Annotated in this window: 44 protein-coding genes (2 of these 44 running past the window's edge); 25 read left to right on the forward strand and 19 right to left on the reverse strand. The window is 71.2% G+C overall.

Translation table 11 applies throughout. The features are described from left to right. Positions 1-714, forward strand: the 3' portion of a protein-coding gene (locus ACH4DZ_RS31765) for an endonuclease/exonuclease/phosphatase family protein (RefSeq protein ID WP_398290926.1). It extends 228 nt beyond the left edge of the window; 714 of the gene's 942 nt are visible here — the last part of the coding sequence; its start codon lies beyond the left edge, outside the window; it ends in the stop codon at positions 712-714. Between the two features lie 24 nt (positions 715-738). Here ACH4DZ_RS31765 and ACH4DZ_RS31770 read toward each other — a convergent pair whose 3' ends face one another. Together ACH4DZ_RS31770 and ACH4DZ_RS31775 are read right to left on the reverse strand one after the other, a co-directional pair. Continuing rightward, positions 739-1,794, reverse strand: coding sequence for a DUF6745 domain-containing protein (locus ACH4DZ_RS31770; RefSeq protein ID WP_398290928.1), 1,056 nt, complete (start codon positions 1,792-1,794; stop codon positions 739-741). Positions 1,795-1,890: 96 nt separating this feature from the next. Further along, on the reverse strand, positions 1,891-2,217 hold the full coding sequence (locus tag ACH4DZ_RS31775; RefSeq protein ID WP_398290930.1) for a hypothetical protein: 327 nt from the start codon (positions 2,215-2,217) through the stop codon (positions 1,891-1,893). A 302-nt stretch (positions 2,218-2,519) separates the two neighbouring features. On the opposite strand from ACH4DZ_RS31775, the gene ACH4DZ_RS31780 reads away from it, so the two are divergent. The 9 genes from ACH4DZ_RS31780 to ACH4DZ_RS31820 all read left to right on the forward strand — a co-directional run bounded on the left by ACH4DZ_RS31780 (position 2,520) and on the right by ACH4DZ_RS31820 (position 10,723). After that, positions 2,520-3,488, forward strand: coding sequence for an STM4015 family protein (locus ACH4DZ_RS31780; RefSeq protein WP_398290932.1), 969 nt, complete (start codon positions 2,520-2,522; stop codon positions 3,486-3,488). A gap of 36 nt (positions 3,489-3,524) precedes the next feature. Continuing rightward, entirely contained in the window at positions 3,525-4,718 is a 1,194-nt protein-coding gene (locus tag ACH4DZ_RS31785; protein ID WP_398290934.1) for an STM4014 family protein, read from the forward strand. Positions 4,719-4,782: 64 nt separating this feature from the next. After that, on the forward strand, positions 4,783-5,589 hold the full coding sequence (locus ACH4DZ_RS31790; protein WP_398291117.1) for an STM4013/SEN3800 family hydrolase: 807 nt from the start codon (positions 4,783-4,785) through the stop codon (positions 5,587-5,589). Then, complete coding sequence (locus tag ACH4DZ_RS31795) at positions 5,586-7,016, forward strand: STM4012 family radical SAM protein (RefSeq protein WP_398290936.1); 1,431 nt, start codon at positions 5,586-5,588, stop codon at positions 7,014-7,016. Before ACH4DZ_RS31790 ends, ACH4DZ_RS31795 begins: the two co-directional genes overlap by 4 nt. A 6-nt stretch (positions 7,017-7,022) precedes the next feature. After that, complete coding sequence (locus ACH4DZ_RS31800; RefSeq protein ID WP_398290938.1) at positions 7,023-7,913, forward strand: STM4011 family radical SAM protein; 891 nt, start codon at positions 7,023-7,025, stop codon at positions 7,911-7,913. A gap of 170 nt (positions 7,914-8,083) precedes the next feature. Then, positions 8,084-8,560: a hypothetical protein gene (locus ACH4DZ_RS31805; RefSeq protein WP_398290940.1), complete on the forward strand. Its 477-nt coding sequence runs from the start codon at positions 8,084-8,086 to the stop codon at positions 8,558-8,560. 169 nt (positions 8,561-8,729) lie between these two features. After that, positions 8,730-9,002 carry a zinc-ribbon domain-containing protein gene (locus ACH4DZ_RS31810; RefSeq protein WP_398290942.1) on the forward strand — a complete coding sequence of 91 codons (273 nt, stop codon included), beginning with the start codon at positions 8,730-8,732 and terminating at the stop codon, positions 9,000-9,002. Positions 9,003-9,437: 435 nt separating this feature from the next. Next, the gene (locus ACH4DZ_RS31815) at positions 9,438-9,800 is read left to right on the forward strand and encodes an STAS domain-containing protein (RefSeq protein WP_398290944.1); all 363 of its coding nucleotides are present in this window, start codon (positions 9,438-9,440) and stop codon (positions 9,798-9,800) included. Next, complete coding sequence (locus ACH4DZ_RS31820) at positions 9,797-10,723, forward strand: anti-sigma factor RsbA family regulatory protein (RefSeq protein WP_398290946.1); 927 nt, start codon at positions 9,797-9,799, stop codon at positions 10,721-10,723. Before ACH4DZ_RS31815 ends, ACH4DZ_RS31820 begins: the two co-directional genes overlap by 4 nt. A gap of 116 nt (positions 10,724-10,839) precedes the next feature. Here ACH4DZ_RS31820 and ACH4DZ_RS31825 read toward each other — a convergent pair whose 3' ends face one another. Then, positions 10,840-11,700: an alpha/beta fold hydrolase gene (locus ACH4DZ_RS31825; protein ID WP_398290948.1), complete on the reverse strand. Its 861-nt coding sequence runs from the start codon at positions 11,698-11,700 to the stop codon at positions 10,840-10,842. 83 nt (positions 11,701-11,783) lie between these two features. Further along, entirely contained in the window at positions 11,784-12,242 is a 459-nt protein-coding gene (locus ACH4DZ_RS31830) for an SRPBCC family protein (RefSeq protein ID WP_398290950.1), read from the reverse strand. A gap of 149 nt (positions 12,243-12,391) precedes the next feature. Here ACH4DZ_RS31830 and ACH4DZ_RS31835 point away from each other — a divergent pair, with 149 nt between their 5' ends. Further along, positions 12,392-13,399, forward strand: coding sequence for a YihY/virulence factor BrkB family protein (locus tag ACH4DZ_RS31835; protein WP_398290952.1), 1,008 nt, complete (start codon positions 12,392-12,394; stop codon positions 13,397-13,399). A gap of 41 nt (positions 13,400-13,440) precedes the next feature. Here the strand turns inward: ACH4DZ_RS31835 and ACH4DZ_RS31840 are convergent, their stop codons facing one another. Then, on the reverse strand, positions 13,441-14,682 hold the full coding sequence (locus tag ACH4DZ_RS31840; RefSeq protein ID WP_398290954.1) for an aminotransferase class V-fold PLP-dependent enzyme: 1,242 nt from the start codon (positions 14,680-14,682) through the stop codon (positions 13,441-13,443). Between the two features lie 240 nt (positions 14,683-14,922). On the opposite strand from ACH4DZ_RS31840, the gene ACH4DZ_RS31845 reads away from it, so the two are divergent. Beyond that, on the forward strand, positions 14,923-17,034 hold the full coding sequence (locus ACH4DZ_RS31845; protein ID WP_398290956.1) for an ATP-binding protein: 2,112 nt from the start codon (positions 14,923-14,925) through the stop codon (positions 17,032-17,034). Here the strand turns inward: ACH4DZ_RS31845 and ACH4DZ_RS31850 are convergent. Together ACH4DZ_RS31850 and ACH4DZ_RS31855 are read right to left on the reverse strand one after the other, a co-directional pair. Next, positions 16,941-17,489 carry a transcriptional regulator gene (locus ACH4DZ_RS31850; RefSeq protein ID WP_398290958.1) on the reverse strand — a complete coding sequence of 183 codons (549 nt, stop codon included), beginning with the start codon at positions 17,487-17,489 and terminating at the stop codon, positions 16,941-16,943. The two genes, ACH4DZ_RS31845 and ACH4DZ_RS31850, sit on opposite strands and share 94 nt — an antisense overlap. Continuing rightward, positions 17,486-18,742 carry a hypothetical protein gene (locus ACH4DZ_RS31855; protein WP_398290960.1) on the reverse strand — a complete coding sequence of 419 codons (1,257 nt, stop codon included), beginning with the start codon at positions 18,740-18,742 and terminating at the stop codon, positions 17,486-17,488. Before ACH4DZ_RS31855 ends, ACH4DZ_RS31850 begins: the two co-directional genes overlap by 4 nt. A 276-nt stretch (positions 18,743-19,018) precedes the next feature. Here ACH4DZ_RS31855 and ACH4DZ_RS31860 point away from each other — a divergent pair, with 276 nt between their 5' ends. The 3 genes from ACH4DZ_RS31860 (at position 19,019) to ACH4DZ_RS31870 (ending at position 26,987) form a co-directional block, all read left to right on the forward strand. After that, positions 19,019-22,192: a BTAD domain-containing putative transcriptional regulator gene (locus tag ACH4DZ_RS31860; RefSeq protein WP_398290962.1), complete on the forward strand. Its 3,174-nt coding sequence runs from the start codon at positions 19,019-19,021 to the stop codon at positions 22,190-22,192. A 659-nt stretch (positions 22,193-22,851) separates the two neighbouring features. After that, positions 22,852-25,398 carry a discoidin domain-containing protein gene (locus ACH4DZ_RS31865; protein WP_398291119.1) on the forward strand — a complete coding sequence of 849 codons (2,547 nt, stop codon included), beginning with the start codon at positions 22,852-22,854 and terminating at the stop codon, positions 25,396-25,398. 134 nt (positions 25,399-25,532) lie between these two features. After that, the gene (locus tag ACH4DZ_RS31870; protein WP_398290964.1) at positions 25,533-26,987 is read left to right on the forward strand and encodes a glyceraldehyde-3-phosphate dehydrogenase; all 1,455 of its coding nucleotides are present in this window, start codon (positions 25,533-25,535) and stop codon (positions 26,985-26,987) included. A gap of 96 nt (positions 26,988-27,083) precedes the next feature. Here the strand turns inward: ACH4DZ_RS31870 and ACH4DZ_RS31875 are convergent, their stop codons facing one another. The 3 genes from ACH4DZ_RS31875 to ACH4DZ_RS31885 all read right to left on the reverse strand — a co-directional run bounded on the left by ACH4DZ_RS31875 (position 27,084) and on the right by ACH4DZ_RS31885 (position 36,491). Beyond that, complete coding sequence (locus ACH4DZ_RS31875) at positions 27,084-30,365, reverse strand: family 78 glycoside hydrolase catalytic domain (protein ID WP_398290966.1); 3,282 nt, start codon at positions 30,363-30,365, stop codon at positions 27,084-27,086. A 50-nt stretch (positions 30,366-30,415) separates the two neighbouring features. Then, complete coding sequence (locus ACH4DZ_RS31880; protein WP_398290968.1) at positions 30,416-33,823, reverse strand: glycosylhydrolase-like jelly roll fold domain-containing protein; 3,408 nt, start codon at positions 33,821-33,823, stop codon at positions 30,416-30,418. A 124-nt stretch (positions 33,824-33,947) separates the two neighbouring features. Continuing rightward, the gene (locus ACH4DZ_RS31885) at positions 33,948-36,491 is read right to left on the reverse strand and encodes a beta-L-arabinofuranosidase domain-containing protein (protein ID WP_398290970.1); all 2,544 of its coding nucleotides are present in this window, start codon (positions 36,489-36,491) and stop codon (positions 33,948-33,950) included. Between the two features lie 269 nt (positions 36,492-36,760). On the opposite strand from ACH4DZ_RS31885, the gene ACH4DZ_RS31890 reads away from it, so the two are divergent. The 4 genes from ACH4DZ_RS31890 (at position 36,761) to ACH4DZ_RS31905 (ending at position 39,694) form a co-directional block, all read left to right on the forward strand. Next, the gene (locus tag ACH4DZ_RS31890) at positions 36,761-37,390 is read left to right on the forward strand and encodes an RNA polymerase sigma factor (protein ID WP_398290972.1); all 630 of its coding nucleotides are present in this window, start codon (positions 36,761-36,763) and stop codon (positions 37,388-37,390) included. Then, on the forward strand, positions 37,377-38,117 hold the full coding sequence (locus ACH4DZ_RS31895) for a hypothetical protein (RefSeq protein ID WP_398290974.1): 741 nt from the start codon (positions 37,377-37,379) through the stop codon (positions 38,115-38,117). Before ACH4DZ_RS31890 ends, ACH4DZ_RS31895 begins: the two co-directional genes overlap by 14 nt. Positions 38,118-38,318: 201 nt before the next feature. After that, the gene (locus tag ACH4DZ_RS31900) at positions 38,319-39,131 is read left to right on the forward strand and encodes an SAM-dependent methyltransferase (RefSeq protein ID WP_398290976.1); all 813 of its coding nucleotides are present in this window, start codon (positions 38,319-38,321) and stop codon (positions 39,129-39,131) included. Between the two features lie 140 nt (positions 39,132-39,271). Then, a complete protein-coding gene (locus tag ACH4DZ_RS31905) occupies positions 39,272-39,694 on the forward strand; it encodes a PPOX class F420-dependent oxidoreductase (protein ID WP_398290978.1) in 423 nt (140 codons plus the stop codon). A 12-nt stretch (positions 39,695-39,706) separates the two neighbouring features. On the opposite strand, the gene ACH4DZ_RS31910 is transcribed toward ACH4DZ_RS31905, so the two are convergent. From ACH4DZ_RS31910 to ACH4DZ_RS31930, 5 genes are all read right to left on the reverse strand, one after another. Beyond that, positions 39,707-40,762: a hypothetical protein gene (locus tag ACH4DZ_RS31910; protein ID WP_398290979.1), complete on the reverse strand. Its 1,056-nt coding sequence runs from the start codon at positions 40,760-40,762 to the stop codon at positions 39,707-39,709. Between the two features lie 198 nt (positions 40,763-40,960). Beyond that, entirely contained in the window at positions 40,961-43,342 is a 2,382-nt protein-coding gene (locus tag ACH4DZ_RS31915) for a bifunctional salicylyl-CoA 5-hydroxylase/oxidoreductase (RefSeq protein ID WP_398290981.1), read from the reverse strand. 13 nt (positions 43,343-43,355) lie between these two features. Next, positions 43,356-45,050, reverse strand: a complete 1,695-nt coding sequence (locus ACH4DZ_RS31920; RefSeq protein WP_398290983.1) for an AMP-binding protein — start codon at positions 45,048-45,050, stop codon at positions 43,356-43,358. 83 nt (positions 45,051-45,133) lie between these two features. Further along, the gene (locus ACH4DZ_RS31925; protein ID WP_398290985.1) at positions 45,134-46,063 is read right to left on the reverse strand and encodes an acyl-CoA thioesterase; all 930 of its coding nucleotides are present in this window, start codon (positions 46,061-46,063) and stop codon (positions 45,134-45,136) included. Continuing rightward, positions 46,060-46,542: a cupin domain-containing protein gene (locus ACH4DZ_RS31930; RefSeq protein ID WP_398290987.1), complete on the reverse strand. Its 483-nt coding sequence runs from the start codon at positions 46,540-46,542 to the stop codon at positions 46,060-46,062. Before ACH4DZ_RS31930 ends, ACH4DZ_RS31925 begins: the two co-directional genes overlap by 4 nt. Positions 46,543-46,712: 170 nt before the next feature. On the opposite strand from ACH4DZ_RS31930, the gene ACH4DZ_RS31935 reads away from it, so the two are divergent. The 6 genes from ACH4DZ_RS31935 to ACH4DZ_RS31960 all read left to right on the forward strand — a co-directional run bounded on the left by ACH4DZ_RS31935 (position 46,713) and on the right by ACH4DZ_RS31960 (position 54,410). Next, positions 46,713-47,129 carry a RidA family protein gene (locus ACH4DZ_RS31935; protein ID WP_398290989.1) on the forward strand — a complete coding sequence of 139 codons (417 nt, stop codon included), beginning with the start codon at positions 46,713-46,715 and terminating at the stop codon, positions 47,127-47,129. A 186-nt stretch (positions 47,130-47,315) separates the two neighbouring features. Next, positions 47,316-48,815 (forward strand): metallophosphoesterase family protein, encoded by a 1,500-nt coding sequence (locus ACH4DZ_RS31940; RefSeq protein ID WP_398290991.1) that lies wholly within the window; start codon positions 47,316-47,318, stop codon positions 48,813-48,815. Between the two features lie 156 nt (positions 48,816-48,971). Further along, on the forward strand, positions 48,972-49,334 hold the full coding sequence (locus ACH4DZ_RS31945; RefSeq protein ID WP_398290993.1) for a cupin domain-containing protein: 363 nt from the start codon (positions 48,972-48,974) through the stop codon (positions 49,332-49,334). A gap of 149 nt (positions 49,335-49,483) precedes the next feature. Beyond that, positions 49,484-51,856 (forward strand): tetratricopeptide repeat protein, encoded by a 2,373-nt coding sequence (locus ACH4DZ_RS31950; protein ID WP_398290995.1) that lies wholly within the window; start codon positions 49,484-49,486, stop codon positions 51,854-51,856. Further along, positions 51,853-53,094 carry a hypothetical protein gene (locus tag ACH4DZ_RS31955; protein WP_398290997.1) on the forward strand — a complete coding sequence of 414 codons (1,242 nt, stop codon included), beginning with the start codon at positions 51,853-51,855 and terminating at the stop codon, positions 53,092-53,094. The genes ACH4DZ_RS31950 and ACH4DZ_RS31955 overlap by 4 nt, the downstream gene beginning before the upstream one ends. Continuing rightward, positions 53,091-54,410, forward strand: a complete 1,320-nt coding sequence (locus ACH4DZ_RS31960; protein WP_398290999.1) for an alpha-glucoside ABC transporter substrate-binding protein — start codon at positions 53,091-53,093, stop codon at positions 54,408-54,410. Before ACH4DZ_RS31955 ends, ACH4DZ_RS31960 begins: the two co-directional genes overlap by 4 nt. Before the next feature lie 85 nt (positions 54,411-54,495). Here ACH4DZ_RS31960 and ACH4DZ_RS31965 read toward each other — a convergent pair whose 3' ends face one another. From ACH4DZ_RS31965 to ACH4DZ_RS31980, 4 genes are all read right to left on the reverse strand, one after another. Then, positions 54,496-55,146, reverse strand: coding sequence for a DUF4360 domain-containing protein (locus tag ACH4DZ_RS31965; protein WP_398291001.1), 651 nt, complete (start codon positions 55,144-55,146; stop codon positions 54,496-54,498). Between the two features lie 365 nt (positions 55,147-55,511). Continuing rightward, entirely contained in the window at positions 55,512-56,045 is a 534-nt protein-coding gene (locus ACH4DZ_RS31970) for a GNAT family N-acetyltransferase (RefSeq protein WP_398291003.1), read from the reverse strand. A gap of 228 nt (positions 56,046-56,273) precedes the next feature. After that, positions 56,274-57,137: an SRPBCC family protein gene (locus ACH4DZ_RS31975; protein WP_398291005.1), complete on the reverse strand. Its 864-nt coding sequence runs from the start codon at positions 57,135-57,137 to the stop codon at positions 56,274-56,276. A gap of 105 nt (positions 57,138-57,242) precedes the next feature. Further along, on the reverse strand, positions 57,243-57,671 hold the end of the coding sequence (locus ACH4DZ_RS31980) for a LysR family transcriptional regulator (protein WP_398291007.1). 531 nt of this gene lie beyond the right edge of the window; 429 of the gene's 960 nt are visible here — the last part of the coding sequence; the start codon falls outside the window, past its right edge; the stop codon is at positions 57,243-57,245.

Genomic DNA, 57,671 nt, shown 5'->3' on the forward strand with positions numbered 1-57,671 from the left:
CCGGAGGACCGCGGCGCCCACGACCTCACAGCGGTCCAGCACAACGTCAGTGACGTGAACACCGATCCCGCGGGCACCGCGGCCGCCCTGATCAAGGCCGCGCCGGATCTCGTCGCCCTGGAAGAGCTGACCCCCGCCGCCTTGCCGGCCTACGAGAAAGCCCTGGCACCGGACTACCCCCACCACGCGGTCGAGGGAACGGTCGGGTTGTGGTCGAGGCATCCCCTGTCGGACGTTCGCCGGGTGGACATCAAACCGGCGGCGATCGAGGAGGGTTGGAGCCGTGGGATGCGGTCCACGGCTCGCACTCCTTGGGGCGACATCGCGGTGTACGTGGCCCACCTGCCCTCGGTCCGTCTCGGCTGGGGCGGTCTCGGTTCCGGTCCGCGGGACGAGAGCGCCGGCCTGCTGGGTGCGGCCCTCGCCGCCGAGAGGCTGGACAGGGTGATCCTGCTCGGTGACCTCAACAGCACCCTGGACGACCGGGGCCTGGATCCGGTGACCTCACGGATGGACCGTACGGGCTCGGCAGGGCGGGCCTTCGCCTTCAGCTGGCCGGCCTCCTTCCCCGTGTCCCGGATCGACCAGGTCCTGGCGCGCTCGGCCACCGTGTCGCACGTGCGGACCCTGCCCGCCACCGGCAGTGACCACCTCCCCGTCGCCGTCGACATCAGGCTTGAGCGCGGCTCCGACGACTCGCCGCCGACGCCCTGACCGACTCTTTCCCCGCCCGGGTTCCTACGTCTGCCGCACCGGCTCGTACGCCTCCGCGCCGATGCCGAACGTCCATGCCACGCCTTCGCGGGCCGTGCGGGTCGACGGCGGCACTCTCAGCCAGTAGGTGCGGCTCGTGCCGTCCGGTTCCGGTGTGGAGTTGACGACCTCGACCATCACCACGTCCTCGTCTCCGACGAGTTGGACCCGCCACAGCACGCCCGTCCCGTCGCGGTGGACGGGGACCGCGCCGGACTCGTCCAGATAGCGGTCGTAGCCGTAGTACTCCAGCATCACGCGGCGCAGTTCGGCGTTCTCCTCGCCGCGGATCCGCTCCGGTGTCAGTCTGGTCAGCTCGTCGAGGAAGTCGCGTGGGACGGGCATTCCACGCCACGCGTACAGCTCGAACCCGTCCGCGTAGCCGAGTGCCGGGCCGTCGCCGCGGTCCAGGCGTCCGGCCTCGTCGCGGTGCAGCGTCAGGGGGCGTTCGCTGATGACGGCCACCTTCTCGTAGGGCCACCACCAGCCCGCCTGGCGCGCGACAGCGGCCAGGCCGTCCAGGGGGCTCTCCTCCCCGGAGTCGAACGCGCACAGCCAGGCCGCGTCATGCTGTCCCAGTGCCGCGTCCAGAAGAAGGAGGCGGATCTGCGTCTCCTGCGCCCGGTCGGCGGCGAGTTCGTCGACGATGCCCGCCCGCACCCGGTCGACCAGGGTGCGGGTCGACTCCCACAGGCCCGCGCCCGTGGCACGCCAGTGGCCGCTCCATCCCGCCGGACCCAGTTCCCCGTGCAGGCGCGCCCGCTCGGCTGCCCACGGCTCGCCCAGCACGGCGGCGCGGACACTCGCCCCCAAGGTGTCCGGCTCCGGGACGTCCGGCTCCGAGGCTTCCGGCTCCAGGGCGTCCGGACGCGCCGCCGCCATGAGCGTCCGTACCGCCTCGCGAGGTGAGCGGGTCCATACGATCCGCTCCGGTCCGGCCAGTCCCGCCCGCCGGTAGGCGAGCCGGACGCCCTCCTCCGCCGCCGCCCGGTCCCCCGGCCCCGTCGCCGCCGCCGTCGCCCGCCAACTGCCCTGCTCCATCAACGCCGTTCCTCTCCCCAAGTACCGTTCCGGGCCGCACCCCCGTGCCGCCCGGTCCTGCGACGCGCTCTCCGCGCGTCCGAGGTGTCTCTCTCGTCAGTCGGCGACCACGCGCACCGAGCCCGGCACGTACTCCCGTTGCCTGATCACCCGGTACCAGCCCTTCGGAAGGGAGATCGCCGCGTGTTCCTCGTGGACGACACGGGCGCCGTCAGGCACGTGCAGCAGCATCGGCCCGAACAGGCCGGCCTCGCGGACGAGCCGTCCGGGACCGACCACCGCATGGGCGTGGCCGGTGACTTCGCCGAGTGCCAGGACGAGCCTGCCGCGGCCGTCGCGTGGTTCGGACGCCGCGTCGGCCGCGTGCTGCGGCACCGCGCTCTCGGCCAGCGCCACGATCAGGACGTCTCCTTGCCGGTACATGGGTCTCCTCCCGCTGCGGCACACCGTGTGCCATGGGAAGGACCGTAGAGGCGGGCACTGACAATCGCCCTCGCTCGCAGGTCACATGGCCTGTGCGGGGCATGGGGCGCCGCCCTCAGCCATGCGCAGGACGGTGGTCGGACGGCAGTCGGACGGCGGTCGGGTGCAGCAGGAGGACCCCTGATCCATCCGTTGTCAGTGGGGCTTGGTAGAACTCCGGTACCTGGATGCGGTCGGCGCGCGCCGGGATCAGGACCCACGACTGCCGACCCACCGACTTCAGCACGAAGGAGCAGGCGCGCATGACCATCGGTGACCATCTCAAGGAGTTCCACGGCCTGCCGGCCTTCAGCTTCCCGGGCGTCGACGACCCGACGCCCGACGCGTCCTCGCTTCCGTCGCCCGAGTCGGTGGCCTGGCACATCGCGGTGAACTCCTACGACTCCGACGAGCAGTGGGAAGAGGCCTTCGGCCGTTTCGTGGCGGCCGTCGACACCGAGCGGGTGCGGGCGATCGTCGTGGGCGCGTGGAGCGACGTGTACGACTCGGCCCCCGACGAGGTGGTCAAGGCGCTGGTGGCGGCCCGCGACCGGCTGCCCGCGCTGCGCGGACTGTTCGTCGGCGACATCGTGATGGAGGAGGCCGAGATCTCCTGGATCACACAGGGCGACATGGGTCCGCTCCTCGAAGCCTTCCCCGATCTGGAGGAGTTCGGGGTCCGCGGCGGCAACGGACTGGTCTTCCCCGCCGTCCGTCATGAGCGGCTGCGGAAGCTGACCGTCGAGACCGGCGGGCTGCCCGTCGAAGCGGTGCGCGCCATCGCCGCCTGCGACCTGCCCGCCCTCGTCGAACTCGACCTGTGGCTCGGCACGTCCGAGTACGGCGGCGACTGCGACATCGCCGACCTCGAACCCTTCTTCGCGGGCACCAGGCTGCCCGCTCTCACCCGGCTCGCCCTGCACAACAGCGAGATCCAGGACGCCATCTGCTCGGCCCTCGCGTCCGCTCCCGTGGTGGCGCGCCTGGAGGAGCTCGACGTCTCCATGGGTGTGCTCACCGACGACGGCGCGACGGCACTGCTCACCGGTCAGCCGCTGACGCACCTCAAGAAGCTCGACCTCCACCACAACTACCTCAGCCCCGCCCTGCGCACCCGGCTGCTGGAAACCCTCGAACCCGCCGGTGTGGAGGTCGACGTCGACGAGGACGACGCCGAGTCCGACGAGGACGACGACGGCGAGGTCTGGCGTTTCGTCGCGGTGGGCGAGTAGCGCGCCGCGAAGTCCGGACCAGGGAGGGGGAACGGCATGCGCCGTACGGGATCGGCGGACGCACCGCCGAAGTGGGTGGTCGTCGCCAACTGGGACAACCGCAGGGTGGGGCTCTTCACCACGGCCGCCGAGGCCGCCGGCCAGGGCACGCCCCGGGTAGTCGAGTGGCTCGACGTCCTGCGCGACGGCGGGCACGCCTTCGCCGACGACGAGATCGTGCGCCTCGACTCCCCCGGTGAGGACGCCGAGGTGGACGCCTTGCTGCGCGGTGCGGACGATCCGACGCGGGTGGAGGGTTCCGCGCGGTGGTACGCGCGGTTCCTGGACTGCGTGGGATCGCTGCGCGGCGGACTGCGGCTCGACGACCCGGCGGATCTGGCGGTGATGTTCGACAAACGGCTGTGTCACGACCGGCTCGCGCGCGCGGACGTGCCGGTGCCGCCGTCCCCGACGTCCGGTGCCGGCGACCTCCCGCCGGTTCGGGGGTGGTCGGACGTACGGGACGTCATGGCGGCGGCGGGCATGCGGCGCGCCTTCGTCAAGCTCGCCCACGGCTCGTCCGCCTCCGGTGTCCTGGCCGTCGAGACCGCCGCCGCGGGCCGGATCCGTGCGACGACCTCGGTGGAGCGCGCCGAGGACGGCCGTCTGTACAACTCGCTGCGGGTGCGCCGGTACACGTCGGAGTCGGAGATCGCCGCGATCGTCGACACCCTGGCCCCCGACGGGCTGCACGTCGAACGGTGGCTGCCTAAGGCCTCACTCGGCGGCCGGTCGGCCGATCTGCGCATCGTGGTCGTGGCCGGCCGGGTTACGCACGCCGTGGTCCGCACCAGCCGTTCCCCGCTGACCAACCTCCATCTCGGCGGGACGCGTGGCGATCTGGCGGCCGTGCGCGCGCTGGCGGGTGACCGGTGGGCCACGGCCATCGAGGTGAGTGAGCAGGCCGCCGCCTGCTTCCCCGGCACCTTGTGTGTCGGCGTCGACCTGCTGCCCGCCATCGGCTGGCGCCGCTTCGCCGTCGGCGAGGTCAACGCGTTCGGTGACCTGCTCCCCCGGCTCACCGGCCTGCCGGGCAGCGGGGCGGAGGGCCGGGACACGTACGCCGCGCAGCTCGCCGCGGCGGGCTCCTGGTGCCGCGACCTGCGCCCCGCTCCCACCACTCCCGCCAGGGAGCCCGGCCCGCCCGCGACACCGCACGACCTGCCAAGGACAGTCCATGCCACAGCCTGACCCCGTACCGCTCCCGGACGACCGAAGCGACGCCACTGCCGGTACGTCCACCACCACACCGGACATGAACGAGGTCGTGGGCCGGGACGACCTGCTGCTCCTCACCCTGGACACCCTCCGCCACGACGTGGCGGTAGAGCTCGCCGCGGCCGGCCGGCTGCCCAACCTCACCGCCCATCTCCCGGGCGGCACCTGGGAGAAGCGGCACGCGCCGGGGAACTTCACCTACGCCTCCCACCAGGCGATGTTCGCCGGCTTCCTCCCCACGCCGGCCGGGCCCGGACCGCATCCGCGGCTGTTCGCGGCCCGGTTCGCGGGCAGCGAGACGACGGCGGAGCGCACGTTCGTCCTCGAGACCCCGGACGTCGTGTCCGCGCTGGCCGCGCGCGGCTACCGCACGGTGTGCATCGGTGGCGTCGGCTTCTTCAACAAGCAGGGCGCCCTGGGCGACGTACTGCCCGGCTACTTCCAGGAGAGTTACTGGGAGCCGGAGTTCTCCGTGGCCTCTCCGACCTCCTTCGAGGCGCAGGTGGCACGGGCCGAGCAGACGGTCTCCGCACTGCCGCCGGAGCAGCGGCTGTTCCTCTTCCTGAACGCCTCCGCGCTGCACCAGCCGAACTGGTTCCACCTCCCCGGCGCGACCCGGGAGGCGGGCGACAGCCGCCTCACCCACGCCGCGGCACTGGAGTACATCGACCGTCATGTGGGGCGGCTGTTCGACGCGATGCGTTCGCGCCGCCGCTGCTTCGCGATCGTCTGCTCCGACCACGGCACCGCCTACGGGGACGACGGCTACACCGGCCACCGCCTCGGCCACGAATCCGTGTGGACCGTGCCCTACGGCCACTTCTTCCTGGAGCCGCCCACATGACCGTCATCACCTCCGCGGGCACCGGTGCGAACACCGCCGCGGGCGCCTCCGCCCACATTTCGGCACACGCTTCCGTGGGCACCTCTTCGGGTACCTCCGTCGCTCTGCCGCGCCCCTACCAGAGCTATACATACGCGTATCCGCACAAGACGGCCTACCGGCCGCTCACCCCCCGTCCCCGGCTCGCGGACCTGTGGGCCGGAGAGTCCCGGCAGGCACTCTCCCTTTACCTGCACATCCCGTTCTGCGAGATCCGCTGCGGCTTCTGCAACCTCTTCACCCGTATCGGCGCGCCGGACGGGCTGACAGGCCGCTATCTGGACGCCGTGCGGCGCCAGGCCGCCGCCGTCCGCGAGGCTCTGGGTGACGAGGAGCCGCCGCGTTTCGCCAACGCGGCGTTCGGCGGTGGCACTCCGACCTACCTGGAGGCCGCCGAGCTGGAGCGGCTGTGCGACATCGCCGAGCAGGAGATGGGCGTGGACCTGCGGGCCGTTCCCCTGTCCGTGGAGGCTTCGCCGTCCACGGCCACGGCGGACAGGCTGGCCGTGCTGGCCGAGCGCGGCACCACGCGTCTGAGCCTCGGTGTGCAGAGCTTCGTCGAGGAGGAGTCCCGCGCCGCCGTACGCCCGCAGCGCAGAAGCGACGTCGAGGCGGCACTGGGACGCGTCCGCGAGGCGGCCATCCCGGTCCTGAACATCGACCTGATCTACGGCATCGACGGTCAGACGGCGGCCAGTTGGCTGTACTCCCTCGACGCGGCCCTGTCCTGGCGCCCCGAGGAGGTCTACCTCTATCCCCTCTACATACGTCCGCTGACCGGTCTCGGCCGCCACAGCGACGGGCGCACGGCCGACCGGCAGTGGGACGAGGAACGGCTGCGCCGCTACCGGGAGGGGCGCGACCATCTGCTCTCCCACGGGTACGAGCAGGTGTCGATGCGGATGTTCCGGCGGGCGGACGCGCCGCCGCAGGGGCCGGACGACTACGCGTGCCAGACCGACGGCATGATCGGCCTGGGCTGCGGCGCGCGCTCGTACACCTCGCGGCTGCACTACTCCTTCGACTACGCGGTGTCGATGCGGGAGATCCGGGGCATCATCGACGACTACACCGCCACGGAGGACTTCTCCCGCGCCCTGCACGGCAGGCGGGTCGACGAGGACGAGGCACGGCGCCGGCATCTGCTGCAGTCGCTGCTCCAGGCGGAGGGTCTGCCCGTCACCGACTACCGCCTGCGGTTCGGTACGGACCCGTACGACGACTTCCCTGCGGAGCTGGACACCCTCGTCGGCCGCGGCTGGCTCGACGACGCCCGGCCGGAGCTGCTGCGCCTCTCCGCCGAGGGACTCGCGCACTCGGACGCCATCGGCCCCGAGTTCTTCTCACCGGCCGTGCGCGAGGCCATGGCCGCCTACGAGACGAAGTGAGCGCCGGTGGACCTCACACTGCTGTACCGCGGCCCCCTTTCCTCCTGCGACTACGACTGTCCGTACTGCCCCTTCGCGAAGCGGCGGGACTCCACGGCCCAGCTGCGCGCCGACCGGACGGCACTTGAGCGCTTCAGCGGCTGGGCGCACGAGCAGAGACAGGACCGCCTCTCGGTGCTGTTCACCCCGTGGGGCGAGGGACTGGTGCGCTCCTGGTACCGCCGCGCCCTCGTGGACCTGTCGAACCAGCCACACGTACAACGGGTCGCCATCCAGACCAATCTGAGCTGCCGTACCGACTGGCTGAGGGACGCGGATCTCGACACCGTCGCCCTGTGGTGCACCTACCACCCCGGACAGACACCGTACGAACGCTTCCTGGCCAAGACGCACACCCTGGCCGGCCTCGGTGTCCGTTTCAGTGTCGGAATCGTAGGTGTACCCGACCACTTGGAGCACGCGCGACGGCTGCGCACGGAACTGCCGCGACACGTCTACTTGTGGGTCAACGCCGCCGAAGGGCACACCTACACGGACGCTCAAGCCGCCGAGTGGACCGAGCTGGACCCCCTCTTCCCGTTCAGTCGGCACCCGCACCGCTCCGCGGGCATGCCGTGCCGCACCGGCGAGTCGGTCCTGTCGGTCGACGGTGAGGGCACGGTCCGCCGCTGCCATTTCGTGCGCACCGAACTGGGCAACCTCTACGACGGCTCCTACCGTGCCGCGCTCGGCCCCCGGCCCTGCCCCAAGGAACTGTGCGACTGCCACATCGGATACGTCCACCTGGAGACGCTGCCGCTGTACGACGTGTTCGCGGGCGGCATTCTGGAACGTGTACCGCCCGCCCTCCCCGACCGCCCCCTCCTGCCCCTCATATCCGCAACTGGGCTCGCCTGACGTCCAGTTGGCTGTCACGCCGTCAAGCATCACCCTTCGGCCGCATTCGGTACGGCTGGCAGGATGTCGCCGTTGACCCCTTTGTGTGGCACATGACAGCGTCGGTCCGCCCCGGGCAGCACGCTCCGGGCGGCAGACTCCGGGCACATCCACAGAGGGGACCGATCAGCATGGGCGGCAGACAGGTCACGTACGCGGCGGCACTCACGGCGGCCGTACTCTTCCTCGGCGTCTCGGGGACCGCGGCCTCGGCCGTCGCCGGACCGGCCACGGCTCCGGCACCCCCGACCGCGGCGGCCGGGGCGGCGTTCGGCCGGAGCAGCTTCACCCCGGAGGAGGAAGCCCACCTGCGCGAGGTGGCCGCGGCCATCTGGAACGCGGACCTGGCCGCCGGCTGGAACATGAACCCCGAGGTCGCCGACGTGCTCTCCACCGCGACCGGCGAGATCCTCCGGTGTTCCGAGGCCTTCGCCCTCGTGCCCCGGCCGGCCGGCTTCGTCCCGGGCGTCGGCTACCTGCTCAACTACTGGAAGAACCTCAAGGACTATTTCCTCGCGGTGAAGGACAACCGCACGTACCGCGCCTGCGTGGTGACCGCGGCGGCGAACTACCGCTCGGCGATCGAGATGGCCTCCATGGGTATCTGATCCACGGAGGTCGGCTCCGCGACAGCGGGAGTGCCGTCAGCCGGGCACGACGCGCCGGGCACACCGTGCACGAGACTGGGAGGCGGGACCGTGACCGGTGAGCGCACACCTTCGCTCACCGGCACTGCCCCGCCCCGCCGGACACGGCCCGCCCGAAAGGAACCACCGCATGATCATCTTTGGCACCAAGGGATATCTCTACCAGCTGGCGATACTGACCCTGGTGTGCGGCCAGTGCGGCAACCCCGCGGCGCACACGCTCAGCAAGCGCGTCACGAAGTTCACCCTCTTCTTCGTCCCGCTGTTCCCCGTCTCGACGAAGTACGCGACCCAGTGCACGTTCTGCGGCGCGCAGCACAAGATCGGCAAGGAGCAGGCGGAGCAGTTGCAGGCGCAGGGCGCGAGCGGTCAGGCCCACGGACAGCAGCCCTACCAGGGCTGATCCCGCCTCCGGCTCCCGACGCCCGGCCACCGATCGTCGGGCCCAGGACCGCGAAGGTCGCCGACCTCAAGGTGCGCACCCGACAACAACTTCGTCAACTACCTGCAAGCCGTCACCGACACGTTCCGCGAACTCAGGATGGGGGCCGTCCGGTCACCACCAACCGGTCCGGCGCCGACCGGCCGGCCTGGGCCTGGGGACGCGGCAAGCCCGTCCGGCCCTGACCGCACCTTCGGCGAAGGGGTGGTTTCCGCCCCCCCTCCTCCCGCGTGCCGGGGAGCGGAAGCCGGTCCGCGTCCCACCGCGGAAGCGGCAAGGGAGCAGCACCCGAAACGAAGCGGCACCCGATCGGATCTTCCTTGCCCTTGTGGCTTCGCGAGGGCTGCGGAGAGGGAATACTGGGCTGCAAACGACGACACTCCAGGGGTGGTCAGCGTGGACAGAGCGTGGGAGGCGGACCCGCCGGACGTGTCGTCCGCGCGGTCCACGGGCACCCTCCAGGTGCGGCCACTGGCGGGCCGGACGGGCTGGCAGGCCGCGGGCGAGGTCAGTCTGGCCACGCGCACCGCCTGGGAACGGGCGCTGGGCCGGCTGGCTCTGGAGGATGTGGAGGTGTGCTACTTGGAACTCTCGGCGGTCACCTTCGTCGACGTCGCCGGTGTCTCCGCCCTCGCGGTGGCGGCTCAAGGTCTTCCTGAAGGACGTCGCATCATGATCGAACAGCCGCCTGCCGCCGTGGGACGGGTACTGGACATGTTCTGGCCCGACCTGCCGGGCGTCGAGGTGGTGGCGCGATGACGGCCCCGCCCTCCCAGTCGTTCGTGCATCCCGCCCTCTTCTACCGGGGCGAGGAGGAGTACGTGGACGGCACCGTGCCGTTCGTCCGTGCGGGTCTGGCGGCCGGCGAACCGGTGGCGGTGGCCGTACCCGGTCCGAAGCTGGACGTTCTGCGCTCCGCCCTGGGCGACGCCGCGACGGACGTGCGCTTCATCGACATGACGCAGGCGGGACGCAACCCCGGGCGGATCATCCCCAAGGTGCTGCGCGTCTTCGCCGACGCCCATCCGAAGGCGCGGGTCCGGATCATCGGCGAGCCGATCTGGCCCGATCGCACCGGCGTGGAGTACCCGGCCTGCGTGCAGCACGAGGCGCTGATCAACTCCGCGTTCGAGGGACGGGACGCAACGATTCTCTGTCCGTACGACGAGGCGGGGCTCAGCGAGCAGGTGCTGACCGACGCGTACGCGACCCATCCGGTCGTGATCTCCAACGGCCGGCAGCGCAACAGCCCGTCCTACGCGCCCGAGCGGGTGGTCGAGCGGTACAACGAGCCCTTGGCGGTCGTGGAGGGGGCGGAGGGGTACGTCTTCGGGGCGGACGAGCTGCCGGCGGCTCGGTACTTCGTGGCCGAGCGGGCCGCGCGGTTCGGTCTGTCCGGCGTCCGGCTGGACGACCTGGCGCTGGTCGTGGCGGAGCTGACCACCAACAGCGTGCTGCACGGGGGTGGTTCGGGCACGGTGTATGTGTGGGCCGAGGACGGCCAGGTGGTGTGCGAGGTGCGCGACGAGGGGCAGCTGAAGGATCCGCTCGCCGGGCGGCGGCCTTCGCCGCCCGCGCAACTGGGCGGGCGGGGACTGCTGCTGGTGAACTACCTCACGGATCTGGTACGCGTTCACACCGGCCCCGGCGGCACGGTCATTCGCTGTTACGTAGACGTCTGAGGGCTTCGCCCACCGGGGCGTTCCTGAGGGTGTGTTCGCGACCGCGGTGCGGGTCGGTTGTGGCTGGGGCGCCCCGCCCGCCCCTGGGTGGGCGGGCCTTGGGGCAGCCGGACACGTCAGGCTTGGAAGAAGTCGCTCAACGACTCGGCCAGTTCCTTCGGGGCCTGTTCGGCCACGTGGTGGCCGGAGTCGATTCCGTGGCCGGTTACGTCGGGGGCCCAGTCGGCCCAGATCTTCAACGGGTCGCCGTAGAGGTCCTCCAGGTCGTCCCGGAGCGACCACAGCGCCAGCGCCGGGCACGCGATCCGTGTTCCGGCGGCGCGGTCGGCCTCCTCATGCCCCCTGTCGATGGTCAGCCCCGCCCGGTAGTCCTCCAGCATCGCCCGGACCACGTCCGGGTTCCGCGTGGCTTCGCGCCACTCGTCGTGGTTCTCCTGTCCCATGATCCGCGGGTCGCCGTGGTACCAGCTGTCCGGATCGGCGTTGATGACGCGCTCGGGGATGTCCGGCTGGGCGAAGAAGAACCAGTGCCACCACTGAGTGGCGAACTTCGCGGTGCTCCGGGACAGATGCTCGCTGAGGGGAAGGCAGTCGATCAGTGCCACGCGCCGGACCGCTTCGGGATGGTCGAGCACCAGACGCAGCGCGACGCTGCCTCCGCGGTCGTGCCCGGCCAGCATGAACCGCTCATGACCGAGGTGGCGCATGACCGCCACCACGTCCTGTGCGACAGCGCGCTTGGCGTAGCCCGCGTGGTCGGCGGTGAACGCCGGACCACGCGAGCGGCCGTATCCCCGCAGGTCGGGGCAGACGACGGTGAAGCCGCGCTCGACCAGTCGGGGAGCGACCCGGTGCCAGGTCGCCGACGTCCTGGGGTGGCCGTGCAGCAGGACGACGGGCGGCCCGTCGCCGCCGTGGCGGACGAAGGCGGACGACTCCGGGAGCCGGACCACCTCGGATGCGAAACCCTCGAACATCGGTCCGGCCTCCCGGTTCGTTCCTCCACTGCTCCGGTCGTTCGCCCTGCTGCTCCGGCTCGGCCCGGCCCCGCCCGGCGCGGTCAGCCAGGTGTGACGCGGCCTCGCCAGGAACCGGACGCGCCGCCGTGCTGCTCGATGTACTCCTTGAAGCGCTTCATGTCCCCCTTGACCCGGCGGTCGATCGTCCCCGTCAGGTCGGCGGCCTTCTCGGCGGCCCCGGTCGGCTCCACGTCCATCACGAGCTGGACCCGCGTGTGCGTGTCGTCCAGCCGCTGGAAGCTGACCGTGCCCTTCTGCTTGGTGTCACCGCTGGTGGTGCGCCAGGTGATCCGCTCATCGGGGAACTGGTCGACGATCTCCGTGTCGAACTCGCGCTTCACTCCACCGATCTTGGTGATCCAGTGGTTGTGACGGTCGTCGACCTGCCTGATCTCCTCCACGCCCTCCATGAACTTCGGGAACTCCTCGAACTGGGTCCACTGGTTGTAGGCGACGCCGACGGGGACCTCGACCTCGACCGCTTCCTTGACCGTGCTCATCAGGTGGCTCCTTTCCATGTGGATCTCGTCTCGGCGCGGCGGGTACCCGATGAGCGTCCTCCTACAACTCGATGGAGCCATTGCTTCCGGTCAGCAGTCCTCGTCGCCGGGCGGCGCATGGGCGGGGCGGGGCGGGATACCCGGCCGGTATGTCAAGGACACCGAAATCCGAGCAGCCGACTCCGGGCCCGGCGGAGCACATAGAGGAACGGGCACCGGACAAGCTCCACGAGTTGCCGAAGCGGTCCTGGCTGGCCGTTCTCAAAGGCACGGTCAAGGAGTTCAAGGACGACGAGCTCGCCGACAGGGCCGCGGCGCTGACGTACTACGGGGTGCTCTCGCTGTTCCCGGCGCTGCTGCTCCTGGTCTCGCTCCTGGGCATCGCCGGCAAGTCGGCGACCCAGGAGGTCCTGGACAACCTCAAGAAACTCACTCCCGGTTCCGCACGGGACATCATCAGCGACGCGGTGACGCAGTTGCAGGGCCGGGGCGGCGTCGGCTCCGTCATGGCCGTGGTCGGTGTCGTTCTCGCCGTGTGGTCGGCCTCGGGTTATGTGGCGGCCTTCATCCGCTCCGCCAACGCCGTCTACGACATGCCGGAGGGGCGCCCCGTCTGGAAGGTGCTGCCCATCCGCGTGGGTGTGACCGTCGTGCTCCTGATCCTGACGGTGATCAGCGCGCTGATCGTGGTGTTCACCGGTGGCCTGGCCCGCGAGGCGGGCGGCGCGCTGGGCATCGGCGACTCGGCGTTGACGGTCTGGTCGATCGCGAAATGGCCGGTGCTGGTCGTGCTCGTCACGATCATGATCGCCCTTCTCTACTGGGCGACACCGAACGTGAAGGGCCGCGGCTTCAAGTGGATCACCCCCGGTAGCGTGCTGGCCCTGCTGATCTGGATGATCGCCTCGGCCGGGTTCGCGTTCTACGTGGCCAACTTCGGCTCGTACAACAAGACCTACGGCACGCTCGCCGGTGTCATCGTCTTCCTGGTCTGGCTGTGGATCAGCAATATCGCGATTCTGCTCGGGCTGGAGTTCGACTCCGAGATGGCACGGCAGCGCGCCATCGCGGGCGGCCTGCCGGACACCGAGGAGCCCTATGTTCCGCCCCGGGACACCCGCGCCTGGAGCGACGAGGAGCAGCGCCGCATGGAATGACGGGGCGCAGGAACGAGGGAGGGAACGAGGGCGCCGGCCGGTCATCCGGCCGTGCGCGCGAGTTCGGCGACGGCCTCCACGGCCCGGTCCAGTTCGGCACGGGTGTTGTAGTAGTGCGGTGAGAGGCGTACCAGGGGGTGGACGTCCCGCACCTCCGTGTCGAACTGGGTGTGCTCGGGGACGGTCGTGGTCACGTTGATCCCCTGCCGTGCGAGCGCGGCGGCGACGTCCGCGGTGGGCAGGGCGTCGACCTTCGCGGTCACGATGGCGCACCGGACCCGGCCGAGGTCGTACGTACTGACGCCGGGCAGGGCGTCGAGGGCCTCACGCAGATACGCGCCGAGGGCGACGGCCCGCTCGCCGATCGAGTCCATACCCAGGTCCAGGGCCTGGCGGACGGCCGCTCCCAGCCCCAGGACATTGGCGTAGCTCGCTTCCCAGCTCTCGAAGCGCCGTGCGCCGGCGTGCCAGGTGAAACCCCGTTCGCCGTCCCAGGTGGCCGCCTCGATGTCGCTGACGAACGGGTCGAGGTAGTCCAGGGCCTCGCGGCGTACCCACAGGAAGCCGGTGCCGCGCGGGCCCCGCAGGAACTTGCGGCCGGTGGAGGTGAGCATGTCGCAGCCGATCCGGGTGACGTCGACGGGGAACTGCCCCACGGACTGGGTGGCGTCGAGCAGGAACGGCACGCCGGCGGCTCGTGCGATCCGGCCGATCTCGTGCGCGGGGTTGACCAGACCGCCGCTGGTGGGGATGTGGGTGACGCCGATGAGCCTGGTGCGCTCGTCGATCAGTGCGGCCAGCGCCGCGGTGTCGAGTTGGCCGTACTCGTCGTCGGGGACCACCACGATCTCGGCGCCGAAGCGCCGGGCGGTCTGCAGATAGGCCAGCACGCTGCTGCCGTACTCCGCCCGGCCGGTCAGGATGCGGTCGCCCGGCTTGAAGGTCATCGAGTAGAAGGCGGCGTTCCACGCGTGCGTGGAGTTGTCGAAGAGGGCGATCTCGTCGGGCTGCCCGCCCACCAGCCGGGCGAGGTCCGTGCGGGTGGCGTCGATGCGGTCCCGTTCCCTGTGGGCGGCCTCGTACCCGCCGATGTCCGCCTCCAGCTCCAGGTGGGAGGTCATCGTCGCAAGGGTCCGCCGGGAGAGCAGCCCGGCCCCCGCGTTGTTGAGGTGCACCCGGTGCCCGGTACCCGGGGTGTCCTCACGGAGCGCCTCGATGTCCAGGCCGGGGCGTTCCGCGCTGCCGCTTTCCACTGTGCCGTGTCCCACGCCGGTGTGTTCCATGACGGTGTGTTTCCATCCGTCCGGCCTTCGTATGCCTCTCCCGCGTTTCCCGGGCCCTCGAACCCGGCCGCCTCCCCGGCTCCGTGCTTCACCCCGGCCATGTACGGAGGAAAGGCGTCGGTCACCGGATCCGCGGATATCGATCTTCTGCGCGGAAAGGATCCATCGAGGGCATGGGTGCTTACATCCACGGGGCGGAGGGCGCGAGTGCCGGGCGAGGGGCACAGGTCCCACAACGAGGTGCGTGGCGACGTGTACGGCTCGGTCGTCCAGGCGGGCTCGGTACACGGGGGTATCCACATCGGTTCGCCGCCCGCTTCCCTCCGGCAGACGCCCTGGCAGTTTCCCCCGCTGGTACGGGTGGTCGACCGGTCGGTGGAGCTGGCGGCGCTGGAGCGTCATCGTGCCCGCGCCGCGCTGGACGGGCGGCCGACGGTGGTCGCGCTCAGCGGGCTGGGCGGAGTCGGCAAGACCACGGTCGCCCTGCGATGGCTGCACATGCTGCGCCGCCAGTGTCCGGGCGGGCAACTCCACGCGGACCTGGGGGCGCAGTCGCCCGACGGTCCGGAGCACCCGGGAGAGATCCTCGCGCGTTTCCTGCGGGCCCTGGGCGTTTCCGCACAGCAGGTCCCGGCGATGCTCGCCGAACGAACGGTGCTGTACCGGTCGCTGACCGCGGACCGGAACCTGGTGGTCCTGCTCGACAACGCGGCGACCGCGGCTCAGGTCCGGCCGTTGCTGCCCGGAGGCACCAGCGTCACCGCGGTCACCAGCCGCAGCCGGCTGCCGGGGCTGACCGTGGACGGCTGCTATCCCGTCCACCTGGAACCCCTCGCTCCCGACGCGGCCGTCGAACTGCTCACGGACACCCTCGCCGACGGGCGGGTGGCCGAGGAGCCCGAGGACGCCCGGGCCCTGGTCGAGTTGTGCGCGGGGCTGCCGTTGGCCGTGCGTATCGCGGGCGCCCGGCTCGCGGCGCACCCCGGGCGGAGTATCGCCACGATGGTCCGCTCACTGGCCGCGGAGCATCAGCGACTGGAGGCACTGGCCATCGACGGCGACCACAATGTCCGCGCGGCGCTGGATCTGTCGTACCGGACGCTGCCGCCCCCGGCGGCCCGGCTCTACCGATTGCTGGGGCTGCACCCCGGCCGGGAGTTCGACGCCTCGGTGGCCTCGGCGCTGCTGACCACGGAGACGGATGCGGCGCGGGCGCTGGACGTGCTCCACGAGGCGAGCCTCCTGGTCGACGCCGCGGGAGATCGGCATCGCTTTCACGATCTCGTACGACTGCACGCCGCCGCGGTGGCCGGGGTGGACGAGCCGCCGCGGGAACGTGCGCAGGCCGTGCGCCGTATCGCCGATCACTATCTGGCGAGCGCCACGCGCGCCGAGGAGATCATCGATCCCCAGCACCGGACCATGGCCCGGGACTACGGTTTTGTCCCGGTGGTCGTCGCGGACGTGGGACCCGGCTCCGAAACCGCTCTGGACTGGCTGGAGCGTGAGCTGCCCAATCTGATGGCCGTGATCCACCAGGCCCGGTCCGCCGGATTTCCCACCGTCTGCTGGCAGCTCGCCGACGCGTTGTGGCCGCTCTTCCTGCGGCGGAAGTTCTACGACGACTGGTGCGCCGCGCACAGGGAGGGGCTGGCGGCGGCGCGGGACCTGGGGGACGCGGCGGCCGAGTGCCGGATGCTGACCTCGGGCGGTGTCGGGGAACTCGGCGCCGGGAACCCCGCAGGCGCCCTGGCCATGTTCGAAGAGGCGGCACAGCTGTTTCTCGGACGCGGTGACCGGCTCGGTCATGCCCGCACGCTCAACTACCGCGGCCTCGCCCTGCAACGACTCGGGCGTCCGGATGAGGCCGCCGGGTACTTCGCGCGTGCCGCCACCGAGTTGCCGAAGCATGGTGACGAGCGGGCCGGAGGGCTGGCCAGGCTCAACCTCTCCGATGTCGCCCTCACGACCGGGCACGCCGAGGAGGCGATCCGCCATGCCGGTGTCGCTCACACCACGCTTCGGGATGCGGGCGACACCTACAACGCCGCGCGCGCGACCACGCTCCTGGGCCGTGCGCATCTCCTTCTGAACCGGCTCGACCAGGCAGAGGAACTGCTGTCCTCGGCACGGGCGACACTGCGCGGCATGGCGGCGGACTACGAGACGGCCCGCGCCGCCGGAGGCCTGGCGGAGGTCTCCGAGCGACGCGGACGGACGGGCCTCGCCCGGAATCACTACCGGGAGGCGCTGGACCTCTATTCCTCCGTGGGCCGGTCCGGGTCCGACGAGGCCGAGGCGGCCCGGTGCCGGCTCCGCCGATTGGAGCAGGGCGGGCCCGACGAGATGTGAGCACGCAGGTGGCAGCCGGCCACGGAACCGAGAGCCGACGCGGACAGCCCGCTCACCAGCCATGAATGAGCCAGCGAGGCGACGGTCTCCCAAAACCCCTCCGGCGGCTGTCCCGGTCCGCCCGCTTCGAGCACGAGCATCCGGCCGTCCGGGCCCAGCCGCAGCCAGCAGCGGGGACCGTGATGCACCGCCACGACCAGCGCCCCCGGACAGGAGACGGCCAGCCGGTCGGCCTGCCACGCCCCCTCGCCGGGCTCGACCAGTACATCGCCCAGCACCTGCCACCGGTTGCGCGCGGGGGCCCGGACCCTGACGTGCTCATCCACGAAGAGCGTCCCGGAATCCGGGTTCACCAGCACTGTCCGGACCCGGACCACCGCACCACGGTCGTACGGAGTCCGGCCGTCCGCAGTCGTGGACACCGCCGTCCGGGACACCACAGCGAGGAGCTTCATCGGGGCACCACGCTGCCGGGTCCGTCGTGGCGCACCGGCAGCGGGATTCGTGCCGGTTCCGTGGTGGTCCTGGCCGCCGGTGCCCGCAGATGGAGCTTGCGGTAGAGCAGTGCTCGCATCCTGCGGGCGAACCGTCCCGGTTCAGAGGTGATCCTGGCCGCGACCCGTTCGTGGCGACGCGCGCCGCAGAACGCCGCACCCCGTTTCAGCTGCGGAAGCACGGGCCGGTCCCCCCGCAGTCGCGGGGCGAAGGACATCAGCTCGGCCATCGGTGAGCCCGGATCGACAGGTGCGTCCGAGCGGCCCGCCATCAGCACCGGCGCACCGGTCATCGCGCCGTAGAGCGTCACCGAGCCGTGATCGCCCACGATGTCGTCGGCGGCGACGAGCGTTCCGGCCCAGTCCTCGTACGGGCCGGGCAGGATCAGGCCGGAGCGCACCAGTGGGGCGAGCCAGGTGCGGACCTGCCAGTCGCCGTGCGCGTTCCAGACATGAGGATGCAGAAGTGCGGCGATCCGGTACTCGTCCCTGGGCAGTTCGCTGACCAGCCGCTCCAGCGTGCCCCAGCCCTCCCCCAGCAGGGAGTCGGGCCCCCAGGTGGAGCAGACGAGAACCAGTTGCTGCCGCGTCCCGACCCCGAGCGCCTCCCGGTACAGCGCCCGTGAGTCGAGACTCGCGGCGATCCGATCGAAGCTCGGGTCGCCCACCACTTCCGCGACCGCGAGCGCCTCGGGGCACTCGCGGCCGAGCCTGGCCAGCTCTTCGTGGTGGGCCAGCACGATGGCCTCGGGCACCACGGCCCCGTCCCGGACCAGTCGCTGCCTGCTGAGGCCGTAGGCGCCCGGCTGCGTCACCGGCCGGCCGCGCCGCCCGACTTGGATGATCTTGTTGTGTCCGGCCCCGTGGGGAAGGACGACCACGGGCGCGTGCAGTTCGTGCAGGCTGCCGTGGCCGGCGGCCAGGGCCAGGTCGAAATGTGTCTGTACCGCCTGACTCCAGGGAAGTACGAGACCTCCCAGCCGTTCAAGGAACTCACTGACCCCGTTGCTGAACACGTCGGGCGCCTGGGTGAAGCAGACCTGCACCCGGATCTCGCCTTCCAGCAGGCGTATCGTGTCGAGCAGTCGCTGACCCGCGATCACGGTGTGCACCACGACCAGAACCCGCCTGCGGATCCGGCGGGTGGCCCAGCGCTCGACATCCAGACGCACCGGCACATGCCGCCAATGCGGCTCCGGCACTGTCACGCTCATCGTTGAAATCCCCCGGTTCTTCCCTCATCGCCTTCGCGACCGCGATGTTTCGCGGCCGTTGGCCCAGGGATGCCCGCTGCGCTGGACGGGGGGCCTGCAGGAATCCTGCACTCCTGTGGCACGGCGGGAGCGCCCACGACTGTGCGCCCGGCACGCTTCGGTGCGCCTGTCTCTCCACCCCTGACTGCATGGAACAGCCGTAGAACAGTGGTATGGCTCACACAGATGTACGAACATCGGCGAAGGCCGTGGGAAGAAGCACACCCGTCGGGGGGCATGGTGGAACTTCTTGCTCTGGGACCTCTGGAACTCTGGCACGACCAGCGACAACACGAACTCGGATCGCTGAAAGAACGCAGAGTGCTGGCCGCACTGATCCACGCCCGTGGCGAACCGGTGTCGGCGAACACGCTGATGGACCGGGTCTGGGACGACGAACCGCCCCTGACGGCCCTGGACACGCTGCAGAGTTACATCTCGCGGCTCAGGGGGCGGCTGCGCCGGGCGGTCGGCGAGGACAGGGTGGGCGTGGAACGGCCTTCTCCGCGGCTGTACCAACTGCGCGCCGATCCGGAGGACATCGACCTGCTGCGCTTCCGGCGGCTGCGCTCGGACGCACTGGCCGCGGCCTCGCGAGGTGAACGCCCTTTGGCCATAGGGCTGTTGCGTACCGCCGAGGCGCTGTGGCGCAGTGAACCCCTGACCGAGTTCAGCGAGAGTTCCTGGGCGCAGTCCGCACGTGAGCGGCTCATCGAGGACCACCGCCGGGTCCGGGAGGAGCGGATCGGCCTGGAGCTGGAGTTGGGCCGTCATGCGGACCTCGTGGGCGAACTGCGGGAACTGGCCTCCCAGAGCCCCTTCGCCCAGCAGGTGATCGCTTCTCTGATGCTGGCTCTGTACCGCTCCGGACGGCACGACGAAGCGCTCGCCGTCTACCGGAACACCCGCGCGCGATTACACGAGAGCCAGGGCATCGAGCCGACCGCGGAACTCCGGCGGCTCCACCTGCGCATGCTCGAACAGGACCGGGACCTGTTGCGAACGGAGCCAGGCCCTCGTGCGCCGGCCCCGCGTGCGGAGCCCCGCAACTGTCTGCCACGGGACATCCCCGACTTCACCGGGAGGGTCGGTGAACTGCGCATCCTGCTCGCCGATCCGGTGGCCGGGCGGCGCACGGCGACCGCTCTGCCGGTCACCGTGATCCACGGAATGCCCGGCATCGGAAAGACGGCTCTGGCGCTGCATGCCTCGCATCAGCTGGCCACGGCGTATCCGGACTCCCAGTTCTATGTGGACATGCGGGGCCACAGCGGGCAGCAGCCGCTCGATCCGGGGGAGGCTCTGGCCCAGCTGCTGCACGCCACCGGCGGGCCCGGTGAACTGCCGGCGGCGCTGGACGAGCGGGCCACCAGGTGGCGCGAGTGGACCGCCGGGCGCCGGGTGCTCGTGGTCCTGGACAACGTGCGGGACGCCGCTCAGGTCGGCCCGCTGCTGCCCGGCTCCCCCACCTGCAGGGTCCTGGTGACCACCCGGAGCCGGCTGGCCGGACTGGACGGCGCCGCCCACCTGTTCGTGGACAGCTTGTCCCGCGAGGAGGCCGCGGCCCTCTTCACCCGGATCGTCGGTGCGTCGAGGGTGTCCGGCGAACCGGAGTGCCTGCGGCGGATCGTGGAGGCCTGCGCATGCCACCCGTTGGCCGTGCAGGTCCTGGCGAGCCGCTTCCGGCACCGGGACTCCTGGGACCTGCAGCATCTGCTCGACCGGCTGGCACACGCGACGAGCCCGCTCCAGGAGTTCGACGCGGTGATCGGCGCCGTGTTCCGGTTCTCGTACACGGAACTCGGCTCCGCCGCCCGGGAGTTGTTCCGGCGCCTCGCCCTGCACCCCGGCTCCGACATCACCCTCCGGGCGGCCGAGGCGCTGGCCGGACCGGATCTCGGACGGGAACCCGGAGCACTGGAGCGACACGTCGAGGAACTCATCGACGCCAGCCTCCTGGAGGAGCCGGTCCGCGGACGCTACCGGCTGCACGATCTCACCCGGGCCTACGCCCTGCAGGTATGCCTGCGCACGGACCCGGAAGCGGTCCGGCATGCCTCGGTCGGCCGTCTCGTCGCCCACTACCTCACCACCGCGTACCGGGCCGACCGGCTCTGCCACCCCCATCGCCGGGTGCTCGACCTGAACCTTCCCTCACAGGCACGGTCGTTCCCCGCGCCGAAGTTCGCGGACGCGGACGGGGCCTCGGTGTGGCTGACAGTGGAGCGCGCCAATCTCGTCGCGGTCGCGCGCACGGCCGCCGCCGGGCATCCGGAGTACGCGGCCCTGTTCCCCCACGTGCTGGCCAGATCCCTCAAGCTGTGGGGCGCCTGGGACATCGAGGCCGAACTCTTCGACGCGGCCGTACCGGTCCTGCGCTCGTCCGGCGATCGTGCCGCGCTGGCCCAGACCCTCACCGACCACGCGGACCTGCTGGCGCAGCGCAACCACGGCGCGGCCCTGCGCTGCGCGACCGAGGCCCTGTCGATCCACGAGGACCTCCACCAGGCGCACGGCCGTGCCGACGCCCTCTTCCAGTCGGGCCGGGCCCACCTCGCGGCAGGCCACGGCGACACTTCGCTGCGCGTCCTGGAACAGGCGCTGAAGCTGTACCGCGAGGTGGGCGACCGCTCCGGCGAGGCCGAGTGCCTCAACGTCCAGGGAGTGGTCCTGTACTACGCGGGGCGCTACGACGAGGCTCTCCGGAAGGTCCAGGGCATGGAAGCCATATACGAGGGGCTGCCCGATCCCTACGGGCTGGCACAGGCGCTCAACAACCGCGGCGAACTGGCCTTCCTGCAGGGGTGTTACGCCGATGCCCAGGAATGCTACGAAAGGTCGCGGGTCCTGATGCGGCAGCACGGCGGCCGTGTCGATCTGGCGATTCTCGACACCAACCTCGGCGGGGTGCACCAGGCCGTCGGAGAGACGGACCAGGCACTCCGCTGCTTCAAGAGGGCCCTGGCCGCCCACCGGTTCAGCGGCGACGCGCTGGGCGAGGCCGACGTGTTGATCAGCATGGGGACGGCCTACGCCCGGTCGGGGCGCCGGGGTGAAGCGCTGCTGCATCTCACGATGGCGGAACAGGTGGCCACCCGCATCGACAACCCGTACGAGCGAATGCGGGCGTTGATCGCCGCGGCGGACGTCCAGCGCGAGTCGGGCCGGCTCGACACCGCGTCCAGGGGCTATGAGCAGGCCCTTGAGGTGGCTGAGCGCATCGAGTTCCCCATGGGCTCCGCCCACGCGCTCGCCGGGCTCGCGCGGATCGCGTCCCTGTCCCCCCGCCCGATGGACCGGACCGTCGACTACGGCGAACAGGCTGTCGCCCTGTACCGCGAGTTGGGCGCGGAGGCGGCGGCCGCGAGCCTGCTCCAGTTCCTGAAGAGCCACAGATCGACCGGCTCCTGAGCGGTCGCCCAGGAGCCGGCACTTACCACTCCGTCGCCCCCGGTCAGCCTCGACCTCCGCTGCCGACGGCCCGCTGTGGGATCACCACATCCAGCGGAGCACCACCGGCGCCGTGTGGGCGGCGAGCATGACGGGGAGGGCAACAACGTAGAACTTGTGAAGCACGGCTCTCCTTGCAGTTCGAACGATCGGCCGACGCGAACGATCACGCGGCAGGCGTAACGTACCGCCCCGGCGAACGCGATGGTTCCGCTTTTCGAGACTCGTCTGCACGTGCTAATGGCCGTTCGGCGTCGCACCCCCGGCCGTCCGGCAGCCACGTGAACCGCCTGACCACAGGCCTCCACCGCCCCGCCGTCACCTCGCCGGCGGCCAACGACCCCATGTCGGTAACCGGTGGCGTTCCCGGACAGCTTTCATGTCCTGACGTGGGCGCCCCGCCCGGACCGAGACCTCCCCCCGGACGCACGGCCCACGAACAGCGCCGTAAAGAAGTCGTGTCCGACGGGTTGCCGAGCAGTTGATTCATTACTTAAATCAACACCTGAACTAAGCGTCACCGCACTGGCATTGGGTTCCCCGCCGCATTGGTCGGGGTTCCTCCCGACCGCTCCTCGCCCTCCACACCCGCACGGAGTCAACGTATGAGACGTCAACGTTTGCGACTCAGATCCCTGGGGTTCGCGCTCGCCACAGCGGCTGCGCTGATCACCGTCCCCGCCCAGCTGCCGGCCGCCGCGGCCGAAGCACCGCTCTCGCAGGCCAGAACCGCCGCCTCCTCCTCCGACGAGAACGCCGGAACCCCCGCCGCCGGCGCGGTCGACGGTGACACCGGCACCCGGTGGTCGTCGGCCCGTACCGACGCCCAGTGGCTCCAGGTCGACCTCGGGACCTCGGCCACGCTCAGCAAGGTCGTCCTCAACTGGGAGGCGGCCTACGGCAAGGACTACAAGATCCAGGTCTCCGACAACGGCAGCTCCTGGACCGACGTCAAGTCCGTCACCGGCTCGGACGGCGGCACCGACACGCTCGACGTCTCCGGCCAGGGCCGTTACGTCCGTATGCAGGGCGTCACCCGTGCCACCGAATACGGCTACTCGCTCTGGGAGTTCCAGGTCTTCGGCACCTCGGGCAACCCCCCGGCCGCCGCCTGCTCGACCGCCAACGCGGCCCGGGGCAGGACGGCCACCGCCTCCTCCACGGAGAACGCGGGCACGCCCGCCGCGAGCGCCTTCGACGGCGACACCGGCACCCGCTGGTCCAGCCAGGCGTCCGACCCCCAGTGGGTACGGGTCGACCTCGGCTCGGTCCAGGACATCTGCAAGGTCGACCTCAACTGGGAGGCCGCCTACGGCAAGGACTTCACCGTCCAGGCCTCGGCCAACGGCCAGGACTGGACGACGCTGAAGTCCGTCACCAACGGCACCGGCGGCACCGCCTCCTACGACGTCACCGGCTCGGGCCGCTATGTCAGGATCAACGGGACGGCCCGCGGCACCGGTTACGGCTACTCGCTGTGGGAGGTCGCGGTGCACACCGGCACCGGCGGCGGCACCCCGCCCGTCGAGGGCGGCGGCGACCTCGGTCCCAACGTCATCGTCGTGGACCCGAGCACACCGAACCTGCAGGCCAAGTTCGACCAGGTCTTCACCCAGCAGGAGTCCAACCAGTTCGGCTCGGGCCGCTACCAGTTCCTGATGAAGCCGGGTACGTACAACGGCATCAACGCGCAACTGGGCTTCTACACCTCGATCTCCGGGCTCGGCCTCAACCCCGACGATGTGAAGATCAACGGTGACATCACCGTGGACGCGGGCTGGTTCAACGGCAACGCCACCCAGAACTTCTGGCGTTCGGCGGAGAACCTGTCGATCAGGCCCGTCAACGGCACCAACCGCTGGGCGGTGGCCCAGGCCGCGCCGTTCCGCCGCATCCATGTCGAGGGCGGCCTCAACCTCGCACCCGCGGGCTACGGCTGGGCCTCCGGCGGCTACATCGCCGACTCGAAGATCGACGGCACGGTCGGTCCGTACTCCCAGCAGCAGTGGTACACCCGCGAGAGTTCTGTCGGCGGCTGGACCAACGGCGTGTGGAACATGACGTTCTCCGGTGTGCAGGGCGCCCCGGCGACGAACTTCGACACCGGTCCGTACACGACGCTGGACACCACGCCGGTCTCGCGTGAGAAGCCGTTCCTCTACCTGGACGGCAACGACTACAAGGTGTTCGTGCCCGCCAAGCGGACGAACGCCCGGGGTGTGTCCTGGCCGGCGAACGCGGGCGGCACCTCGCTCCCGCTCAGCCAGTTCTACGTCGTGAAGCCCGGCGCGACCGCCGCGACCATCAACGCGGCACTGGCGCAGGGCCTCAACCTCCTGTTCACGCCCGGCGTCTACCACCTCGACCAGACCATCAACGTCAACCGCGCCAACACCGTCGTCCTCGGGCTCGGCCTGGCCACGATCATCCCCGACAACGGCGTGGACGCCATGCACGTCGCCGACGTGGACGGGGTCAGGCTGGCGGGCTTCCTCATCGACGCCGGCGCCGCCAAGTCCGACACCCTGCTCCAGGTCGGAGCGCCCGGCTCCTCGGCCGACCACGCCGCCAACCCGACCACCGTGCAGGACGTGTTCGTCCGGATCGGCGGGGCCGGACCCGGCCTGGCCACCCGCTCCATGGTCGTCAACAGCGACGACGCCATCATCGACCACACGTGGATCTGGCGAGCGGACCACGGTGAGGGCGTCGGCTGGGAGACCAACCGCGCCGACTACGGGCTTGAGGTCAACGGCGACGACGTCCTCGCCACGGGCCTGTTCGTCGAGCACTTCAACAAGTACGACGTGGTCTGGAACGGCGAACGCGGCCGGACGATCTTCTTCCAGAACGAGAAGGCCTACGACGTGCCGAACTCCGCCGCCATCACCCATGACGGCATCGTCGGGTACGCCGCCTACAAGGTGGCCGACAGCGTCAACACCCATGAGGCGTGGGGTCTGGGCAGCTACTGCAACTTCACGTCCGACTCGACGATCGTCCAGCACCACGGATTCCAGGTGCCGGTCAAGTCGGGCGTCAAGCTGCACAGCATCCAGGTGATCTCACTGGGAGGGAAGGGCCAGTACGCGCACGTCGTGAACGACACGGGTGCGCCGACCTCGGGATCGGACACCATCCCGTCGAAGATCACCAGCTTCCCGTGACCGCCGACTGAGTAGGTGAAGAACCTGTGGCCCGCCCTCCCGGCGGGCCACAGGCATGCGGGGCCGGGCCGCGTGCGGGGCGAGATCATCGACCGTTTATCATATGAGCACCGCCTAGCTCGAAAGATAAACCTGTGACTGTCAATGACGACTCGTTCACCCGTTGGAAGAACCGCGAGGAGATCGCGGAGTCGATGATCCCGATCATCGGGAAGCTGCACCGCGAGCGGGACGTCACCGTCCTGCTGCACAGCCGCTCCTTGGTGAACAAGTCGGTGGTCAGCATCCTCAAGACCCACCGGTTCGCCCGGCAGATCACCGGAGTGGAACTGTCGGTCACCGAGACCCTGCCCTATCTGCGGGCTCTGACCACGCTCGACCTCGGCCCCTCCCAGATCGACATCGGGATGCTCGCCGCCACGCACCGGAGCGACGACCGCGGCCTCACGGTCGAGGCCTTCACCGCCGAAGCCGTCGCCGGTGCCACGGGCGCCGACCGGATCGGGAGCCGCGAGGGACGCGATGTCGTCCTGTACGGCTTCGGACGCATCGGGCGCCTGGTCGCCCGCCTGCTCATCGAGAAGGCGGGTTCCGGGAACGGCCTGCGCCTGCGTGCCGTCGTCGTCCGCCGGGGCGGCGGCCTGGCCGCCGAGGATCTCGTCAAGCGCGCCTCGCTGCTGCGCCGCGACTCGATCCACGGCCAGTTCCAGGGCACGATCACCGTCGACGAGGCGAGCAGCACGATCTTCGCCAACGGCAACGCGATCAAGGTGATCTACGCGAACGACCCGTCGGAGGTCGACTACACGGCGTACGGCATCAAGGACGCCGTCCTCATCGACAACACCGGCATCTGGCGCGACCGCGAAGGCCTGTCGCAGCATCTGCGCCCCGGCATCGACAAGGTCGTGCTGACCGCGCCCGGCAAGGGCGACGTGCCCAACATCGTGCACGGCGTCAACCACGACATGATCAAGCCGGACGAGCGGATCCTGTCCTGCGCGTCGTGCACCACGAACGCGATCGTCCCGCCGCTGAAGGCGATGGCCGACGAGTACGGCGTCCTGCGCGGACATGTGGAGACCGTCCACTCGTTCACCAACGACCAGAACCTGCTGGACAATTACCACAAGGCCGACCGGCGTGGCCGCTCGGCGCCGCTCAACATGGTGATCACCGAGACGGGCGCCGCCTCCGCCGTGGCCAAGGCGCTGCCCGACCTCGACGCGCCGATCACCGGCAGCTCGATCCGGGTCCCGGTGCCGGACGTCTCGATCGCGATCCTCAGCCTGCGGCTCGGCCGCGAGACGACCCGCCAGGAAGTCCTCGACCACCTGCGGAACGTGTCGCTGACCTCGTCACTGAAGCGGCAGATCGACTTCACCACCGCCCCCGACGCCGTCTCCAGCGACTTCATGGGCTCCCGCCACGCCTCGATCGTCGACGCGGGAGCCACCAAGGTCGACGGCGACAACGCGATCCTCTACCTCTGGTACGACAACGAGTTCGGCTACTCCTGCCAGGTCGTCCGCGTCGTCCAGCATGTGACGGGGGTCGAGTACCCGACGTACCCGGCGCCCGCGGTCTGAGCGCGCCGGCACCCCGGAACGAACACGGGGAACGCGCACCCGGGTCGGTGACCCGGGTGCGCGTTCCCCGTGATGCCGCGGGAGACCTCCCCGGCGCTACGAAGCCGCCGAGCGGAAGCTCCAGCGGCCCGACCCGACCTCGTACACCACCTCGTCGGCGCCCGTACGCACCAGACGTGCCCCGGCGGGCGCCTGAGCCTTCGCACCGGAGCCGAACAGGGGCACACGCACCTCCGCCGTGCTCCCCGCCGGCACTTCCACGGTGAGGCGGAACTTCCCGCCGTCCCGCTTCCAGTCGGTCCGCGCGACCCCGTACGGCGTGCGGTACGAGCCGGCTGCCGAGGTCAGGTCGCCCTCGACGGCCGGGTCGATGAGCAGTTCGGCGTAACCGACCGAGTCGGCGGTCTGTCCGATGCCCGCGACCCGGGTGGTGAACCAGGAGTCGATGGCGCCGAGCATGAAGTGGTTCTGCGACTGGCCGGGCCCGCCGTCCCAGGACTCGCCGAGCGTGGTGTTGCCCGCGAGCACCTGGTAGCCGTAGCTCGGGCTGGTCGTCTGGGTCGCAATCTTGTGGACGATGTCGTCGCGGCCGTTGGTGGACAGGACGCGGAACGCGGCGGGCAGCGAGATCTCGCCGAGGGTCAGGTGATGGCCCGCGTTCTCGACTGCGGCCGTGAAGTGGCCGAGCAGGCGGTCCTTCTCCCCCGCCGGGTACGCGCCCATGTCGAGGGCGAGGGCTTCGGCGCCCTGTCCTGCGCCGCCGAAGGTGCCCGTGGCCGAGTCGTAGTACTTCGCGGCCAGGGCCTGCGCGCTCGCATCGGCCTTCGCCCGGTAGGTGTCGGCCGCGTCCTGGTCGCCGAGGACTGCGGCGGTCCTGCTCAGCGCGTCGACGACACGCCAGTAGCCGTAGGTGCCGGCGACCGCCCGGGGGAAGGTGCGGTCCGGAGTGAACCAGTCGCCGAGGCCGTAGTCGAGGATGCCGCCGGAGACCTGCGTCTCCAGGAAGTCCGCGTACTGCCGCATACGCGGGTAGTACGTGGCCATCGTGTCCCGGTCGCCGTAGGTCGTGTAGAGCTGCCAGGGGACGAGGACGAACGCGCCGCCCCAGTTGGAGTCGTTGCGGTAGGCGCCGGGCAGGCTGGTGTACTCGGGGACGGTGCTGGGGATCAGCCCGTCCGTGGTCTGCGCGTCGGCCATGTCGCGCACGATCTTGCGCAGGTAGGAGCGCATGTCGTAGTTGCCCGCGAGTGCCGGGAACACCAGTTGGTTCTGCTCCAGCCAGCCCAGCTTCTCCCGGCTGGGGCAGTCGGTGAGGACGCTCATCATGTTGCCCTCGACGGCACGGCGGATGAGCGAGTGGATGTCGTCGAGGAGTGGGTCGGAGCTGCTGAAGTCGCCGGCCGAGGTGTTGTCGGTGCGCAGCACCTTGCCGCGTACGGTCACCGTCGCGCCCTCGGGTACGCCTCTGAGTTCCAGGTAGCGGAAGCCGTGGTAGCTGAAGCGCGGGTGCCAGGTCTCGCTGCGGGCGCCCCGGGTGGTGTAGCTGTCCCAGAGAGGTGCGCCCACGTTGCTGATGGACTGGAACGCGTGGCCGTCCTTGAGGCTCTCGGCCGGGTAGACGCGGATGGCCGTTCCGGCGGGGGCGCCGACGGTGATCTCGGGCCAGCCGGCGATGTTGCGGCCCAGGTCGAAGACCCGGCTGTGGGCGGCGCCTTCGACCTCCTTGCCCTTGAGGGTCTCGACGGCCCTGATGGGTTCGGTCTCGCGGGCGCTGAGTTCGGCGGGGTTCCCGGCCGTGCCGGGACCGGCCACCGTGACGGCCCTGTCCCAGCCACGTCTGTCGCCGCCCGGCTCGTCCCAGTGGGCGATCTCGCGGCGGGCGTCGTAGTCCTCGCCGCCGTACCAGTTGGAGGAGGTGGTGGGTCCGAGGGTGGTCCGCCAGTCGTCGCCGCTCGTGACGGTACGGACGCTGCCGTCGGCGAGGGTCACCTCAAGTCGGGCGATGAGCTTGGGGTCACTCAGGTTGCCGTACAGCTTGCGGTAGCGGTCGGCGGTGCTGACCACGTTGGACATGCCGTTGCCGAGGGCCACACCGAGGGTGTTGGCGCCGGCCTTGAGACGGTCGGTGACGTCGTAGGTGGCGTACTGGACGCGTTCTGCGTAGTCGGTGTTGGCGGGTTCCAGGACGGCGTCGCCCACCGGTTCGCCGTTGAGGGTGGCGTCGTAGATGCCCAGTCCGCCGATGTGGAGGCGGGCGCTGCGCACCTTCCCGGGGAGCTTGAAGTCGTCGGTGAGCAGGGGCAGTCCGGCCGGGAGGTAGGGCTCGGGGGCCTGCTGTCCGTCTACGTCGGCGAGTGCGGTGAACGGGCCGGTGGCGCTGTCGCCGCTCGAAAGGGCGTAGTCCACGGGGAAGTCGGGGACGTGGCCGTCCGCGGTGAGGACGTCGGCGCGCGGGTACAGCGCCACCTCGTCGAAGGTCTTCGCCGACTTGAGGTCGAGGGTGAGGACCACGGGTGCGTCGGAGACGTCGGCGCCGGTGTGGGCGGCGCTCGCGTATCCGGCGGCGGTCTGCAGGGCGCTGTTGGGCAGGCCGTCGACGGCGAGGGCCGGTTCCCAGGTCTTGCGCAGGGTGTTGGTCTCGGAGGCGGTCACCGCGGCGCCTCGGGCCAGGCCGGTGCTGGAGGTGGCGGAGTCGCGTACGTCGATCTCACCGAGCTGGACGCGCCAGGTGCGGTCGGGGAAGTTCTCCTCCAGCGGCAGGCCCAGTTTCGTGACGTCCAGCCGGACGTAACGGGCCGTGGTGCGGGGGACCTTGACGACGACGGGCTCGACGGTGCGCTCGCTCAGTCGCCAGTCCGGGTGCGTGATCCAGTCGGCGTTCCCGCCGGTGTTCCAGTCCGACCGCCGGGTCAGGCCGGTCTCGAAGACGGCGGTGTCGCTCCAGCCGGAGTCGCGCGGCCCGTGCGACGACCAGAGCATGACGCGCCAGTACACGCGGTCGCGGGAGCCCAGTTTCTTCCCCGCGTACGTGGTCTCGGGCACCGTCGAGCGGACCTTGCCCGAGTCCCACAGGTCGGGCCGGCCGCGGCGCAGCAGCTCCGGGGAAGTGGCCGCCTGGACGCGGTAGGCGGCCTGGCGGGTGTCCGTGGCGCGGGCTTCGGTCTCCCAGCCGAGGTCGGGTGTGGTGTCGTCGATGCCCAGGGCCTGGCTCAGGTGCTGGGTGCGCAGCCGGTCCGGGCTGATGCCGCCGGTGGTGGTGGCCTGGGCGGTGACGGCGCCGGCCAGTACGGTCGCGAACGCGGTCAGTCCGGCGAGGAGTACGGGTACGGGCCGTCGGTGTCCGCTGCGGGGACGCGGTCGCGAACGGGGTCTGAGCATGAGGGCTCCATGGAGTGCGTGCGGGGCGGGAGAGAAGCGCGAGGGAGTAGTCAGTCGCGGGCGAGGTCGACGGTGAGCCGGCGGCGGAAGCGAAGGGTCACCGGTCCGAGCAGGCCGGACGGCAGGGGCTTGTTGCGCTCGTTGGAGAGCGTGTTGGCGACGCGGACGGCGAGGGAGTTGCGGCCGGGCTTCACCAGGCGGGTGATGTCGACGGTCCACGGCGCCCACAGCAGCGGCGGGAGCGTGGTGCCGTTGACGGTGACGGCCGCCACGTCACGGACGTCGCCGAGGTCGAGCAGGACGCGGCGCCCGTCGAGGAGCGCGCGCCCGACGTCGAGGTCCTTGGTGTAGGTGCCGCTGCCGGAGAAGAGGCGGTCGTGTTCGACCCAGCTGCCCAACGGCCCGGTGACCGGGGTGGAGCCTTCGCGTTCGAGGGTGAGGGTCCAGTCGCCGTCCACGGTGACCGCGTCGAGGGGGTCATCGGTCCGGGCCGTACCGCGATAGGTGTGGGAGCCGTCGGTTCCGGTGAACCGGTGACTGCCGGGGGCCGAGGCCTCCACCGTCGCCCGCAGCGCCTTCCCGTGCCGCTCGACCGCGAGGACGGGCAGCGGTGAGGCCGTCAGGTGCGGGACCGCCCGTGCGTCGTGGCGCACGACGACGATCCGGGTCTGGTAAGGCTCCAGGGTCAGGGGCAGCTGGATGCCGTTCTTGCCGCTCCGGTGCACGGGCGCGGTGCCGGTGCTGCCCGTCGCGGGGTCCCACAGCTCGGGGACGCCGGTGGCCGGGAGGGTAGCGGTCGTCCCGACGTACTCGCCGCCCTCGTTGTTGACGAGGAAGGCGGTGTCCTCGCCGCGGTGGACCCGTATGACGCGTACCGCGTCCTGGGGTGTCTCCAGCACGGCCGCGGCGACCCCTGCCTCGTGGGTCGCGTCGCGCAGGCCCTCCGGATCGGCGACGCGCACGGCGTGCCCGCGGCCGACCGGCCGGCGGCCGGGGACCCGCTCGCCGAACAGGTCGGTCAGGGCTCGGGCGAGGGACCGGTCCTTGTGGTCCGCCTCCTCGGCGGCGAGGGTGCCGACGGCCACGACGGTGCCGCCGGCCCGCGCGAACTCCGCGAGGACGCGCACGGAGGCCACGTCCAGGGTGGGTGTCACGGGCACCACCACCAGGTCGTAGCGGGCCGCGCCCACGGTCAGCCGGCCGCCTCGCACGTCCGCGTGGCTCAGCAGGTCCGGGTCGCCGGTCAGGGCGCCCTCGTGGACGAGGTCGAAGTCGACCTGGGCGCGCTCCAGTGCGTAGGCGGCGTCGGCGAGCGCGCCGTCGACCTCACCCTGCCGGTCGGTGCCGGTCCACTGTTCGGCGGCGCGCTGCGGCTGCAGTACGGCGGTACGGGCTCCGGAGGTGCCGCGTCCGGCCTCCATCACGCGGCCGATCCACTCGGCGAGCGGGCGCATCGCCCACCACCAGGGGGCGCGCGGACCGAACGGCGGCGGGAAGTAGACGCGGACCTCGTCGGTCCACAGGGCGTGCAGGACCGTCAGGTTGACGCCCCGGGCGGCCTGAGCGCCGACCGTGGTGTGCACGAACCCGGGCGTGACCTGCCAGCCCATGTTGCCGAACATCTCCAACAGGGCGCGCTCCCGGCCCATTTGATGCGCGACGGACACCGGGTTACGGGGAATCATGGTGGGTTCACCGGCGACGTACTCGGCGGTGATGATGTCGCCGCCGGGCACGTGCGCCCACTGGTTGACCTTGTGCAGGTCCCCGGTGGAGGGGATGCGCTTGGCCGGGGACGTCTCGTCGTAGAGCGGGTTGGTGATCAGGGCGACGTCGCGCTGCTCGTACCAGCGGGCCTGCTTCTGGAAGTAGCGGGCGAAGCGGTTGGACACGGCCTGCCAGTAGCGGCCCCGGGCGATCCGGCCGTCGCGGCCCAGGTCGTCGAAGGCGGCGGCGTAGGCGACGCCCGGCTCGACGTCCACCGCGCGCAGTGCCTTGTCGAGCGTGGGCGACCAGGGCAGGCGCCTGAAGTGCGCCTCGGCCGAGGCGAAGAACGGCTCGTCGTCCCAGAAGCCCGGGATGACCGTGCCGAAGTAGCGTCGGAAGCGGCGGTGGTACTCGCCCGGGACGATGTCGAGGAACAGTTCCACGGGCTCGTCGTCGAGCAGGTCCACGTAACTGCGGCTGTAGCCCTGCGTGTCGTCGACGAGCGGGGAGCCGCCGAACAGGTCGAGCTGCCAGCGGCCGGCCGGCACCTGCCAGGTGTGCGCGCCGCCCAGCCGGGCGGTCAGGTCGACGACCTCGGTGGCTTCGGTGGTGCCGACCGGGCGGGCCGCGGCGGCGACGGCCGTGGCGTCGGCGGCGAGTCGGGCGCGCTCGGGGAAGTCCCCCGCGTCGGCCGGGTCGTCGAAGGTCGTGGTGTGGAGCGAGGTGCCGTCGGCGCCCGTGACCGTGAGGTTGTCCCACAGGGAGCGCTGGTCGGCGACGGCCCGTACGCCCGTCCCGCCGGTCGCGTACCGGTCGTCGGTGACCGTGCCCTTGTCCTTGCCGTCGAGGGTGACGGACAGGGTGCCCGCCCGGACGGTGACGGCCACCGTGTGGAACTTCGTCTTGTTGAAGCCGTCGGTGCGGGTGCTGCGCAGCAGTTCGACGGGGTCCGTTCCGCGCGCGAGGCGCAGGACGGTGACGATTCCGGTCTGGTCGAAGGTGACGGCGTACCCGTCGAGTCCGTCGGCGGAGGCGCGGACCACGAGACCGGCCGCGGTGTGTTCGGCCTTGGCGCTGCCGGTGACGGTGTAGTCCGTCCAGCCGTCGCCGCCGCGCAGTACGGAGGCGCCGTCGAGCACGGCCGCGTCGGCGACCAGCTGTCCGGCCGCCACGCCCACCCCGCTGCTGCGGCGCAGGTCGACGGTGGCGGGGCCCTCGACGACGGTGGTCGAGCGCCAGAGGGCCTTCAGACGCAGGTCGGGCCGAGGCTCGTACGTGCGGGAGCCGACCGTGCCGCCCTTGACGACGTACTCCCCCGCGCGGCCACTGGGAAAGTGGTCGTCGTTGAACAGCCACACCCGCATGCCGGTGCGTTCGGCGGTGCGCAGTACGTGGCCGACGATGTCGAACCATTCCTCGGTGAAGAACACCGGCTGCATCTCGGCGTTGTCGAACGGGAAGAGCACCACCTCGTACATGCCCTTGTCCCGCAGGTCGGCCATCTGCCGGTCCACGAGGTCGGGGGTGACGGGCCCGTTCCAGTACCAGTAGACGGTCGGTCGGCTGTCCCGCCGGGGATCGGTGAAGTGCTGTGCGGAGAAGGCGCGTTCGGCGCTCGTGGCCGTACCGTCGGCGCCCGTGGCCCCTTCTCCCGCGGCGAGGGCGGCATCGGGCGCGCCGACCGCGAGAACGGTGCCCGCGGCACCGGCCGCGGCCACGAATCGGCGTCTGGACAGGTCGTCGTGAGACATGGTTGAACTCCTGCGTGAACGGCGGGCACCGGGGCGCCCGCCGGACGGAACGGTGTACCGGGGGAATCCGAGGGATCGGGGTGATGGGGGGGCCGGTGGTCCGTGGAGCACCGGATACAGCGGGTCAGCCGGCCGCCAGGCGCGCCGCCTCGGACGCGCTCAGCGCCCGGTTGTGCAGGCGGAAGTCACGGATCGCGCCGTGCAGGTACGGGTGGGTGGCGTTCTGGGAGCGGCCCAGGTAGTTGCGGGTGCTCGCGCCGAGCAGGAGCGGGCTCGCGACCATGGCGTCGTTGCGGCCCGCCTCGACGCCGTCGAGGTAGAGGACACCGGTGCCGCCGCCGAGGGTGAGGGCCACGTGGAGCCACTGGCCGACGGGGAGCGGGCCGCCCGCGTCGACGACGTCCTCGGACTCCATGCCGGCGATCTTCAGGGCGGCCCGCGCGCGCCGGGCACCGGTGGTCGCCGCCAGGAACAGGTAGGTGTCCTTGTGGTATCCCAGGTCGAAGACGCGGGCGGAGGCGGTCAGGGTGTCCACGCGGACCCGGACGCTGACGGTCAGTTCGCCGAGTCCGCCGGGCAGTCCGGCCGGAAGGACGACATGGGCGCCGCGCCCGTCCAGGGACACGGATCGCACCCCGTCGGCCTCGGTCCAGGTGGCACCCGACGCGAGGGTCGCGTCGGGGAAGGTGCGGGTACGGTCGGCCGCCGAGGTACCGGCCCCCTCGTCGAAGGGGTAGCGGGCGATGTCCCGTGCGCGTGCGGGTGGCGGTGCCACGGCCCAGTAGACGTTGTAGCGCTGGTGGTGCACCTCGTGGAACGGCCGCAGGGACACGCGGCGGCCGTCGGCGAGAGCGGTGAACGCCGTGCCACCGCCGGACACCGGGCGCAGGGTCTCCGGCCGGATCGCGGGGAGGGTGGCGAGGGCGGTGTCGCCGTACTCCCCCGCGAGGACCAGGGGCCCGTACGAGACCGACTTCACCTGCGGGTTGTCGGGGGCGGCCTGCCAGACGGGCCGTCGGGGCAGTACGAGTTCGACGGTGTCCCCGGAGTGCCAGTGCCGCTCCACGGCGGCGTACGTACCTGGCTTCAGCCGGCCCGCAAGACGTCGGCCGTTGACCTCCAGGCGGGGTTCACGGCCGCTGTCGGCCACCCAGGCGGGGACACGCAACCTCAGTGTGAAGCGGGCGTCTCCCCCGGTGACGGTGAGGCGGGTGCGGTCGGTCGTGGGGTGGCCGGTCTCCTGACGTACCGTCACACCGGTTTCGTGCCAGCGCAGTTCGGAGGGGATGAACAGGTTGACGTAGAGCGAGGGGCCTCGGGAGTCACGTGTGCGGAAGTAGATGCTGTCCGCGAACTTCGTGTGGGTCTCCAGACCGGAGCCGTGGTCGCAGGAGAAGTTGTCGTAGTCCCCGCTGTAACTGCCGGGCGCAGAGCCGAGGCCGCCCTTGGGCTGCCGCTCCGAACCCGCCCACAGTCCGGTGTAGTAGGTGACGAACCCGTGCTTGGAGTCGGGATCCTGCTCCCCGAGCAGCTGGTTGTAGAGCGTCCACTCGTAGTGGTCCATGTACGCCGTGCGCCGGGGGCGGTGCAGGAACAGGTGCCGGCCGAGCTTGAGCATGTTGTAGCTGTTGCAGTTCTCGCAGGTCACCTCCGACAGCCGGCTCACGATCTCACCGGGCGGCCCGAACAGCTCCTGGTTCGAGTTGCCTCCGATGGCGTACGAATGGTCGCGCACGACCGTCGTCCAGAAGTGCTCGGCGATGTCGAGGTAGCGCTTCTCCCCCGTGGCCTCGTAGCTCGGTACCGCCCCCACGACCTTGGCGATCTCGGTGTTGGCGTGGCGGCCCGCGAGTTCGTCCCGGCCCGCGGCCAGCGGGGCGTACAGCTCCTCGTGGTCGAAGCGCCGGGCGGTCCGCAGGTGCGCGGCGTCGCCCGTCACCAGGTGGAGGCGGGCGAGTACGTCGTTCATGCCGCCGAACTCCACCTTCAGCACCGTCTGCATCCGCTCGGCGGAGAGCGGCGCGGTGCGGGCGTCCACCCAGGCCGCCATGTCCAGCAGTACGGCCAACGCCTGTTTGTCACCGCCCAGTTCGTACTGGTCGAGGAGCCCCGCCATGATCTTGTGGAGAGTGTAGTACGGGGCCCAGGGTTTGCCGCCGGCCTCCAGTTGGTCGAAGACCGACTCGGGGAACGCGGACAGGTATCCCTCGTGGTACCCGGCCGCCGGGGCGGCCCGCTGGCACTCGGCCAGGACGGACACCACGGAACGGGCCTTGGCCGCGTAGGCGTCGTCGCCGGTGTTGGCGTACGCCTGGGCGAGGCCGCTGAGCAGATGTCCGGTGGTGTGGCCGCGCAGCTGGATGCCCGGCGCCTCCCAGCCGCCGCAGGGTTCGGCGGCGGAGGGCAGCCCCACGTTCAGCCGGAAGGTGTGCAGCAGCCTGTCGGTGTCGACGAAGAGCAGATACGCGCAGGTGCGCCGCATGTTGGCGAGGAAGGGGCTCTCCAGCAGGCGGACGTCGGCCAACCGGAAGGCGGTGAGGACCGACCGCGGTCCGGCCGTCGAGGCCACGGCTTCTTGCGGGGTGAGCGAGGTGGCCGCGGCCGCCGCGGACGCGGCGGCCAGGATCTGGCGGCGGGACGGGCGAGGCAGGTCGTGCGGTGCGGGCAAGACGCCGTGCTCCTTCCGGGCGGGGGAAGTACCAGACGGAAAGCAGAGGTGGCGAACCGAGGAAACTTGAATCGTTTTACGTCGTCCGCGGGAGACGGTAAGTGTGCACACCACACGCGTCAAGGGTTCGCGCACGGAGGGGCGTTGCCAGAACAGCTCCCTCTGATTTGAATCGTTCAAAGTGATCACGTAGGTGTCGGCAGGCCCGCTCGGGGTGAAGTCCTGGCGTTTCGCGGTAAGGGATCGGAACGTGGTGGACATTGCTGGGCATGGATGGGAACGAACGGGGTGAACGGCTGGAGCGACTGTTCCGGCCGACGTATCGAAGGGTGATGGCGTACTGCCTGCGCCGGACCGGCGACGCGGCGGCCCATGACGCGGTGGCCGAGGTGTACGCGGTGGCATGGCGTCGTCGTCGGCAACTGCCCGACGACGACGAGGAGGCGGTGCTGTGGCTGCTGGGCATCGCGCGCCGCGTGCTGGCCAACCAGGAACGTGGGCGGCGCCGTTGGGCGAGGCTGCTGTCGCGGGTGACCGAACTGCGGGTGGCCGAACTGCGGATGACCGAACGCAGCGATGCCGGTCCGCCGCACGGCGGTGACACCGGCGAGGTGGGCGACGCGCTCTCGGCGGCGCTGGCGCGACTGCCCGCCGGAGACCGGGAGCTGTTGCGCCTGGCCTACTGGGACGACCTGTCCCGGTCCGGCCTCGCGTCCGTACTGGGAATTTCCGTCGGCGCCGTCGACACCCGTATGCACAGGGCCAGACAGCGGCTGAAGCAGCACCTGGCCGCGGCGGACCCGGACCAGGATCCGACCGAACCGACGGAAGCGGCAGAACCGGCGGGACGCACGGAACCCACGGAACCGACGAAGGAGAAGGATCATGCTGAGCGATGAGGCACTCGACCGGATGCTGCGCGACAGCGATCCGCGTCCCGGGGAACGGGCCACGGACCCGGACTCGCCCGTGGCAACGGGCCTTCTCGCCCGGGTGCGGCAGCGCGCCCGGCGGCGGCGCAGGCGTGTGCTGGTCATGGTGCCGACCGTGGCGCTGGTCGTGACGGGCGCGACCGCGGGCACGTACGCGTGGGTGGCCGGTGACGGCCGGGGCCACACCCTCGACTCGACGGGCCTGGCCTGCGTCAGCTCCGACGACGGTGACGCCGTACTGAACTTCGACCCAGGCACCGACGATCCCGTGGCCACCTGCCGCGCGCGGTGGCCCGATCTGTTCGGGCAGGCGGCTCCCGCCCGGCTCACCGCCTGCGTCGACAGTTCGCGGCAGGGGTCGATCAACGTGTACCCGGGCGGCCGGGACCAGTGCCGGAGCCATCGCTCGGACCCGTATCTCGGGCCCACGGAGGAACAACTGCGTTTCTCGCGCTTCCGGGCCGACCTCAGGACGGAGTTCGCCGACCGCACCTGTGTGCCCCATCCGGAGTTCAGGAAGGTGATCGGACGGCTGCTGGACCGGCACGGCCTCACCGGCTGGACGGCACGCCACTTCCAGACCGCCGACCGGGAACCCGAGGGCCCCTGCGCGGACGTGGGCCTCTACGCCGAGACCGAACGGATCATCTGGCTCGGCGACCACAAGGCCGGGACACCCCTCTCCTGGCCCTGAGCCGCCCCACCGGTACCGGGGGACTCCGGTCCGCCTGCGAGAGGAGGCCCGCGAGATGTCCTGGGCAGGCGTACCGGAATCCCGGGACGGCGTGATCAACACGCGGCACAATGGCGGGGACGACGGTTCGGTGCCGCCACGGCGGCCGCAGACGCCCAGGACACGCGCGGCGGGTCCGCGGGTGTCCGGGAGAGGAAAGACATGAGTGAGAGCCAGGCCCCGTCCAGCGGTTCCGGGAGGCTCAACACCGGGGTGGCGCACAACGCCCGGGTCTGGAACTACTGGATCGGCGGGAAGGACAACTACGAGGTCGACCAGGCCGTCGGCGACCAGGTCGCCGGGATGTTCCCGGTGATCCGCGAGGTGGCCCGCGCCGACCGGGACTTCCTCGGACGTGCGGTCCGCCATCTGGTCGAGGAGCGCGGGGTACGGCAGTTCCTGGACATCGGCACCGGTCTGCCGACCCTGGACAACACGCACGAGATAGCCCAGCGGTCCGCGCCCGACGCCCGCATCGTGTACGTCGACAACGACCCGATCGTGCTCGCCCACGCGCGGACCCTGCTGACCAGTACTCCCGAGGGCGCCACCGACTACATCGACGCCGACGTCCACCACCCCGAGGGCATCGTCGAGCGTGCCTCGGCGACCCTGGACCTCGACCGGCCCGTCGCGGTGATGATGCTGGGCATCCTCAACTTCGTCCTCGACACCCACAAGGCCCAGAACATCGTGCGCGAGGTCCTGGCGGCGGTCCCGTCCGGCAGCTACCTGGTCCTCACCCACCCCACCACCGACCCCGACCTCGGCGGCGAGGGCAACGTGGCGGCGATGAAGTTCTGGAACGAGAACGCCACCCCGCCGATCACCGCCCGCACCCGCGCGGAGGTCACCGCCTTCTTCGACGGTCTGGAGTTCCTCGAACCGGGTCTGGTCTCCTGCACGCACTGGCACCCGGGCGCCGGCTCTCCCACCACGGTCCCCCAGTTCGGCGCGGTGGCCGTCAAGCCCTGACGGTCAGAGGGCTCACCCGACGTGTCCTGGAGGCGGCGGCGAAGGGCGGGAGCGTCGAGTGGCGGGGGTGAACGCCGGGTACGAGGATGCATTCGCGGGAGGTCCTCACCCTGCGGGCCCGCCCAGATGGAGGAGTGCACATGTCCAAGCCGCCGCTTCCGCCCGAGGCCGTCGAACTGCTGAGCCGCCCGAACGCGGCCGTCATCGCCACGGTGCGTTCGGACGGTGCGCCCGTGTCCACACCCACCTGGTACCTGTGGGAGGACGACCGCGCGCTGATCAGCATGGACCTGGGCCGGGTGCGTCTGAAACACCTGCGCCGGGACCCCCGGGTGACCCTCACCGTCCTCGACGGGGACGACTGGTACACCCATGTCACCCTCTTGGGCCAGGTGACGGACATGAAGGACGACGAAGGCCTCGTCGACATCGACCGCATCTCCCGGCACTACACCGGCGAGGCCTATCCGGACCGCGTCCGTGACCGGGTCAGCGCCTTCATCGAGGTCGACCGGTGGCACGGCTGGGGCGCGCTGAAGGACAACAGCCAGGCCTCGACGTAGCAGCCGGCGCGATCAGTAGAAGTGGCGGACGAACACGTCCGACCTGCCGTTGGTGTCGCCCGGCACGATGTCGTCGGCCGTGGACTGGAAGACCACGTCGCGCCCACCGGTGCTGACCGCGTCGGTCCCGGCCGAGGCGGGTCGGTCCGAGACGATCTCGTCGGTACCTGTCACCAGGTCGCGCAGCACGAGCGACGGGCCGTCGGTGTCCTGCGGGGCGTACAGCAGATAGCGGCCGGTGGGATCGATGGCCAGGCCCCGCACGTTCGGTACCAGTTGGTCGGTGCCCGAGCTCTCGTCCTGGACGTGGGTGTCGGCGCCCGAGAGATACACGATCCTGCTGCCGTCCCTGCTGCACTGGACGAGTGCCGCCGCCTTGGACGGGCCCTCGATCGGGCCGGCGGAGGTGTCGTCGGTCCGGTCCCACACGAAGACGTCCTGCGCCTGGCCGTCCTCGTAGGCGACGAACCGGCCGTCGCCGCTGATGGACGGCCGGGCCGGGGCGGTGTGGTCGAACTCGAAGACGGTCCGCGTGGTGTCGGCCTGCCAGTCCCGCACCTCGATGCGCTGCCTGGCCGGCGGTCGACCGGAGGTGCCGACCTGGGCGAGGTAGCGGCCGTCCGCGCTCAGCGACGGCTGGTCGCAGCTGAGGCCCGAGCAGTTGATGCCGATCGTGCCTTCGGACCTCACCTGGGACAGAAATGATTTCGTGTCCCGTTGTATCAACCCCCAGTGGGCGACGTACTCCCCGTCACCGCTGATCACCGGACGCCGGATCGGGGGTGCGCTGGTGCTCATCCGCGAGGTCTGGCTCGTCCGCCGGTCGCGGACGAACACCGTCTCGTAGGTCGTCGGGCGGCCGGTTGTGAGGTTCTGCGCCACCGACGAGAAGGCGATCCGCCGGCCGTCGGACGTGATCGTGCCGCCGACGGAGTCGCCGTCGCCCTGGGTGCCGTCGGACGCGACACTGATCCGCTCGACACCGGCTCCGAGCGCGCCCGCGGGCTCCGCCGACGCGGCGCCCGGCAGCACCGCCGTGACCGCGCAGACCGCGACCGCCACGCTCACGGCGGCCCGGACACGTCTAGTGGTGCTCCAGCCCGTATTCACCATCGTTTCCCCCCACACTCCGCTTACCGTCTCCCCGGCTCCCCGCCAAAGGCCCAGAAGCATGCAACCGTGAGGGCGCATGGGGGTCAATGCGTCACATGACGTAGTGAGGGGTTCGTTTTCGGTCAGGTGAGAGCGGTGCGCAGTGGCTCGTTCTCAGGAGACGGTGGCCGGTTTCCGGGGCGGAATCCAGCGCAGGTGGACGGTCTGGCCGGGGTCCTCGGCCCGTAGCGGGGAGAGCCGCGGGCGGACGGCGTCGGTGCGCGCGCTGGGCGGTTTGCGGGCGCCGGCCCGGTACGGGAGCGGCCACTGGCCGGCGCTGTCCCGGTACTCCTGCTCGGCCGCCGCGTGCAGGGTCCAGTGCGGATCGTAGAGATGGGTGCGGCCGAGGGCGCACAGGTCGGCGCGGCCGGCGAGGAGGATCGAGTTCACGTCGTCGTAGGACGCGATGGCTCCGACCGCGATGACGGCCGTGCCGGTGGCCGCGGCGACCTCGTGGCGGATCCGGTCGGCGAACGGCGTCTGGTACGAGCGGCCGTACGCGGGGCGTTCGTCCTTGGTGACCTGTCCGGAGGAGACGTCGATCGCGTCCGCGCCGTGGGCGATGAAGGCGCGGGCGATCTCCACGGCGTCGTGCTCGGTGTTGCCGTCCGGAACCCAGTCCGTCGCGGAGATCCGTACGATCATCGGCCGCTCGGCGGGCCAGACGGCGCGGACGGCGTCGAAGACCTCCAGGGGGAACCGGAGCCGGCCCCGCAGCGGACCGCCGTACTCGTCGGTGCGGCGGTTCGACGTCGGGGAGAGGAACGAGGACAGCAAGTAGCCGTGCGCACAGTGGAGTTCGAGCAGATCGAACCCCGCCTCCGCGCCACGGCGGGCGGCGGAGACGAAGTCGGCGACCAGGGCGTCCAGGCCGGCGCGGTCGAGCTCACGGGGGAGGGCCGATCCGGGGCCGTACGGCAGCGGCGACGGGCCGACGGGCTCCCAGTTGCCGTCCGGCAGCGGGTCGTCCATGCCCTCCCACATGATCCGGGTGGAGCCCTTGCGGCCTGAGTGACCGAGCTGGAGACCGATCCGGGCGGTGCTGCGCTCGTGGACGAAGGACACGATCCGCGCCCACGAGTCGCGCAGTTCGTCGCTCCACAGGCCCGTGCAGCCGGGTGTGATGCGGCCCTCGGGCGAGACGCAGACCATCTCGGTCATCACCAGCCCGGCGCCGCCCATCGCCTTCGAGCCGAGGTGGACCAGGTGGAAGTCACCGGGCACGCCGTCGACGGCCGCGTACATGTCCATCGGGGACACGATCACCCGGTTCTTCAGCTGCAACTCCCCCAGCCGAAAGGGCTGGAACATCGCCGGCACGGTCTCCGGCAGGCCCTGGGAGGCCGCGAAGGCCGCGTCGACCCGGTCGGCGAACTCCTGGTCGCGGGTGCGCAGGTTGTCGTACGTGATGCGGCGGGACCGGGTCAGCAGGTTGAAGCAGAACTGGGTCGGCTCCTGGTGGGCGTACATGCCGATGTTCTCGAACCACTCCAGGGAGGCCTGGGCGGCCCGCTGCGTGGACTCGACAACAGGGCGCCTCTCCGCCTCGTACGCCCTCAACGCGCTCTCGACGTCCGGGTGTTCGTGCAGACAGGCGGCGAGGGCGAGGGAGTCCTCCATCGCCAGTTTGGTGCCCGATCCGATCGAGAAGTGCGCGGTGTGCGCGGCATCCCCGACGAGGACGAGATTCCCGTGGTGCCAGCGCTCGTTGCGTACGGTGGTGAAGCCGAGCCACTTCGAGTTGTTGGCGAACACCTGGTGCCCGGCCAGTTCCTCGGCGAAGAGCCCGCGGACGCGCTCGACGGCCCGCTCGTCGGAGGCACCCGGAGGAAGGGCGGTCTCCTCGGTGACGTCGAAGCCGGCCCGGCGCCACACGTCCTCGTGCATCTCGACGATGAAGGTGGAACCGGTCTCGGAGTAGGGGTAGCCGTGCACCTGCATGGTCCCCCACTCCGTCTGCCGGACGAAGAACTGGAACGCCTCGAAGACCCGGTCCGTGCCCAGCCACATGTACTTGTTGTGCCGCTGGTCCAGCGTGGGACGGAAGATGTCCCGATGGGCGGCCCTGACCTGCGAGTTGACTCCGTCCGCGCCCACCACCAGGTCGTACGAGGCACGCAGGACGCCGGTGTCGGGGGCCGCCGTGGAGAAGCGGACGCGCACCCCCAGGTCCTGGCAGTGGCGCTGCAGCAGTCCGAGCAGTTCCCGGCGGCCCATCGCGGCGAAGCCCTGGCCGCCCACGGTGTGGGTCCGGCCGCGGTAGTGGATGTCGATGTCGGTCCAGCGGGCGAAGCGGCGGGCCATCGCGTCGGCGAACTCGCGGTCCGCGTTCTCGATGCCGCCGAGCGTCTCGTCGGAGAACACCACGCCGAAACCGAAGGTGTCGTCCGGGGCGTTGCGCTCCCACACGGTGATCTCATGAGCCGGGTCGAGCTGTTTCATGAGAGCGGCGAGGTAGAGGCCGCCGGGGCCGCCGCCAACGATCGCGATCTTCACGGGAGTTCCTCTTTCAGTGCTCGCCGGCGGCCGGGGCGGCCTGCTCGTCCTCGACGGCCGCGCGGAGTGCGAAACGCTGCAGTTTGCCGCTGGCGTTGCGCGGCAGGGACGCGCGGAACCGCACGTCCCGTGGGTACTTGTAGGGCGCGATGACCTGCTTGACGTGGTCCTGGATCTCCTTGGCCTTGGCCGCGTCGGCGGGCACGCCGTCCCGCAGGACGACGAAGGCGCAGACGACCTCGCCGCGTTCGGCGTCGCTCCGGCCCACCACGGCGCACTCCAGGACGTCGGGGTGGGTGTCCATGGCGGCCTCGACCTCGGGGCCGCCGATGTTGTAGCCCGAGGAGACGATCATGTTGTCGCCGCGGGCGTGGTAGTGGAAGTAGCCGTCCTCGTCGCGATGGAAGACGTCACCGGTGACGTTCCAGCCGTTCACGACGTAGTCCTTCTGGCGTTCGTCGTCGAGGTAGCGGCAGCCGACCGGGCCGATGACAGCCAGTCTGCCCGGCTCGCCGGGGCCCAGTTCCGTGCCGTCGGGGCCGAGGATCGTGGCGCGGAAGCCCGGCACCGGTTTTCCGGTGGCGCCGGGGCGGATGTCGTCACCGGCCGCCGAGATGAAGATGTGCAGCAGTTCGGTGGCGCCGATCCCGTCGACGACCCGCAGTCCGATGCGGTCGCGCAGCTGCTCCCAGGTGCCGACGGGTATGTGTTCGCCGGCTGACACGCCGACGCGCAGTCCGGCGAGCTGCTGTTCGCGCCCCTCGCGCAGGATCGCCTTGTACGCCGTGGGCGCCGTCGCGAGCACGGTGACGCCCTGCCGTTCGACGAGTTCCGCCATGCCCGGCGGGGTCACGGCCTCGGTCAGCAGTGCGCAGGCGCCGGCCCGCAGCGGGAAGACGACGAGCATGCCGAGGCCGAAGGTGAAGGCGAAGGGGGCGCTGCAGGCGACCAGGTCGTCCGGGAGCAGACGCAGCACATGGCGGCCGAAGGTGTCGTCGATGGCCAGGATGTCCCGGTGGAAGTGCATGGTGATCTTCGGGGTGCCGGTGCTGCCGGAGGTCGGCGCGAGGAGTGCCACGTCGTCGGCGGCGGTGTCCACGGCGGTGAACTCGCCGGATTTCGCCGAGGCACGGGTCACGAGGTCGCCCGGCCCGCCGCCGCCGAACTCGACGACCTTCAGCGAGGGCAGCACGGTGTCGCGTACGACGTGGACGTCCTCGGCGCAGCGGTGGTCGACGAGGGCGAGGGCGGGCAGGGTCCGCTCGGCGACCGGGGCGATCTCGCGGGCGCGCAGCGCGGCCATGACGGTGACGACGACTCCGCCGGCCTTCAGCACGCCGAGCCAACTCGCCACCGTCCACGGGGTGTTGGGTGAGCGGAGCAGGACCCGCTGTCCCGGGACGAGGCCGAGGTCCTCGGTGAGCACCTGGGCCACCTGGTTGGCGCGTGTCCTCAGTTCCCCGTAGGTCCAGGTCTCTCCGGCCGGCGTGCGCAGTGCCGGACGGTCGGCCCCGAACGCCGACGTGGGGCGGTCGATGAGTTCGGCGGCGGCATTGAGGCGTTCCGGGTGGCGCGGTTCGGGCGTGGCGAACTCGATCGTCGGCCACAGGTGAGCGGGAGGGAGGTGGTCGCGGGTGAAGGTGTCCTCGTACGCCGAGGAGGACGGTGACCGGGAGGGGTGCGGTGGGAGCGGTGGCGGAAGAGTCAACGGAGGAGTCCTTCCGGGAGCCCGTCGGTGCCGGGCGGGGCCGCGCGGTAACCGGACGACACCGGGCCGTACCGGGCGGCGGATCAGGCGGGGCGGATCATTCCCTCCTGGACGACGGTGGCCAGGTGACGGTGGTCGCGCGTGAAGAAGCGGCCGGTGCCCAGTCCGCGGCCCGCGTCGGCGGCGACCGCTTCCTGGACGTAGAGGAGCCAGTCGCCGACCGGCCCGGGGCGGTGGAACCACATGGCGTGGTCGAGACTTGCGGTGACGAGCCCCGGGTCGGCCCAGGCCAGGTCCAGTACGCGCAGGACGGGTTCGAGGATCGTGTAGTCGCAGACGTACGCCAGCGCGGCCAGGTCCCGTTGGGCGTCGGTCAGCCCCTCGACGGTACGCAGCCTGTCGAACGGCCGCACCCAGACCGCCTGTTGTGGCAGTCGTCTGCCCTCGACGGTGAGGTAGACCGGGCCGGGGACGTGCCGCATGTCGAAGCTGCGGCCGGCGGACCAGTAGGCCTTCGACTCCTCGGTCATCGAGCCGCCGCCGCGCTCTTCGAGGTACGCCGCCGAGCTCGGCAGGTCCTCCGGGTCGGGGACGACCTCCGCGAACTCCGTCTGGAAGGTCCCGCCGGGCTCCCCCGCGGCGAAGTTGGCCAGGCAGACGTAGAGCGGTTTGCCGTTCTGGTGGCCGCGTACCTGCCGGGTGCTGTAGCCGCGGCCGTCGCGCAGCACCTCCACCTCGTAGCGCACCTGGGCGCCGATGTCGGCGGGGCGCAGGAAGTAGCTGTGCATCGAGTGCAGCGTCTTGGCGTCGGTCACCGACCGCATGGCCGCCGCTGCCGCCGCGGCGACCAGGTCGCCGCCGTACGCCTTGGGCCAGGGGCAGGGCTGCGTGACGGCGGTGAAGGCGAGGTCGAAGTGCTCGGCGGGTGCGGGGGTCAGGGTGACGGCCTCGGTGAAGAACGCGGAGGTCGGCGACGCCGTCCCGTCCGGTGCCGGACCGGGCCCCGGCGTCATCGGTCGAGCCAGTCGCGCAGGTCGGCGTCGGGGACGTCGGTCAGGTTGACGACGATGTTCTCCGGCGTCCGGGTGGTCATCCAGGTCAGTGGCTCGCTGCGGGAGAGGTTGCACTCGATGTGCGGCATGAACGGCGGGACGAAGACCCAGTCGCCCTCCGCCATGTCGACGTAGTCCTCGAACTTCTCGCCGAAGTAGATGCGGGCCCGCCCCGACAGGACGTAGCCGCCGGTCTCGGCCTCGCCGTGGTGGTGGGTGACCGAGCGGTAGCCGGGGTCGTTGCTGACCTTGCCGAACCACAGTTTGGTGGCGGGGGTGTGCTGGATGCTGACGCCCGAGACGCGGACGGCTCCGCCGGAGTCGGCCGTGTCCGCGCTCTCCGATCCGGCGCGCGTCACCACGGGGGCGACGATCCCGCTGGGCAGCCGGTACATCGAGGCGTCACCCTCCAGGCGGTACTTGCTGAGGTCGGGCTCCATGGGGGCTGGCTCCGTTCCGGTCGTGCGGCTTCGGGAGCGGGTGATCGGGGGCACGGTTCGTGTGGTATCTCGTTTTTTTCACGACCGTCATTTATTGTCAATACAGCACGCCGGACGCGACCGGGGACGACCCGTCGAGCCGGGCCGCGAAAACTTGAACCGGAGGCCACGTGACTCCCATCGCCGTGAACCCGGGAGCGCTGCCGACGCCCCGTGGCTACTCGCACGGAACGCTCGCGGGGAACACGCTCCATCTGGGCGGGCAGACCGCGCTCGACGCCGACATGAAGATCGTGCCGGGTGGGATCGTCGAGCAGTTCCGGCAGGCGTTCGGCAACGTCCTGACGACGCTGCGCGAGGTGGGCGGGGAGCCGCGGGATCTGGTGAGCGTGACGATCTACCTCACCGACATTCCCGACTACCAGGCGCACGGCAAGGAGATCGGGGCGGTGTGGCGGGAGCTTGCCGGGCCGGTCTATCCGGCGATGGCCGGGATCGGCTGCGTGGCGCTGTGGCAGCCGGAAGCGATGATCGAGATCCTGGGTGTGGCCGTGATCCCGGCCACCCGCCTGACGCTCGCCCCGTAACCCCCGTCTTGGCCCCTCGCCCGCAGTCCCCACCGTCAAAGATTGCGCAGTTCCCACCCGCCCGCAGCCGAGAGGCACCCGCGCCCCCGGCGCTCCAAAGGGGCGCGGGGAACGGCGCGGCCGGCCCCCACCGGCCCGCAGACGAAGATCGCCCCGCCCGGCCAACCGCATTGTTACCGTTCGCGGATGTCTGAATCTTCACGCGACACCGCGGCCGGCGCCGGCTGGGGCAGCACGGAACGCGGCGCGTACACACACCTGATGCCGCAACGGACCGAGAAGTTGTCCTGGGTCAACCCCAAGACCCTGTGGCCCGCCCGCAACGGCACACTCGCCTCCCTCTTCGGCGACCCGACGGGCCACACCCGCAGCCGCTGGGTGGAGCAACGGACAGCAGCCGGAGCACCGGCCGACAAGGTGGTCGGACGTGACACCCCGGACCACTTCTCCTTCATGGTCATCGGAGACACCGGCGAAGGCGACGACCCCCAGTACGCCGTCGTACCGGGCTTCCTGAAAGCCGGTCAGGACACGGAGTTCGCCGTGCTCGCCAGCGACGTGATCTACCCGGTCGGCGCCACCGACGACTACGGCACGAAGTTCTTCCGCCCGTACCAGGACTACCAGGCGCCGATCTACGCGATACCCGGCAACCACGACTGGTACGAGGACCTCGACGGCTTCATGCGCGTCTTCTGCGACGCACCGCCCCTCGCGCCACCGCCCCCGCCCCGTCGGCTGTCCTCCGCCTGGTGGCGCTCACTGCTGTGGCACAAGCCCCGCGCCCCCGACGAGCAACGCCTCGCGGAGGCACGGAAGTTGCGCTCGGCCCCCGCCCAACAGGCCGTCCAGCCGGGCCCGTACTGGGCCGTCGACGCGGGCCCGGTGCGGATCATAGGAATCGACACCGGCCTGCTCGGAACCGTGGACGCCGAACAGGGACGCTGGCTCCGCGAGGTCTCCCAGGGCGACACCCCCAAGATCCTCGTCACCGGCTCCCCCCTGTACGTGGACGCCGAGCACCACCCCTGCCCCATCGAGGGCGGCGGCACGGTCGACGAGATCGTGCGCGACCCCGCCCACCACTACGTGGCCGCGATAGGCGGCGACATCCACAACTACCAGCGCTACCCCGTGGAGGTGGACGGCCGCACCATCCAGTACGTGGTCGCCGGAGGCGGCGGGGCCTTCATGCACGCCACCCACACCATGCCGCGTATCGACGTCGCCGGTGTCACCGAGGGCGACTTCCGCTGCTATCCGCTGCGCGGCGACTCACTGGCCTTCTACAGCGGCCTCTACGGGCGCCGACTGCGTATGCGGCGCTTCTTCACGCTCACCGAGGACCAGGCGACCGCCGTCGTCTCCGAACGTCTCGGCATCCCCCCGACCCGGGCCCGGGTCGGGTCCACCCGCGTCACCCCGCGCACCCGCCTCGTCGCGAGCCTGCTGGGCGCGGGCGGCCGTCCCGACCGCACATCACGTCTGCGCCTGCCGGTGCGCGAGGCCTACACCCGGCTCTTCTCGCCGGGGTCGGCGACGTACAGTCCGCCGTTCTTCAAGTGCTTCCTGCGCCTGGACGTCACCCCGGAGTCCGTCCGGCTGCGCTGCTTCTCGGCGACCGGGAACCTGCCGCAGGAACTCGATCCGCCCGTGGAGGACGAGGTGATCATCCCCCTGGTGTGAGGCGGGGTGCTCCACAGGGCCGTTCCCCCGAATGGCGGCGCCCGGCTTGCGGGCGGACGATGAAGGGGAGGGGGCTCCGATCCGCGTACCCGTCGAGGTCATGGGAACGACGACCGGGCCCCGAGGATGCTGAACAGACTGGATCGGAGGACCGTCATGATCGAGATCAAGGCGGTCGAGAAGCCGGACGAACGGCGGGACTTCCCGCACGGCCACCTGGAGGCCGTACACCTCACCGGGCTCGACTTCGCCGTGGCGACGTTCGAGCCGGGCTGGCGCTGGTCCGAGTCCGTGGGACCGATCGCGGGCACCGGGAGCTGCCTGGTCCATCACAACGGTTACGTCGTACGGGGCCGCATGCGGATCCGGATGGACGACGGCGCCGAGGGCGAGGTCGGCGCCGGAGACGTCTTCGTCTGCCCGCCAGGCCACGACGCCTGGGTCGTGGGGGACGAACCCGCCGTGGTGTTCGACTTCGCCGGAGGCATGGCACAGGAGTACGCGAAGGCCACCGACTGACACCGCACGGACCGCCACCCCGGCCGGCGCCGAGACCACCGGGCGGCTCCCCCGGGCCGCCCGCCCCTGGACACGCCGGTCGCCCCCGACACAGCATCTCCCCCTCGGTACGGGGTCATTCGGAGCCGCCGCGTCTATTCTGGGGTCGCATGGAGGGGGTAGCGGGCAGCGGGGCGACCGGTGAACTGCCGGAGTCCAGTGCGTCGTTCGGCCCGCTCGTGGTCTCGTCGCCGATGCTGCGGGCCGCGCACGTGGTCCTGCCCGAGGAGAGCCCCGACCCGGTGCTGCTGCCGTCGATCACCCTGCTGGACCGGGCAGCGTCCCACGGCGGCGACCGGGAGGAACTGCCGCTGCCCTCGGGGCGACTGCTCGCGGGGCAGTACCGCCTGATCCGGCCGCTGGGCTACGGCGGAATGGGCGAGGTCCATCTCGCGCTCGACACCAAGGTCGACAACCGCGAGGTCGCCATCAAGATCCTCCACCCGCAGCAGGCGGCGGCCTCGTCGGGTGCCCTGGCCCAGGAGCGGCGGGCCCTCGTCGATCTCAGCCACGGCGACATCATCCGCGTCTTCAACTACGGACACCATCCCGAGGTCGGCGACTTCCTCGTACTGCAGTACGTGGACGGCCTCACGCTCGAAGAGGTACGGGCACGGGTCCAGGTGAATCCGGACGAGTTCGGCGGCGGACGCTTCCACGAGTTCGTACTCGCCTACGGGGTGCGGATCCTGGCCGCTCTGGGACATCTGCACGCCGACCGGCCCGGCAAGGTCTACGGCGACCTCAAGCCGGACAACGTGATGCACGACGGCACCGCCACGAAGATCATCGATGTGGGGAGTGTCCGCTCGGCCGGGCTGCCCGGCCACACCACGGAGGGCTTCCGGGCCCCGACCGTCGGCCCGAACGGCCAGTCCACCGGCCAGGACGACCTGTTCAGCCTCGGGGAGACCCTGCGGCGGCTGAGCGGACTGGGGCGTTGCCCCGACGACCTGGCGGAGCTGGGCCGGCTGGACATGATCGGTCCGCCGCCCGGCAGGCCGGCACCACCCGGCGCGGACGGAACCCCTCGGACTTCCGGGACACCCCCCATGACCGCGCCCCCTCCGCACGGACTCGGCCTGGTGTCGCTGGCCCGGGTACTGCACCGCGCCACCCGGGCCGAACGGGCCGAACGCTTCACCACCGCGCGCGAGATGGAGGAACAACTGCGCGGCGTCTTCAGGGAGTTGCGGTCGCTGCGGACCGGCCTGGAGACCTTCGAGCCGTCACCGCTCTTCTTCCAGTCGCCGTACGCGCTCGACGCCGCCCTCGGTTCGGCACCGCCCGTCACGCGGTGGGCCGCACCGGACGCGCCCGCCCCGTACGCACCGCCGTCGCCCGCCGAGGTCGCCGGCCGGCTGCCCGTACCGCGGCCCGATCCGCAGGACCTCCATCACGCCGAGCTGAGCAGGCTGGCCGACGCCGCTCCCGAAGCCCTGCTGCAGCACACCGGGGACTGGCGGGACTCGCCGGAGGTCCTGCTGCTGCGCTGCCGGCTGCGGTTGCGCAGCGCCGGGAACGGCAGCTCGGCCGCCGAACGGGAACTGTGGTCCGCCGCGACCCTGATCGGCGCCGAGCGCGCCCCTCACGACTGGCGGCTCGGCTGGCACCGCGGGCTGCTCGCACTCGGACAGGACCGGGTCGGGGCGGCCCGGCGCCACTTCGACGAGGTCTTCGCTGCGATCCCGGGCGAGTACGCGCCGAAGCTGGCCCTCGGCTACTGCGCCGAGCGCCTCGGCCGCTGGCAGGAGGCGCTGACGTTCTACGAGGCGGTCCGGCTGCGCAACCCGTCCCTCGGCAGCGCCGCGTTCGGCGCCGCGCGGGCCCGTCTCGCGCTGGGCGGGGAACCGGCGTGGGACGACGCCGTACGGGCCCTCGACGCGGTGCCGCAGCACTCACGGCACCGGACCGCCGCGCGGACGGCCGCCGTACGCGTCGGCGTCGAGCACGTGCGCACCGCCGAGCGCCCGGGCGAGGCGGCCGACCGGCTCCGTGAGGTGCTGGCCAGGCTGGCCCGGCTGTTCCACGCGCACGGGCTGACGGACGAGCAGGCCCGGGTCCGTATGACGGCGGAGGTGTGGGAGGCGGTACGGGGCGCCCTCGTCCGGGGTGCGATCGACGCGGCGGGGCTGGCCCGGCTCGCCGCGGACGCCGACGCACGGCTGGGACTCCCGTCCGACGAACCCGGGCTGCGCAGAGAACTCTCCCGTCTCTATCTCACCCTCGCGCACCAGGCCGCCCGTTCCGCCACCGCCGAGGACGGGGCCGTCGCCGAGACCCTGCTGGACCGTGCCTACGCGGTCCGCCCGCTCGCCTTCCGGCACCACCGGGACAGCCCATGGCTCGGGAAGAGAGCGGCGGCCTGGCTGCGCACGATCGCCCATACGCCGTCGCAGGGATCGCAGAGGTCGCAGAAATCCCAGGAGCCGCAGGAGCCGCAGGAGCCGCAGGGCGAGAACGCCCGGACGGGCCGCGAGTGACCGGTGCGGCAGGGCGCGGACGTACGGCCCGGGGCGCGGGTGCCGCCATCGCGCCGCCCGCGCCCACACCGCCCGCCCGTCCGCGCCGGGCCGCGCGGGGAGCGGTGGTCGTCGTCGCCGAACTCGCCCGCCGGCTCTGGCGCTACCTGTGGCCGTCGCCCGCCGGCCGCCGCAACCGCGCGTTCCTGCGGGACCGGCTCATCGCGCTGCCCCTGCTCGTCGTGGTGGCGTTCGGCACGCTCGGGTGGGCGTACACGGACGTACGGGACGACTCGGAGTACCTGCGCGACCGGCTGGCGCCCGCGCTGGTCGGCCTCGCGAACGCCAAGGCCTCACTGTTCATCGCGCAGGGCGAGGCCGAGAAGAACCTCGCCGAGGCGGGGGCGGCCGAACTCGGCGGCCTCAGCGAGCGGTACCGCACGCGGGTGGCGCGGGCGACACAGAGCCTCAACCAGGTGACCCGCAGCGGAGCCCTGACGGTGGCCGAGGAGCAGGAGCTGCGTGTCGTGTCCGCGCTGGTCGTCGACTACACGGGATGGATCGGCCGGGCCCAGGGCCACGCGAACGACGCCGTCCTGCGGGACGCCGAGCTGACCTACGCGCGCAGCATGCTCTGCACGGAGCAGGTCGCCGCCGCGCACCGGCAGGACCGCTACCCGCCGTGTCCGCCGGCGACCGGTTCCGGCGCGACCTCGATCGTGGACCGCGTCACGGCGCTGGAGCGGGACTTGGACGAACGGCTCGCGGAACGGGCCGCCTGGGGCGGGGGCGTGCTCACCGCGGCCGTGATCTCCGCTCTCGCTCTCGTGCTGCTCGCCGTCGGGCTCTGGCGCACCGTGGTGTTCCTGCGCCGCCGCTTCCGGATCCGGCTCAGCGTTCCGCTGGCGGCAGCCGCCCTGCCGCTGCTCGCCGTACCGCTCCTGACGGCCGACGCGCTGCTCGCGCAGGGCGCCCAGACACGGTCCGCGCCCCTGGCCGACGCGCTCGCCGAGCGGACCTCTCCCCAGACGGAGACGATCGCCGAGGAACGCCCCTTCGACGGCCCCGACCCGCAGTCCATCGAGGAACTGGAGACCCGGATCGACGAGACGCTGTCCGACGGCCGGCTCCCCTTCCTCGACGGAGTCGCGCCCTTCGTCCTCCCCGCGGGCCTGCTCGCCGCCGGTCTCGTCGGCGGCGCCCTGCACGCGTACCGCCGCGAGTATCTCGTGGTCGCCCGCCCTGGAGCCGTCTCATGACCCGCCCCCGACGTGCCCTGCGCGGGCCGCGTGCCCTGCGTGTCCTGCGCGGGCTGCGTGTCCTGATGGCCGGGTGTCTGCTCGCCCTGGTTCCCGGCTGCGCCTCAAACGCCCCCGCCCCCCTCGTCGTCCTCGGCCCGTGGACCGGCAAGGAGGGCGAGGCCTTCGAGGCCGCGCTCCAGCGGCTCGACGACGGGACCGGCAGGACCTACACCTACGAGGGCACCCGCTCCCTGCGCGAGACCCTCGTCTCACAGCTGGAGGCGGACACCCCGCCGGACGTGGCGGTCCTCAACAGCATCGGCGAACTCACCGAGTACGCCCGCCGCGACAAGCTGAGGCCGCTCGCCGAGCCGACCCGCGAACGCGCCTTCTCCCCCTGGGCGCCCGAACTTTTGGTGGACGGCAGCCGCCGCACCTACTGGGTGCCGCTGAAAGTCGACCTGAAGAGCCTGGTGTGGAGCAAGAAGGGCACCCCGAGCGACGATCCGACGTGGTGCGTGGGGCTCGCCTCGCAGGCCACCTCGGGCTGGCCCGGTACGGACTGGATCGAGGACATCCTGCTCCACCAGGCGGGTCCCGGCCGATACGAGCAATGGGCCACGAGCAGGCTCAGCTGGCGCGACCCGGACGTCGTACGGGCGTGGACGACCTGGGCGGAGCTGCTCGCCGGCCGCACCGACGGCTCCGTCGAACAGTCTCTGACCACGTCGTACGAGGGCACGTCCGGACCGGCCGGGCCCCGCGGACTGCTGAACTCCCCCGGCTTCGAGTGCACCCACGAACACCAGAGCGCCTTCATCCGGTACGTGTACGCGGGCGACGACATCCGGGTGGAGCCGTCGGCCCGGTTCCTGCGCGGGCGGGCCGAGAACCGCGACACGTTCGAGGTCGCCGGGGACATGGCCGCCGTCTTCAGCGACGACCCGGACGCCCAGGAACTGGTCGAGCGGCTGTCCAGCCCGGCCGGGCGGGAGCGGTGGCGGGCCGAGGCGGACCCGGCGGTGCGTCCACTGTTCCCGGACACGAAGGGGCTGCCTCCCACGGAGTCCGCGAACACCATCGAGCAGGAGATCGACGGCCTGCTCAACTCGACGGCCCGCACACTGTGCTTCGACGCCTCGGACGTGATGCCGCCCGAGCTGCGGGACGCCTTCCACCGGGCGGTCCTGGAGTATTTCCGCGACCCCGCGAAGAAGCATCTCACCTCGTTGCTGCGGCAGTTGGAGACCGTACGGGTCCAGGTGGACGAGGACGCGGACGACGCCCGCTCGTTCCGGCCGCCCGAGCACATCTGCGCCGGTCCCGGCGGCTGAATCCCGTACGCCGGTGGTACGCCCTCGGCCGGCTCCCGGTGCGGAGGAGCCGGCCGAGGGGACCCGGTTCGGGCTCTTCAGACTCTCAGGAGTCGGTGCACTCCTTCCATGCCACGTGGTAGATGGTGCTGAGTTCGCCGTCCGTCGAGTCCATGGTCATGAAGCTGGTACTGCTCGGAGCCGAGGTGCCCGCGCTGACGCGGACTTCGGTGTTGATGTTGAAGTTCCGCTGGACACCGCAGGGCGCCCAGACCAGTTGCGCCCATTCCGTGGTGTCCGTGGCCTGCCAGTTGTCGTCGTAGGGGCCCTTGAAGGGGTGCGTGATGGAGGCCGTGTTCGGCGAGCCCTGGAAGTAGTACGAGGCCTTCTGGGTGCTGCTCGCCCCCGACTTGAGCGAGGCGAAGCCCCGGTAGTCCGCGCTGGCGATGGCGTAGGTGAAGCCTCCCGGCACGGCGACGGTCAGGTTGAGCTGGCAGTTCTTGCGGAACGCGACGGGGTCGGAGGTGCCTCCGACCTGGGCGAGATAGTCGCTGTAGGTCACCGTGAAGGCGGTGTTGTCGGGGGACACGGCGACGGCGGCGGTGCCCTGGGGACAGCCGGAGCCGTTCACCGTGGCGACCTTGATGACGATCTTGTCCGGGGGCGGGTCGACGATCCCCGTGGACGGGTCGTGCGCGGGCAGTGCGGTGGCGAACAGAGCGGCGATCGCGCCACTCAGAAGCAGCCCACCGGTCATGGTGTTCCAATCCGTTGCGTCGGTGTTCCGGCGGCGGGGAGCGTGCCCCGCCGCGGAATGGGGGGTGCGGCCTCCGCGTACGGGGGGCCGTCGCAAACCAGGTGCTTGGGATCAGACGATCGGGCAGGGAGCGATGGAGCGGCAGAGCGCACGAATAGTCATGGACATGTCAATCAATCAACTACATGTCCTTCACTCGGACGCACGCCCCGACCCAACCCTGTGAAGGCTCGATGAAGGGGCTGTGAAGGCCGGGAGCGATCGCATCGTACGTAGTCCGACCGTGACGAGCCAGGGCGAACTCCAGCCAATTGTGCGCACGGCCGCCGGCGCGTCCGCCGGCGGCCGTGCGCGCGTCACGCCGGTCAGCCCTCGTACTCCGTCAGGTCGATCGTGTACAGCCGGAGGTCGTGTCCGTGCACCGGGTCCTGCACGGCACCCTCCATCTTCATACCGAGCTTCTCCAGTACGTTCGCGGAGGCGCTGTCGCCCGGCCGGGGCGCGGCGACGACCTGGTCGATGCCCCGCTCCTGGAGGGCGAACTCAAGAGCGGCGTGGGCGGCCTCCGACGCGTACCCCTGACCCCAGTAGACCCGCCCGAGCCGCCAGGTGATGGCGATGCGGTCCGCGATCTCGGGCGGGGAGTCGGCGACGTACAGGCCGACGGCTCCGGCGAGCTCTCCCGAGCCGAGGAGTTCGACGGCGAAGACCCCGAAACCCTCGTCGTCCCACTCCTCCTCCCACGCCTCGATGTCCTCCGCGGTCTCCTCCAGGGACCGCGGCCGGCCGTCGCCGATCCACTGCATCACCGTGGGGTCGGCGTGGATCTCGGACAGGGGCACGAGGTCGTCGTCCTGCCAGCGGCGCAGCAGCAGGCGGGGGGTACGGATGTCGTTCATGCCCCCATCCTGTCGATACGCGGGCGTGAGTGCGAAATCCGCGGGGTCCGCGAGCTCGCTCGCGACCCCGTCGGCAGGCCGCGCCGACGTGCGGCCTCCCCCGCCGGCCGTACGCCGCTGCCGCGTCCCGCGCCACGCCCGGCGCCACGCGCCCCGCCGCGCGCCTTCGCGAGACACCGACGGGACACCCCGGCAGCCCCGGGTGAACCCGGCCGCGGGGACCCGGTTCTACCGTGTGAGCCAGACGGTCAGGGCGATGGCGATCGCGGCCAGCAGCAGCGCTGCCGGGAGGGCGCGCTTCAGGACGGCGCCGCGGGCCACGCTCATCAGGTCCAGAGGCTGTACCGCCGCCGGGGCGGGCGGCGTGGACGCGGGGCGGGCCCCGTTCGACACGGGGGTGGCGGGAGCTGCCGGGCTCACCGGAGGGGCCTTCTGCGCGGCTCCGGTCGTCGAACCGTCCGCTGCGGTGGTCTCCGGCGCGGCAGCGGCCGGCGCCACGGCCTCCGGGCCGGGGCCCGGCCCGGACTCTGAGCCGGCCGCAGGCGTCGGCGCAGGCGTCGGCGCAGGCGTCGGCGCAGGCACCGGTGCAGGCACCGGTGCCTGCGGCAGGGATTCGCCGGTTTCGGCCACGGCCGGTCCCCCGCGCTTCTCCGCCGCGAGCTGCCCCTCCAGGTTGGCGACGAACTGGGCCAGCAGCCGCCCGCTGATCTCCTCGATCATCCCTTTGCCGAACTGCGCGACCCGGCCCGTGATGGTGAGCCGGGTGTCCACCGTGACCCGCGTTCCGGAGCCGTCCGGGACGAGGCGGGCGGTGACGCGGGCGTCGGCGTTGCCCTGCCCCCGGGTGTCACGGCCCCGCGCGCGCAGCAGCGCCGTACGCCCCGCCTCGTCCTTCTCCTCGAAGGAGACGACCCCCTTGTACTGGACGGTCATGGGTCCGACCTTGACCTTCACGACGCCGTTGTAGGCATCGCCGTCCACGCCGGTGAGCTGGGCACCCGGCATGCAGGGAGCGATCCGCTCCACGTCGGTCAGCAGGGCCCAGGCCTCGTCGGGCGGCAGGTTGACTCGGAACTCGTTGGTGAAGTCCATGACGGACACACGATGGGCGCGGCCCGCCGGAGCGTCAACGTGCTCTTCAGCCTTTGCTTAAGTCGCCCGGCGCCCGGCGGCCCCGCGGGCAGACGTGGTCGGACGTCAGCTCCAGATCGTGACGTGGACCGGCGGACGGAACTCGTTCATGGGAACCCCGTTGGACCGCGTCAGCACCGCCTGCGTCGCGGCGGGTGTCGTCACGAAGCGGCACAGCGCGGCGGCCGTCGTCGAGCGGCGTTCACCGGTGAGCGCGCTCGCGTACAGCATGCCGCCCAGCCGGGCGCCAGCGACATCGAGCCGGATCAGTGACCCGCGCCGCAGGTCGTCGCGTACGACGTGCAGGAAGGCCACGGACAGCCCGGCCCCGGCGGCCACCGCGTTGAGCGAGGCGGTGACGCTGGGGAAGGCCTTGGCGCCGGTGGCCTCGACGCCGATGTGGGCGAGGAAGGCCCCGGACAGGGTGCCCGGGTCGAGCCCGGCCGGGCCCAGCAGCCACAATTCGTGGGCCAGTTGGGCGGGACCCAGCCGTTG

The sequence above is a fragment of the Streptomyces sp. NPDC017991 genome (assembly GCF_044328075.1).
Lineage (GTDB): Bacteria > Actinomycetota > Actinomycetes > Streptomycetales > Streptomycetaceae > Streptomyces.

What these genes read in the sequence shown, in the direction of transcription:
- ACH4DZ_RS31770 (WP_398290928.1), bottom strand. Translation starts at nt 1,794, where the DNA reads ATGGAGCAGGGCAGTTGGCGGGCGACGGCGGCGGCGACGGGGCCGGGG.
- ACH4DZ_RS31775 (WP_398290930.1), bottom strand. Translation starts at nt 2,217, where the DNA reads ATGTACCGGCAAGGAGACGTCCTGATCGTGGCGCTGGCCGAGAGCGCG.
- ACH4DZ_RS31780 (WP_398290932.1), top strand. Translation starts at nt 2,520, where the DNA reads ATGACCATCGGTGACCATCTCAAGGAGTTCCACGGCCTGCCGGCCTTC.
- ACH4DZ_RS31785 (WP_398290934.1), top strand. Translation starts at nt 3,525, where the DNA reads ATGCGCCGTACGGGATCGGCGGACGCACCGCCGAAGTGGGTGGTCGTC.
- ACH4DZ_RS31790 (WP_398291117.1), top strand. Translation starts at nt 4,783, where the DNA reads ATGAACGAGGTCGTGGGCCGGGACGACCTGCTGCTCCTCACCCTGGAC.
- ACH4DZ_RS31795 (WP_398290936.1), top strand. Translation starts at nt 5,586, where the DNA reads ATGACCGTCATCACCTCCGCGGGCACCGGTGCGAACACCGCCGCGGGC.
- ACH4DZ_RS31805 (WP_398290940.1), top strand. Translation starts at nt 8,084, where the DNA reads ATGGGCGGCAGACAGGTCACGTACGCGGCGGCACTCACGGCGGCCGTA.
- ACH4DZ_RS31810 (WP_398290942.1), top strand. Translation starts at nt 8,730, where the DNA reads ATGATCATCTTTGGCACCAAGGGATATCTCTACCAGCTGGCGATACTG.
- ACH4DZ_RS31820 (WP_398290946.1), top strand. Translation starts at nt 9,797, where the DNA reads ATGACGGCCCCGCCCTCCCAGTCGTTCGTGCATCCCGCCCTCTTCTAC.
- ACH4DZ_RS31825 (WP_398290948.1), bottom strand. Translation starts at nt 11,700, where the DNA reads ATGTTCGAGGGTTTCGCATCCGAGGTGGTCCGGCTCCCGGAGTCGTCC.
- ACH4DZ_RS31830 (WP_398290950.1), bottom strand. Translation starts at nt 12,242, where the DNA reads ATGAGCACGGTCAAGGAAGCGGTCGAGGTCGAGGTCCCCGTCGGCGTC.
- ACH4DZ_RS31835 (WP_398290952.1), top strand. Translation starts at nt 12,392, where the DNA reads ATGTCAAGGACACCGAAATCCGAGCAGCCGACTCCGGGCCCGGCGGAG.
- ACH4DZ_RS31840 (WP_398290954.1), bottom strand. Translation starts at nt 14,682, where the DNA reads ATGGAACACACCGGCGTGGGACACGGCACAGTGGAAAGCGGCAGCGCG.
- ACH4DZ_RS31850 (WP_398290958.1), bottom strand. Translation starts at nt 17,489, where the DNA reads ATGAAGCTCCTCGCTGTGGTGTCCCGGACGGCGGTGTCCACGACTGCG.
- ACH4DZ_RS31855 (WP_398290960.1), bottom strand. Translation starts at nt 18,742, where the DNA reads ATGAGCGTGACAGTGCCGGAGCCGCATTGGCGGCATGTGCCGGTGCGT.
- ACH4DZ_RS31860 (WP_398290962.1), top strand. Translation starts at nt 19,019, where the DNA reads ATGGTGGAACTTCTTGCTCTGGGACCTCTGGAACTCTGGCACGACCAG.
- ACH4DZ_RS31875 (WP_398290966.1), bottom strand. Translation starts at nt 30,365, where the DNA reads ATGCTCAGACCCCGTTCGCGACCGCGTCCCCGCAGCGGACACCGACGG.
- ACH4DZ_RS31880 (WP_398290968.1), bottom strand. Translation starts at nt 33,823, where the DNA reads ATGTCTCACGACGACCTGTCCAGACGCCGATTCGTGGCCGCGGCCGGT.
- ACH4DZ_RS31890 (WP_398290972.1), top strand. Translation starts at nt 36,761, where the DNA reads ATGGATGGGAACGAACGGGGTGAACGGCTGGAGCGACTGTTCCGGCCG.
- ACH4DZ_RS31895 (WP_398290974.1), top strand. Translation starts at nt 37,377, where the DNA reads ATGCTGAGCGATGAGGCACTCGACCGGATGCTGCGCGACAGCGATCCG.
- ACH4DZ_RS31900 (WP_398290976.1), top strand. Translation starts at nt 38,319, where the DNA reads ATGAGTGAGAGCCAGGCCCCGTCCAGCGGTTCCGGGAGGCTCAACACC.
- ACH4DZ_RS31905 (WP_398290978.1), top strand. Translation starts at nt 39,272, where the DNA reads ATGTCCAAGCCGCCGCTTCCGCCCGAGGCCGTCGAACTGCTGAGCCGC.
- ACH4DZ_RS31925 (WP_398290985.1), bottom strand. Translation starts at nt 46,063, where the DNA reads ATGACGCCGGGGCCCGGTCCGGCACCGGACGGGACGGCGTCGCCGACC.
- ACH4DZ_RS31930 (WP_398290987.1), bottom strand. Translation starts at nt 46,542, where the DNA reads ATGGAGCCCGACCTCAGCAAGTACCGCCTGGAGGGTGACGCCTCGATG.
- ACH4DZ_RS31940 (WP_398290991.1), top strand. Translation starts at nt 47,316, where the DNA reads ATGTCTGAATCTTCACGCGACACCGCGGCCGGCGCCGGCTGGGGCAGC.
- ACH4DZ_RS31945 (WP_398290993.1), top strand. Translation starts at nt 48,972, where the DNA reads ATGATCGAGATCAAGGCGGTCGAGAAGCCGGACGAACGGCGGGACTTC.
- ACH4DZ_RS31950 (WP_398290995.1), top strand. Translation starts at nt 49,484, where the DNA reads ATGGAGGGGGTAGCGGGCAGCGGGGCGACCGGTGAACTGCCGGAGTCC.
- ACH4DZ_RS31960 (WP_398290999.1), top strand. Translation starts at nt 53,091, where the DNA reads ATGACCCGCCCCCGACGTGCCCTGCGCGGGCCGCGTGCCCTGCGTGTC.
- ACH4DZ_RS31965 (WP_398291001.1), bottom strand. Translation starts at nt 55,146, where the DNA reads ATGACCGGTGGGCTGCTTCTGAGTGGCGCGATCGCCGCTCTGTTCGCC.
- ACH4DZ_RS31970 (WP_398291003.1), bottom strand. Translation starts at nt 56,045, where the DNA reads ATGAACGACATCCGTACCCCCCGCCTGCTGCTGCGCCGCTGGCAGGAC.
- ACH4DZ_RS31975 (WP_398291005.1), bottom strand. Translation starts at nt 57,137, where the DNA reads ATGGACTTCACCAACGAGTTCCGAGTCAACCTGCCGCCCGACGAGGCC.